This window comes from Chromobacterium haemolyticum DSM 19808 (assembly GCF_000711885.1).
GTDB classification, from domain to species: domain Bacteria; phylum Pseudomonadota; class Gammaproteobacteria; order Burkholderiales; family Chromobacteriaceae; genus Chromobacterium; species Chromobacterium haemolyticum.
Window position 1 is genome coordinate 111777 of sequence record NZ_JONK01000004.1, and the last position, 56372, is coordinate 168148.

Below are 56372 nucleotides of genomic sequence, written 5' to 3' on the forward strand. Positions count from 1 at the left end.
AGCGGTCTCGTTGCCAGTCGCGGCGGTCCCGCTCATGGTCGTGGCCATGGTCGTGATCGTCGTGCCAGTCACGGTGGTCGCGATCCTTCTGCCGATCCTGATCGCGTTCATGCTCGTGGCCGCGGTGGACTTCGTGGTAATGCGGCACGTAGACCTGGCGATACCATTCATCGCGGACAAAATACACCGGCCTGCCACAGGCGTTGTAGCGGCCGCAGTAGCGGCCCCAGTGCTTGGCATGCCCTGGCGGCACCCGCAAATAAATTGGAGCGATGGCCACCGGGACAGGCTGAATGATCACTGGCTGTGGCGAGATCAGCTCCGGCGCCGGGAAGCCGCCGATATTCAACTGACCGTAAAATCCGGGTTCTCCGACGCTGATGGATACGCCGGCCTGGGCCGGCGCGGCGCTGAGCCAGGCGGAGGCGCCAAGCGCAGCGAATACGAACAAGTGTTTCATGGCAGTGTCCTTTTATAGTACAAGCGAGTGTTGTACTGCCAATATCGGCCAGCACTATTGCGCATGCGCGAATTTCAAGCGCTGAATTATGTGGATTGTTGGCGAAAAAGGGTTTTGCAAACAAAACGCACAGTTTGGAACTCGAGAGAGGCGACACCGCCGTTGCCTGCTTGAATATGGGATGCGGCAATAGCTCAAGGTTTGCCACGCTGCGGCGATGGAGGTTGAAACTCCTTTTGCAATAAGGGCTGTACCGTGGATACATTCCGTTTTCTTAGAGCCTGTTCAAAGTCTGGCGAGCCAGGGTGAGACAAGGCGAAAACGAGCGAAACAGCGGAATGGTGGAGGGGGACATGAGTATTTTGAGCTTGTTTTTAACGCCGTGTCGCCGCAGCGCAGCAGATCGTAAACAGCTTCTTAAGCGGCTAGAAGGCCAGCTTCACGGCTGAGGCAAAGTAGTACGGGGCGGGGATAAAAAAAGCCGCGCACCATTCGGCGAGCGGCTTGGCCGTGTTGTTGGTTTACAGCGTTCGTGAAAAATATGGCCATTTATTTGTAATGGTTTTTCATCTCCGTGCTCATGTGCCAAGCCCGTGAGTGCGCCGGCTACATGAAAAGACCCTACAAAATTTGCGCTCTCCGTGAAAATTTTGTCGTCGGTTACAGCAAATCAATCACTTACAGATATAGCGCCAATGAACTATCAGCAGCCCATCTACCCCAGGTTTTGGCCGCGGGTGGGCCGTTTTGGCGTGAGTTCTTCCTCTGCCGGCTTATGGGATGTCGTTAAATGATTGACTCGCCAAGTTTCTTCAGCCTGGCGAAGTACATGACAAAGGCCGCCACAAAGAATGCGTCACCAATGACCACAAGTATGGCGAAGTCTGATGTCCATCCATTTTGAAGCATGTATAAGAGGTTCAGTGCAAACAGAGCCTTACCAATGCCGCCCATAAACACGATGCCGGTGTGGCGTATGGGGTTGGATGCGACCATCAAGAATCCGAATCCATATAGGAGCGCAGTGCCCCACGCTCCTCTATAGACAGCGACCAACACCGGATCAGTCAATTCACGTCCAAATTCACGCGCAAACATGCCGGCGCTATCGAGCAGTCCGGGGATGGCCCCTGAATCGCCCCTCCTTTCCTAGACACTTCAAGAGCCTCACACTAGGCCCAGCAAGGAGGTGTCATGAGCAGGCAGCGTTTCCCCGAAGAGTTCAAGATTGAAGCCGTCAAACAGGTCACTGAACGCGGCTATCCCGTCGCCGAAGTAGCCAGCCGTCTCGGCGTATCTGCCCACAGCCTGTATCAATGGCTGAAACGCTACGACCCCACGCGCGCCAAACCGGCCGAATCAGTAGACCAGCAAGCCGAAATCCGCCATCTCAAGGCAGAGCTGAAACGGGTCACCGAGGAACGCGACATCCTAAAAAAGGCCGCCGCATACTTTGCCAAGGAGTCCGGGTAAGGTATGCCTTCATCCGGGCCCACGAGCAGCAGTTTCCAGTCCGACGACTGTGTCGTGTCATGTCAGTGCATCCCAGCGGCTACTACGCCTGGAAAGCGTCCCCGCATTCACTCCGCGCCCGCGAAGACCAACGCTTGCTGGGGCAAATCAAGCAGGCTTGGCTCGAGAGTGGCGGTGTCTATGGCTACCGCAAGGTGTATGACGACCTGCAGGCTCAGGGGGAGCGCTGCGGCAAACATCGTGTGGCACGGCTGATGAAGCAGGAGGGCCTGCGTTCGCAGACGGGCTACCACCGGCGCCCTGGGCATTACAGTGGCCGCCCGGCAGTGGTGGCGCCGAACCACCTGCAGCGCCAGTTCACCGTCGATGCGCCGAATAAAGCCTGGGTGACCGACATCACGTATATCCGCACGCATGAGGGGTGGCTGTACCTGGCGGTGGTGCTCGACCTGTTCTCGCGACAGGTCATTGGCTGGTCGATGCAGTCACGTATCGATAGAGAGCTGGTGCTGAATGCCTTGTTGATGGCGGTGTGGCGACGTCAGCCCAAGCAGGAGGTGCTGGTGCATTCCGACAGGGGAGTCAGTTCAGTAGTTACGACTGGCAGGACTTCTTGAAGGCCCATCGCTTGGTACCCAGCATGAGCCGGCGAGGAAACTGCCACGACAATGCCGTGGCGGAGAGTTTCTTTCAGCTACTGAAGCGGGAGCGCATCAAGCGAAAAACCTATCACGACCGGGAAGAAGCCCGCCGTGACATCTTCGATTACATCGAGATGTTCTACAACCCGAAACGCCGGCATGGTTCCGCAAACGGGCTATCGCCGGTAGAGTTTGAGAAGCAATATTTCCAACGGCTCAAGAGTGTCTAGAGAAGCCGGGGCGATTCAGTGAAAGGGTCTGCTGAACCGCTTTTGGAGACGCTGGCTCTGCATCTAGACTTGCTGTCTGAGCCTGCTGAGAGTTAATACCTGATAGCCTAGCCGACTGTTTTCGTTTTTTGAGCTTCTTGCTGGCAAGCTGCTCGCCGATTACCTGACGAATCTGTTCTTTGGCTTGGGCGCGTTTCAGGGGATCGGTTTCGGATAGGCCGGCTTCGCGCAACTCTTGGCAAATAAGCTGATGGACTTCCAGGCGAAGGCCCGAGGCGTAGTCGAATTCGACCGCCGGTACTTTGATTGCTTCCCCGGTGTCAGGATGGACCACGTAGATGTGGCCAAGGTCAGCCCGGTTGTATCGAACCTGTACGGTTACCTTTTCTCCATACTGGTGGCGGATCGGATAGACCTCCCGGCTGTTGTAACGCAGGTTGAACAGCTCGATGCCGTAGTGCCAAAGTACCCGTTCTTCCCCTTCGGTCAACGCAACATCCAGCACTTTCAGATTCGGTAAGGCGGGTGGGTTGTCATGGGTGCCGTCCTGCCACATTCCCAGAGGCGTACGCTTGAGGCCACGATGAAACTTGACCGAGTACACGTCGACAATCCAGATGTGTAGGGCATGCATGAGTTCGTCGAATGTGGCCACGGCGGTTTTCAGCGGATCGTATCCATGGCGTTCCATCCAGTTGGAGAGGCTGGTTCCTGCCTGTGCATGCAGAAAGTTGCGAGAGATTGAGCCAAAGGCCCGCTCGACCATCCCTTTGAAATACGGTTTTCGCTTGGGGCAGAACTGCAGGATGATGCCTAGCTCGAAGCACGCCTGCTCCAGGGCACGGCTATGAAATTCCAGGCCATTGTCGCAGACCAGTGTCTGCATGAGTCCGAAGCATGGCCAAGTACCCTCGACACGTGAGTAGTGTTCGCTAACGTAGGCCTTCGGCAGGATGGTATTCCGTAGGTAGCCGAACACCGCCTCAGTGTTTGGTCCGCCGAAGCTGACGTAGATGCCGAGAATCATCCGGCTCTTCCGGTCGATGATGACGGTTAGCCACGGGCGGCCAAATGGCATTCCATTTTTTTCGTCTACGACAAATAGATCTACTGGTGTGTGGTCGACTTCAGCGGTTTCCAATATGAACTTGGCTTTGGGGCTGCCCAAGCTAGTGCGGAAGCGGAGTGACGCTTCTTGCTTGCCAAATTTGGCCACAGCCTGTTCGTAAGCAGGGTAGGCAAGGACTGCCCGACGTACGGTGTCATAACTTGGTAGAAGCAAGGTGTTATCGGGTGCACGCACTTGGTTCAAGGCATGAATACGGACACGTAAGGCGTCATGAAGATCCACAATGCTAAATCCCGGTACTTCCAGATAGCGGGTCTCGATCAGCTCAATGAGCGCTTCCTGAACCTCGGTCGGGAAGCGGCAGCCAAACCATCCACGGGAATAGGGCTTTTCCAGCAAAGCGAGTGGATGATCATCATGCTGCAGCTTTTTCTTGAACCATCGGTAGATAGTTACAGTCGAGGGTACCTCAGGGTCTTCAAGTTGCTGAGCGATGCGTTCGAGAAGTGGCCGGAGCTTGGCTGGAGTGAAGACGATCTTATTCCCCATGGCCGAGAGCGCATCCAGATATTTTTTCCTCCGTAACGCTTCATCAATCGCCTTTTGCGGATAATTGCACAAGGTATCCGGATGTATACGGTTCGGCCCGGCAGCGGACGGAAGGTCGGCGATCGGCTTGGATGTAATGCGCCCGGCTGCCCATAGTTCCAGAAGCTGCTGCTTGGTGTGCTGGTACACCACCAAAGAGGCGATATCCTCCAGGGTCACAAGGTTGCCGTTGATCACCCGGACGACGCTGACTTCTCGCCCATCCAAAAGGAAGGTGCTGCCTTGGTTAAAGCGAATTGACGAAGACATAGTCGTCCTCCTGTTCTGTCAAAGTGATCACAGTGTCCGTGGTGATGGGCCGATCAAGATCACAGCTCACCAGTCCATGAGCGATCAGGCGCATGATGGCCCCCAAGTTTCCAAGCTCCTGCGAAAGCTGGTTTATAGTTGCCCGGCCGCCATGGCTAAATTGGCTGAGTAGTTGCTGCCTTGCCAGCCGGTCCTCTAGTGAGAAAGGTTGACGCAAGTAACGGTGCAACTGCTTGAGGTTGTCTAGCCGATGCGGTGCTCGAATGGAGTCGCTTGAGAGCACGATGAACTCGTGGCCTTGGTGCTGCATGGCATCACGGATGTGTCGCAGCTTTTCGTTAACGTCCGGCCTGGCCAGGGAGCGCGCCGGTTTTACCTCAACGATCAAAATCGAGCCGTCCCTTATCGTCAGGGCGTAATCAGGGGTATAGCGCCGGACTTTATTGCCCATCGCGTATCGGAGCTTGAACGGCTGCTCCTTGATATCGACAACTTGTGGAGTAAAGTCGAATAGGTATAACGCATCGCGTTCTAGTAACTGTTCGAACCCAACCATTCGTCTTGCTGTGACGGATGGGAAGCTGCCACGAATAATGGTTCCTGTGGGTGCGACGATTTGACGAGCTGGCGAATGCGTTTCTCTCTGCCGACCTGGCCATGGGCCAGTAGCATGTATTAGATATGTCATTGTTTCTCTCCGATTTCGTTAGCGAGAGGACGTGACTATGCCTCTCGACACAACGAGTTCGCTTTAAAAAGACAAACGGAGCTTGACCTTAGGGGGAGAGGGAACGATACTTGGCTTGTCGAAGGCCCTTTATGTATCGAGTTCGGCTCGTATTCCTAAAGGATCAAGTGAGGGTAGGTGCGAAAGCACCTACCCTTTTCTTGTTTGTCAGCTGGAAAGGCTTTGCAGATTCCTTTATTGCGCTAATGGATCTCCTCCGTTATTGATGCGTGGCTTCAAATTGTATAGTAGCTATATTCGGGGGTTTTTAGGTGGAATATATTAGACGCTACAGCAAAGATTTCCAATTAAAATATTTTAATTTCAACTGGCAGAGTGTATTTCCGACGATATTGTGAAATAAAAAAACTAGTATTGTGATACAAAAAATTCAGAAATTTGGCTAATATCCCTTTGGGCTAATTTGAATATGCCCGGAGTGATGGATAAGGAATAGTAGAAATAAAAAAGCCCCGATTTAAAGTCGGGGCTTTTTTTGAGCAAACACTCTGTTTTTCACCTAAATGCTGAAAATTTGCATCAACTCTGCAAACCTACACGACGGGACGTAAAAAAGCCCCGCACAGTGGCGGAGCTTTTTTAGAGCCGAGTAATATGGATTTCTCACTTTTTGCAAAAAAATCCCATTAACTCTGCAAACCTACAGCCCTAATGTGGAGGCTTGGGACGCTTATTCCGGACGCATTTGCGGGAACAGAATGACATCGCGGATGGACGGCGCGTCGGTCAGCAGCATGACCAGACGGTCGATGCCGATGCCGCAGCCGCCGGTGGGCGGCAGACCGTATTCCATCGCGCGGATGTAGTCGGCGTCGTAGTGCATTGCCTCGTCGTCGCCGGCATCCTTCTGCGCCACTTGGGACAGGAAGCGCGCGGCTTGGTCTTCCGGGTCGTTCAACTCGGAGTAGCCGTTGGCGTGTTCGCGGCCGACGATGAACAGTTCGAAACGCTCGGTCAGGCCCGGCTTGCTGTCGGAGCCGCGCGCCAGCGGGGACACTTCCACCGGGTAGTCGATGATGAAGGTCGGGTTCCACAACAGGCTTTCGGCACATTCCTCAAACAGCGCCAATTGCAGGCTACCGAGGCCCGGCGCGGGAGGAAGCTTGCCGCCCAGGCGCTTGATCTCGCTGGCCACCCAGGCCGCGTCGGCCAGTTGAGCGTCGGTGTACTGCGGGTTGTAGTGTTTGATCGCGCCGACGATGGTGAAGCGGTCGAAGGGCTTGCCCAGGTCCACTTCCTTGCCTTGATAGCTGACGGTGGTGGAACCGCAGGATACCAGCGCGCATTCGCGGATGATGGTCTCGGTCATCTGCATCATGCGCTGGTAGTCGCTGTAAGCCTCGTAGAATTCGATCATGGTGAACTCGGGGTTGTGGCGCGTGCTCATCCCTTCGTTGCGGAAGTTGCGGTTGATCTCGAACACGCGTTCCAGGCCGCCCACCACCAGGCGCTTCAGATACAGCTCAGGCGCGATGCGCAGGTACAAGGGCATGTCCAGCGCATTGTGGTGGGTGACGAAAGGCTTGGCCGCGGCGCCGCCCGGGATCGGGTGCATCATCGGGGTTTCCACTTCCAGATAGCCTTCGCCCACCATCACGTCGCGAACCTTCTGGATGATCTTGGACCGCTTGATGAAGGTCTGGCGGCTGTCTTCGTTCATGATCAGGTCGGCGTAGCGCTGACGGTACTTGGTTTCCTGATCGGTGATGCCGTGGAATTTCTCCGGCAGCGGGCGGATGTTCTTGGACAGCAGGCGCACTTCGCTGGCTTGTACCGTCAGTTCGCCGGTCTTGGTCTTGAACAGGGTGCCTTTGACGGCGACGATATCGCCCAAGTCCCAGTGCTTGAACTCGGCGTGCAGTTCTTCGCCCACGCCGTCATTGGAGATGTAGGCCTGAATGCGGCCGCTGCCGTCTTGCAGCGTGGCGAAGCTGGCCTTGCCCATCACACGTTTCAACATCATGCGGCCGGCGACGGCAACCTCGATCTTTTCGGCTTCCAGCGCTTCTTTTTCCTTGCCTGCGTGAGCGTCCTGCAGGACTTGCGCGAAGTGGCTGCGCTTGAAGTCGTTGGGGAAGGCGATACGCTGTTCGCGGATGCTTTTCAGCTTTTGGCGGCGTTCCGCCATGATCTGGTTTTCGTCCTGGCTAGGCGATGTTTGCTCGTGTTCAGACATGTTCACTCCGTAATTCAATGCAATGGCTGTTGGCCGCCGCGCGGGCGGCGACCGGGTTAAGCGAGTTTAGGCTCAGACGCCTTGTTTCAGGCTGGCCTCGATGAAGCCGTCCAGGTCGCCGTCCATGACGCCCTTGATATTGCCCACTTCGTAGCTGGTGCGCAGGTCCTTGATTCGGGACTGGTCGAAGACGTAGGAGCGGATCTGATGACCCCAGCCCACATCGGTCTTGGTGTCTTCCAGCGCCTGCTTGGCCTCGTTGCGCTTTTTCAGTTCCAGTTCGTACAGCTTGGCACGCAGCATTTGCATCGCTTCGTCGCGGTTGCGGTGCTGGGAGCGGTCGTTCTGGCACTGCACCACGATCCCGGTGGGATTGTGGGTGATGCGCACGGCGGAGTCGGTTTTGTTGATGTGCTGACCGCCGGCGCCGGAGGCGCGGTAGGTGTCGACGCGCAAATCGGCCGGATTGATGTCGATCTCGAAGCTGTCGTCCACTTCCGGATAGACGAAGACGGAGGAGAACGAAGTGTGGCGACGCGCGTTGGAGTCAAACGGGGACACTCGCACCAGGCGGTGCACGCCGACTTCGGAGCGCAGCAAGCCGTAGGCGTATTCACCGCTGATCTTCAGTGTGGCGCTGGTGATGCCGGCCACTTCGCCTTCGGATTCTTCCAGCACTTCCACGCTGAAGCCCTTGCGTTCGGCGTAGCGGATATACATGCGCAGCAGCATGCCGGCCCAGTCCTGGGCCTCGGTGCCGCCGGCGCCGGCCTGGATATCCAGGAAGCAGTTGTTCGGGTCCATCGGGTCGTGGAACATCCGGCGGAATTCCAGCTGCGCGAGCTTGGCTTCGGCGGTGTCCAGATCGGCCTGTACGGCCAGGATGGTGTCGTCGTCGTTTTCGGCGCGGCCCATCTCGAACAGTTCGGCGCTGTCGCTGACCATGGCGCTGATCTCGTCGATCACCAGCACCACGTCTTCCAGCTGTTTGCGCTCGCGGCCCAGTTCCTGAGCGCGCTTGGGGTCGTTCCAGATATCCGGGTCTTCGGTCAGGCGGGATACTTCTTCCAGACGGTCTTTTTTACCGTCGTAGTCAAAGATACCCCCGGATATCGGCGCCACGGGTGGCCAGGTCGTCGATCTTGGCCGCGATTTGGTTCAGTACTTCGACTTCAATCATGCTCAACTCCAAATAGCAGTCTGTTAAATATAGGCAGTCGGGAAATCGGGTCTTGATCAAAGACAAAAAAGCGCACCGTAAGGTGCGCTTTTGCTGAAAAGACTTGGGATGGATCAGCCAAACAGGTGAGCGATGGCGGCGCGCTCTTCTTCCAGTTCGGCCAGGGTGAAGTTCATCCGCTCGCGGCTGAACTCGTCGATTTCCAGACCTTGCACAATCTTGTATTCGCCATTTTCGCATACAACCGGGAAGCCGTACATCACGCCTTCCGGGATGCCGTAGGAGCCGTCGGACGGAATGCCCATGGTCACCCACTTGCCGTTGCTGCCCAGCACCCAGTCGTGGACGTGGTCGATGGCGGCATTGGCTGCGGAAGCAGCGGAGGAAAGGCCTCGCGCTTCAATGATGGCGGCGCCGCGTTTGCCCACGGTGGGCAGGAATACGTCGCGGTTCCAGGCTTCGTCGTTGATCATGGCCTTGACCGGCTGACCGGCGATGCTGGCGAAGCGGTAGTCGGCGTACATGGTCGGCGAGTGGTTGCCCCATACCGCCAGTTTCTCGATGGCGGCCACCGGCTTGCCGGTTTTGGCGGCGATCTGGGACAGCGCGCGGTTGTGGTCAAGACGCAACATGGCGGTGAAGTTTTTCGGATTCAGATCCGGAGCGGACTTCATCGCGATCCAGGCGTTGGTGTTGGCCGGGTTGCCCACAACCAGCACTTTCACGTCGCGAGCGGCGTGGTCGTTCAGCGCCTTGCCCTGCACCGTGAAGATGGCGCCGTTGGCTTCCAGCAGATCCTTGCGCTCCATGCCCTTGCTGCGCGGGCGGGCGCCTACCAGCAGCGCGACCTTGACGTCCTTGAAGGCCACGTTCGGATCGTCGGTAGCGACCATGCCGGCCAGCAGGGGGAAGGCACAGTCTTCCAGTTCCATCATCACGCCCTTGAGGGCGGTTTGAGCTTGCGGCAGGTCCAGCAGTTGCAGGATGACCGGTTGATCCTTGCCGAGCATTTCGCCGCTGGCAATGCGGAACAGCAGACTGTAGCCGATTTGGCCGGCTGCGCCGGTGACGGCGACGCGAACGGGAGCTTTCATTGGCGGACTCTCCTTTGATGTATCCGATAATGACGATATGCAGATGTTGCTCTGCAGCATTAAATGCTTTTGTGCGGCTGAGTGTAACACGGAGTATAGCCAATGTGGGGGTGGATTCCTCATCAGAAAAGCTGATAGGGGCAGCAAAGTCTTGTATCTTATATAAGACTTGTATTTACGCTTGATTTGTTTGGTGATACAACAGAGAACATGACAGATCGACCGCTGCGTAGACAGCCGCTGTACAGCCAGATCAAACAGCAGTTGCTGCGACGGATCGGCGATGGCGAGTGGCAGGAAAACGATGCCTTGCCCAGCGAATGGGATTTGGCGGACGAGTTGGGCGCAAGCCAGGGCACGGTGCGCAAGGCTTTGAGCGAACTGGTGGCCGACGGTCTTTTGTATCGCGCGCAGGGCAGGGGCACTTTCGTGGCGCCGGCGCCCAGCGAATGGGGCGAAGGCCTGCTGCTGACGCCGGGGCTGTTCAACGAGCAGCCGGACGATCTGGCGAGGGAGTTCCTCGGTATTTCGCGAGGCAACGCCAGCGATGACATGGCCGCGGCATTGCAATTGCGGCGCGCTGCGCCTTTATTGAGAGTTCGGCAGTTGTGGCGCTGGCACGGCATCCCGGTCGCGGTGGATGAGGCCTTCTTGCCGGCCGACGAGTTTGAAGGGCTGGACGCGCGCTGGCTGCGCGGTTCGTCCGGGGTGTATCAGGCGCTGCAGCAGCGCTTCGGCATCCGTTTGAAGGTATTGTGCGAGCAGTTCCGCGCGCTGATGCTGCCGCGCGAGGAAAGCGCCTTGCTCGGCGTCACCGGCATGGTGGCCGAGGCGCCGGCCTTGAGCCTGATACGGATTTCAGGCTCGATGGAGGGCGTGCCGCTGGAGTGGCGGCAGCGTTACTGTTTGACGCACAACTGGGCTTATACCGCCCGCCGGGCTTGACGCGGCGGGCTTTTGACGTGACGTGGACGGCTGGGCCGGCGGCGAAAGACAGGCCGCGGCCAGCCAGTTTTGCTAGAATCCCCGGGTCATATTGCACCGCGATATTCCTGGTGCGGCATGAGCGGTAATGACGGGCATCCAGCCATAACAAAAACGGAGCCCTTCAGGCGGGCGGCCTCGTAGCGGGTCGTCTGTTGTGTAACCTCTTGGTTCTAAAAACATCCAAGGAAGCCATATGCAGAAGCAACGACCAAAGCACCTGGATCTGGCCAAGATCAGATTGCCGATTCCCGGCATCGTCTCGATCTTGCACCGGATCAGCGGTGTTGCGCTGTTCTTTTCTCTCCCACTGTTGATTTACCTGTTGCACGGTTCGCTGAGTTCGGCCGAATCGTTCGAAACCTACCGCGCCGTGGTGGGCAACCCGCTGATGAAGCTGGTGTTGCTCGGCCTGTTGTGGGCGTATATGCACCATTTCTGTGCCGGTATCCGTTTCCTCTTCCTCGATATTCATAAAGGTCTTGAACTGCAGACCGCCCGCGCCACCGCCAAGACCGTTGTGGCAGTCAGCCTGGCGCTGACCGTGGTTCTGGGAGTTGCTCTATGGTAAACCGCAATGTCGTCGGCGCCGGCTATGGCCTGCGCGATTGGATCATGCAGCGCGTCACCGCGGTGATCATGTTGATCTACACCGTGGCTTTGGCTTTGTTCCTGTTGACCATGCCGTCCGGCTACGAAGGTTGGAAGGCGTTCTTCGGCCAGTTCTGGGTGCAACTGCTGACCCAGGTAAGCTTGATCGCCCTGTTCCTCCACGTATGGGTGGGCATCCGCGATCTGTGGATGGACTATGTGAAGCCGGTGGGCGTTCGCCTGGCGCTGCACGTGTTCACCATCGTTTGGCTGGTTTCCTGTTTTATCTATTCCGTTAAAGTGGTCTGGGGGCTGTAATGGGTATTCCTGTTCGTCATTTCGACGCCGTTATCGTTGGGGCAGGCGGAGCAGGCATGCGCGCGGCCTTGCAATTGTCCGAGGCCGGCCTGAAGACAGCTGTGCTGTCCAAGGTATTCCCGACCCGCTCCCACACTGTTGCCGCCCAGGGCGGCGTGTCCGCTTCGCTCGGCAATTCCGAGGAAGATCATTGGCACTGGCATATGTACGACACCGTCAAGGGGTCGGACTGGCTGGGTGATCAGGACGCCATCGAATTCATGTGCCGCGAAGCGCCCAAGGTGGTGGTGGAGCTGGAACACTTCGGCATGCCGTTCGACCGCAACGCCGACGGTTCCATCTATCAGCGCCCGTTCGGCGGCCATATGTCGAACTTCGGCGAGAAGCCGGTGCGTCGCGCTTGCGCCGCGGCCGACCGGACCGGCCACGCCATGCTGCACGCGCTGTACCAGCGCAATGTGCGCGCCAACACTCACTTCTTCGTTGAGTGGATGGCGCTGGACCTGATCCGCGATGCCGACGGCAATGTCCAGGGCGTGATCGCCATGGAAATGGAAACTTCGGAAATCGTCGTGTTCCAGGCCAAGGCCACCCTGTTCGCCACCGGCGGCGCCGGCCGCATCTTCTCCTCGTCCACCAACGCCTTCATCAATACCGGCGACGGCCTGGGCATGGCCGCTCGCGCAGGCATTCCGCTGGAAGACATGGAGTTCTGGCAGTTCCATCCGACCGGCGTGGCTGGCGCGGGCGTGTTGATCACCGAAGGCGTGCGCGGCGAAGGCGGCATTCTGCGCAATGCGCAGGGCGAGCGTTTCATGGAACGCTACGCGCCCAACGCCAAGGATCTGGCGTCCCGCGATGTGGTGTCGCGCGCGATGGTGACCGAGATCAACGAAGGCCGCGGCTGTGGCCCGAACAAGGATCACGTGCTGCTGGACATCACTCATCTGGATCCGGAAGTGATCATGTCCAAGCTGCCTGGCATCCGCGAGATCTCGATCAAGTTCGCCGGCGTGGACCCGATCAAGGCCCCGATTCCGGTGGTGCCGACCTGCCATTACCAGATGGGCGGCATTCCCACCAACTACCACGGCGAAGTGGTGGTGCATGGCGAAAAAGTGCAGGGCTTCTATGCCGCGGGCGAATGCGCGTGCGCGTCGGTGCACGGCGCCAACCGCCTGGGCACCAACTCGTTGCTGGATTTGCTGGTGTTCGGCAAGAGCTCGGCCAATTCGATGATCGAGTTCATCAAGCAGCAGCCGGAAGATCTGCCGGAGCTGGCGCTGGCGGACGTCGAGCGCTCGCTGGCCCGCGTTGAGCGTCTGAACACCCAGACCGGCGGCGTGCAGGTCAACGATGCGCGTGAAGCCATGCAGCGCACCATGCAGGCGCACTGCGGCGTGTTCCGCTTCAAGGACATGCTGGCCGAAGGCGTGGAGAAGATTCTGGAAGTGGAGAAGATGGTGCAGCGCACCGAGATTTCCGACAAGTCCAATGTCTTCAATACCGCCCGCATCGAGGCGCTGGAGCTGGAAAACCTGATCGAAGTGGCCAAGGCCACGATGATCTCGGCCAATGCCCGCACCGAGAGCCGCGGCGCCCATGTGCGCGACGACGCCAAGGACACCGAGGAAACCCCGAACGGCCGCGACGACAAGAACTGGCTGAAGCATACCCTGTGGTATCGCGAAGCCAACCGTCTGGACTACAAGCCGGTCACCCTGAAGCCGCTGTCGGTCGATACGATCGCGCTGAAGACCCGCTCCTACTAAGGGTGCAATCAAGATGACTACCGAAACCGTCAAATTCCGCATCTACCGCTACAACCCGGAAACCGATGCCAAGCCGTACATGCAGGACATCAGCGTGGAGATGAGCTCCACCGAGCACAAGCTGTTGGATGCGCTGGTGAAGCTGAAGGTGAAGGACGACACGCTGAGCTTCCGTCGCTCCTGTCGCGAAGGCGTCTGCGGTTCCGACGCGATGAACATCAACGGCAAGAACGGCCTGGCCTGCCTGACCGACTTCCGCGACCTGAAACAGCCGATCGAGCTGCGTCCGCTGCCGGGTCTGCCGGTGATCCGCGATCTGATCGTGGACATGACTCAGTTCTTCAAGCAGTACCACTCGATCAAGCCGTATGTGATCAACGACACGCCGCCGCCGGAGCGCGAACGCAAGCAGTCGCCGGAAGACCGCAAGGAACTGGACGGCCTGTACGAGTGCATTCTGTGCGCTTGCTGCTCGACGTCCTGCCCGTCCTTCTGGTGGAACCCGGACAAGTTCGTCGGCCCGGCCGGTCTGTTGGCCGCCTACCGCTTCATCGCGGACACGCGCGACGAAGCCACCAAGGAGCGTCTGGACAATCTGGAAGATCCGTACCGCTTGTTCCGTTGCCACACCATCATGAACTGCGTGGACGTGTGTCCCAAGGGCCTGAATCCGACCAAGGCGATTGGCAAGATCAAGGACCTGATGGTCAAGCGTGCAGTATGACCGCCTACGATCCGATTGAACTCAAGCGGATCCGTTGGCGGTCCCGGCGGGGGCTACTGGAGCTGGATCTGGTGTTGGAGAAGTTCTTCGCCGGCCCCTTCGACCAGTTGGCCCCGGCCGAGATTGAGGCTTATAGGCGGTTGCTGGATTTGCCCGATACCGATTTTCTGGATGTCGTCAGCGGCAAGGCCGATTTGGACGATCCGGAAGAGATGGCCATCGTGGCGATTCTCCGCTCGCTCTGACGGCTATGCATCACCCCAATTACAACGACCATAAACCGACTGGGAGTATTGCTGTGGAAACTAATCGCAAAGTAACGCTCACATACAACGAGGGTAAGGAAACTCTGGATTTGCCGGTCCAGAGCGGCACTTTGGGGCCGGATGTCGTAGACATCCGCACCTTCTCCAAAACCGGCATGTTCACGTTCGACCCGGGCTTCCTGGCCACCGCCAGCTGCGAGTCCGGCATCACCTTCATCGACGGCGATCTGGGACAGCTCTACTACCGCGGCTACCCGATCGAGCAACTCGCCGAGAAAAGCGATTATCTTGAAGTCTGCTACCTGCTGTTGAACGGCGAGCTGCCGACCGCGGCGCAGCGCAAGGAATTCGAACGCGGCATCATGCGCCACAATATGCTGCATGATCAGCTGATGAGCCTGTTCAAGGGCTTCCGCCGCGACGCGCATCCGATGGCCGTGATGGTGGGCGTGGTGGGCGCGCTGTCCGCCTTCTACCATGACTCCTTGGACATCTCCAATCCGGAACATCGCCGCATTTCCGCGCATCGCCTGGTGGCCAAGCTGCCGACCATCGCCGCGCAAGCTTACCGCTACAACAAGGGCCTGCCGTTCTCCTACCCGAAAAACGGCCTGACCTACGCGGAAAACTTCCTGCACATGATGTTCTCCACCCCGTGCGAAGAGTACAAGGTGAACCCGGTGCTGGCGCGCGCGCTGGACCGCATCTTCACTCTGCACGCGGACCATGAGCAGAACGCTTCCACCTCCACCGTGCGTCTGGCCGGCTCCTCCGGGGCCAATCCCTTCGCCTGCATCGCCGCCGGCATCGCCTGCCTGTGGGGCCCGTCTCACGGCGGCGCCAACGAAGCCGTGCTGAAGATGCTGGACGAGATCGGCAGCGTGGAAAACGTGGCCGATTTCATGCAAGGCGTGAAGGACAAGCGCTACAAACTGATGGGCTTCGGCCACCGCGTGTACAAGAACATGGACCCGCGCGCCTCCATCATGAAGCAGACCTGCGACGAAGTGCTGAACGAGCTGGGCCTGCACAACGATCCCAAGTTCAAGCTGGCGATGGAGCTGGAAAAGATCGCGCTGTCCGATCCGTATTTCATCGAGCGCAAGCTGTACCCGAACGTGGATTTCTACTCCGGCATCGTGCTGTCGGCGATCGGCATCCCGGTATCAATGTTCACTCCGATCTTCGCGCTGGCCCGCACCGTGGGCTGGATTGCTCACTGGAGCGAAATGATTTCCGACCCGGCGATGAAAATCGGCCGTCCGCGCCAGTTGTACACCGGCGCGCCCCGCCGCGATTTCACCCCGGTGGAGAAACGCAAGTAAGCAGGAACGAGGGTTGGCTGGAGCAGGGCTTCAGTCAGCCTTTTTTTCCGGCCCGAAGGCGGGCCGGGGCAGGGTCAGAATGTTATGGGAAGCACAACAAAAAAGTTTTTCCGATAGCGTTTTCCCCATGCTGCAACAGGGAGTTCGCGCCAGGGCGTAGCTGGCCGGATTCCGAACAGAAACGACAAAGGGTAGCCCCATGATGCAATCCATGTACAGCCATTCTTACCTGTTCGGTGGGAATGCACCGTTCATCGAGGAGCTGTACGAACAGTACCTCGCTGACGCCAATTCCGTTCCGAATGAGTGGCGCGACTATTTCGACAAGCTGGCGCAAGCGCCGGGCGCTGCCGAACGCGATGTGCCGCACATGCCGATCCAGGAATCCTTCATTCAGCTGGCCAAGAAGCCGGCCGCCGGCCAGCGCGCCAGCAGCGGGGCTGAATGGGACACCATGCAAAAGCAGGTGGGGGTGCTGAAACTGATTTCCGCCTACCGCGTGCTGGGCAGCCGCCAGGCCAACCTGGACCCGCTCAAGCGCATGGATCAGGAACTGGTGCGCGAACTGGATCCGGCTACCCATGGACTGACCGGGGCCGATATGGCGGTGCAATTCAACGCCGGCTCGCTGGTGGGCCCGCAGAAGATGCCGCTGTCCGACATTCTGGCGCGTCTGAAGCAGACCTACTGCGGCAATATCGGCGTCGAGTACATGCACATCACCAAGTCGGATGAAAAGCATTGGGTGCAAAAGCGCTTCGAGGGCGACCTGTCCACGCCGCATTACGACGCGGCCAAGAAGCAGCGCATCCTGAAGCAGATCACCGCCGCCGAGACGCTGGAACGCTATCTGCACACCAAATACGTCGGCCAGAAGCGCTTCTCGCTGGAAGGCGGCGAGTCGGCTATCGCCGCGCTGGACCATCTTATCCAGAACGCCACCGGCCAGGGCGTGCAGGAACTGATCATCGGCATGGCTCACCGCGGTCGTTTGAACGTGCTGGTCAACACCCTGGGCAAGCTGCCGCGCGACCTGTTCGCCGAGTTCGAAGGCAAGGCCGCCCAGCAAATGGCTTCCGGCGACGTGAAGTACCACATGGGCTTCTCGTCGGACATCCCGACCGCCGACGGCCCGATGCATGTGTCGCTGGCCTTCAACCCTTCTCACCTGGAGATCGTCAACCCGGTGGTGGAGGGCTCGGTGCGCGCGCGTCAAGAGCGCCGCAAGGACACGGAACGCAAGACCGCGGTACCGGTATTGATTCACGGCGACTCCGCCTTTGGCGGTCTGGGCGTCAACCAGGGCACTTTCAACCTGTCGCAGACCCGCGGCTACGGCACTGGCGGCACCATCCACATCGTGATCAACAACCAGGTGGGCTTCACCACCTCGGACACCCGCGATATCCGTTCGACGATGTACTGCACCGACGTGGCCAAGATGATCGAAGCGCCGATCTTCCACGTCAACGGCGATGATCCGGAAGCCGTCTGCTATGTGATGCAGGCCGCGCTGGACTACCGCATGACCTTCAAGAAGGACGTGGTCATCGATCTGGTGTGCTACCGCAAACTGGGCCACAACGAGGGCGACGATCCCTTCCTGACCCAGCCGATGATGTACAAGAAGATCGCCAAGCATCAGGGCGTGCGCGCGATGTACGCCGAGCGTCTGGTGCAGGAAGGCGTGCTGAAGGCGGAAGAAGCCGACGCGCAAATCCAGGCCTACCGCGACGCGCTGGACAAGGGCGAGCACGTAGAGCAGACCGCGCTGACCAACTACAAGCGCGAGCACGCGCTGGACTTCAGCCAGTACCTGGGCACCCACTGGGCGCACCCGACCGACACCTCCTTGCCGCAGGCCGACATCCAGCGCCTGACCGACAAGTTCACCTCGCTGCCGGAGGGCTTCAAGCTGCACCCGACGGTGCAGAAGGTGCTGGCCGCGCGCAAGGCGATGGCCGCCGGCGAGCAGAACGCGGACTGGGGCATGGCCGAGACCCTGGCTTACGCCAGCCTGGTGACCAACGGTTTTGGCGTGCGCCTGTCCGGCGAAGACTCCGGCCGAGGCACCTTCAGCCACCGCCACGCCGTGCTGCACGACCAGAACCGCGAGAGCTGGGACCAGGGCAGCTACGTGCCGCTGCGCAATATGTCCGACAACCAGGCTGATTTCCTGGTGATCGACTCCATCCTGAACGAAGAAGCGGTGCTGGCCTATGAATACGGTTATGCCTGTTCCGCTCCGGATCAGCTGGTGATTTGGGAAGCTCAGTTCGGCGACTTCGCCAACGGCGCCCAGGTGGCCATCGACCAGTTCATTTCCTCCGGCGAGACCAAGTGGGGCCGTCTGTGCGGCCTGACCACCATCCTGCCGCACGGCTACGACGGCCAGGGCCCGGAACACTCGTCCGCGCGCCTGGAGCGTTGGCTGCAACTGTGCGCCGAGCACAATATGCAGGTGGTGATGCCGTCCGAAGCCTCGCAGATGTTCCACATGCTGCGTCGCCAGGTGCTGCGGCCGTACCGCAAGCCGCTGGTCATCTTCCTATCCAAGCGCCTGCTGCGCTTCAAGGATTCGATGAGCCCGATCGAAGCATTCACCAGCGGAAGCTTCCGCCCGGTGATAGGCGACTCGGTGGTGCAGGACGCCAAGAAGGTCAAGCGCGTGTTGCTGTGCGCCGGCCAGGTGTATTACGACCTTGCCGCCGCCCGCAAGGAACGCGGCCTGGACGAAGATATCGCCATCGTGCGCATCGAGCAGCTCTACCCGTTCCCGACCGAGCAGGTGGCCGCCGAGCTGGCGCGCTTCCCGCAGGCTCGCGAAGTGATGTGGGTGCAGGAAGAGCCGCGCAACCAGGGCGCGTGGTACCAGATCCGTCACCGCCTGGAAGGCCTGCTGGGCGCCAAGCAGTCCTTGTCGTTCGCCGGCCGTCCGTCGTCCGCTTCCCCGGCCGTAGGCTATATGAGCAAACACGTCGCCCAACTCAAGGCTTTCGTTGAAGAAGCCATGTCGGTCGCCAAATAACCACTGAATGAGTTCGAGGCAGCCGGAGGGCTGCCTCTACATGGAGAAGAACATGCTGATTGAAGTTACCGTCCCGCAACTGCCCGAGTCCGTATCCGAAGCCACGCTGATGAGCTGGCACAAGAAGGTTGGCCAAGCCGTCAGCCGCGACGAGAACCTGATCGATCTGGAAACCGACAAAGTGGTGCTGGAACTGCCAGCGCCGCAGGCAGGCGTGATCGTTGAAATCATCGTGGAAGACGGCGCCACCGTGGTGTCCGGCCAACTGATCGCCAAGATCGACACCGCGGCCAAGGCCGGCGATGTGGCTCCGGCCGCCGCGGCCGCGCCGGCTGCTGCTCCGGCTCCCGCCGCCGCCCCGGCTGGCGCCGCCGCCATGCCGTCCGCCGCCAAACTGGCTGCGGAAACCGGCGTCGACCTGTCCAAGGTGGCCGGCTCCGGCCGCGACGGCCGCGTGTTGAAGGAAGACGTGCAGGCCGCCAAGCAAGCCGCTCCGGCCCAGGCCGGCCCGGTGCTGGCTCCGGCCGCCGCCGGCGCCGCGCTGTCCGCCACCCCGGCCGCGGTCAACGTCGCCGCCATCCTGTCCGATCGTCCGGAACAGAGCGTGCCGATGTCCCGTCTGCGTCAGCGCGTGGCTGAACGCCTGATCCTGTCGCAGCAGACCAACGCCATCCTCACGACCTTCAATGAAGTGAACATGAAGCCGGTGATGGACCTGCGCGCCAAGTACAAGGACCGCTTCGAGAAGGAGCACGGCATCAAGCTGGGCTTCATGGGCTTCTTCGTCAAGGCCGTGGTCGCCGCGCTGAAGAAATACCCCATCGTCAACGCCTCGGTGGACGGCAACAACATCATCTATCACGGCTACTTCGACATCGGCGTGGCCGTGGGCAGCCCGCGCGGCCTGGTGGTGCCGGTGATCCGCAATGCCGACCAGCTGAGCCTGGCCGACATCGAGAAGCAGATCGCCGACTTCGGCAAGCGCGCCCAGGAAGGCAAGCTGACCGTGGAAGAACTGACCGGCGGCACCTACACCATCTCCAACGGCGGCACCTTCGGTTCGATGATGTCCACCCCCATCATCAACCCGCCGCAGTCCGCGATTCTGGGCATGCACGCCACCAAGGAGCGCGCCGTGGTTGAGAACGGTCAAGTGGTGGTGCGTCCGATGATGTATCTTGCCCAATCCTACGACCACCGCATCATCGACGGCCGCGAAGCCGTGCTGAGCCTGGTGGCGATCAAGGACGCGATTGAAGATCCGGCCCGCCTGATCCTCGACTTGTAATCACCCTCGGCCGGGGGCGCGCTCCCGGCCTGTCTTGCGATGAATGGAGCTTGAATGCAGTTGCCCGACTGGTTTTACGGAATTGCCGCCATCCTGGCCGGCGTGGCCATAGGCTGGCTGACCTGGAAAAAACGCCAAAACGGCGTGCGCGAAGACCTGTACAGCTTGATCGGCAAAAGCATTCTCTGTCTGTTCATGATCGCATTCGGCATTCTGCTGCTGAAGGTCGGCAAGTAGACCAGGCAGCCGGCGGGCCGCGCGCCCGCCACCGACAAAGGAAAACAAGATGAGCCAATCGTTTGATGTAGTGGTGGTCGGCGGCGGCCCCGGCGGTTACGTAGCCGCCATCCGCGCCGCCCAGCTGGGTTTCAACACCGCCTGCGTGGATGCGTTCAAAAACCCGGAAGGCAAGGCGTCGCTGGGCGGCACCTGCCTGAACGTCGGTTGCATTCCGTCCAAGGCGCTGCTGCAGTCGTCGGAAAACTTCCACGCGGTGCAGCATGATTTCGCCAAGCACGGCATCAGCGTCTCCGGCGCCAAGATGGACGTGGCGCAGATGATTTCGCGCAAGACCGACATCATCACCAAGAACGCCGCGGGCATCAGCTTCCTGTTCAAGAAGAACAAGGTCGCCAACATCCACGGCCTGGCCAGCTTCAAGGGCCGTCAAGGCGATAAGTGGGTGATCGAGGTCAGCGACGGCGGCAAGGTGGTGGACACCCTGGAAGCCGGGCATGTGATCGTGGCCACTGGTTCCAGCCCGCGCGCGCTGCCGGGCCTGGCCACCGACAACAAGCTGGTGTTGGACAACGAGGGCGCGCTGGCGCTGACGGATGTGCCGAAGCGCCTGGGCGTGATCGGCGCCGGCGTGATCGGCCTGGAAATGGGCTCCGTCTGGAAGCGTTTGGGCGCCGAAGTGACCATCCTGGAAGCGATGCCGACCTTCCTCGCCGCCGCGGACCAGCAGATCGCCAAAGAAGCTTTCAAGACCCTGACCAAGGACACCGGCCTGGACATCAAGCTGGGCGTCAAAATCGGCGAAGTGAAGGCCGGCAAGAAGAGCGTCACCGTCAACTACGAACTGAACGGCGAAGCGGTCAAGGCCGAGTTCGACAAGCTGATTGTCTCCATTGGCCGCGTGCCCAACACTCAGGGCCTGGGCGCCGACGCGGTGGGCCTGCAGTTGGACGAGCGCGGCTTCGTGGCGGTGGACGACCATTGCCACACCAATCTGCCCAATGTATGGGCGATCGGCGACGTGGTGCGCGGCCCGATGCTGGCGCACAAGGCCTCGGAAGAGGGCGTGGCCGTGGCCGAGCGCATCGCCGGCCAGAAGCCGCACGTGGATTTCGGCGTGATTCCGTGGGTGATCTACACTTCTCCGGAGATCGCCTGGGTTGGCAAGACCGAGGAGCAACTGAAGGCCGAGGGCGTAGAGTACAAGAAGGGCACTTCCGGTTTCGGCGCCAACGGCCGCGCGCTGGGCCTGGGCCAAGCGCAAGGCACGGTCAAGATCCTGGCCTGCGCCAAGACCGACCGCATCCTGGGCCTGCACATGATAGGCCCGATGGTGTCCGAACTGGTGAGCGAAGGCGTGGTGTCGATGGAGTTCAAGGCCGCCAGCGAAGACCTGGCGCGCATCGTCCACGCTCACCCGTCCTTGTCCGAAGTGATACACGAAGCCGCTCTGGCCGCCGACAAGCGCGCCTTGCACGGCTAAGCGTTCGCCGGGTCGTGTACAATCGCGCACGGCTCGGCAAAACGGCTCCCTTGGGGGCCGGTTGACGGAGTATGCGGCGACGCTGGTCAGCCTGGGGGGTGACGGCGCGCGCCAGATACATTAAAGGTTTACAAGCGACTCAAAGAAATAGGGGCGTCGGTTTCAGCCCGCCATCCATTTCTCCGAAAGGAAACCATAGATGAACCTGCACGAATACCAAGCGAAAGAGCTGCTGGCCAAATACGGCCTGCCGGTGCAACAGGGCATTCTGGCCGCTACGCCGGAAGAAGCCGCTGCCGCTTACGATAAACTGGGCGGCAAATTCGCCGTCGTCAAGGCTCAGGTGCATGCCGGCGGCCGCGGCAAGGCCGGTGGCGTGAAAGTGGTGAAAAGCCGCGAAGAAGCCGCCGAAGTGGCCAAGGGCCTGATCGGCAAGAACCTGGTGACCTACCAGACCGACGCCGCCGGCCAGCCGGTGAACAGCGTGCTGGTGTGCGAAGACATGTACCCGGTGCAGCGCGAACTCTACCTGGGCGCCGTGGTTGACCGCGGCAGCCAGCGCGTGGTGTTCATGGTGTCCACCGAAGGCGGCGTGGAAATCGAGAAAGTAGCCGAGGAAACCCCGGAAAAGATCATCAAGATCGAGATCGATCCCTTGGTGGGCATGCAGCCGTTCCAGGCTCGCGACGCCGCTTTCGCGCTGGAACTGAAGGGCGAGCAAGTTGCCGCCTTCACCAAGCTGATGCTGGGCGCCTACAAGGCCTTCGTCGAAAACGACTTCGCCCTGTTCGAAGTGAACCCGCTGGCACTGCGTGAAAACGGCCAGCTGGCCTGCGTGGACGGCAAGATCAACCTGGACTCCAACGCGCTGTACCGCCACCCGGAACTGCTGGCGCAACGCGACAAGAGCCAGGAAAACGAACGCGAAGTGAAAGCTTCCGAGTTTGACCTGAACTACGTGGCGCTGGAAGGCAATATCGGCTGCATGGTGAACGGCGCCGGCCTGGCGATGGCCACCATGGACATCATCAAGCTGAAGGGCGGCCAACCGGCCAACTTCCTGGACGTGGGCGGCGGCGCCACCAAAGAGCGCGTGATCGAAGCCTTCAAGCTGATCCTGGCCGACACCTCGGTGCAGGGCGTGCTGATCAACATCTTCGGCGGCATCGTGCGTTGCGACATGATCGCCGAAGCCATCATCGCCGCGGTGAAGGAAGTGAACGTGACCGTGCCGGTCGTGGTGCGTCTGGAAGGCAACAACGCCGAGCTGGGCGCCAAGATTCTGGACGACTCCGGTCTGAAACTGACTTCCGCCCAGGGTCTGAACGACGCTGCCGAGAAGATCGTCGCCGCCGTCAAGGCCGCTGCCTGAGACCCGCACTGAGCTGAGGAATACAAAATGAGCGTATTGGTAAACAAAGACACCAAAGTGCTGGTGCAAGGCTTCACCGGCAAGAACGGCACTTTCCACGCCGAGCAGGCGTTGAAAGTGGGCACCAAGGTCGTAGGCGGCGTAACCCCGGGCAAAGGCGGTTCCGAGCATCTGGGCCTGCCGGTGTTCAACACCATGAAGGACGCCGTGCGTCAGACCCAGGCAGACGCCTCGGTGATCTACGTGCCCGCGGCCTTCGCCAAGGATTCCATCCTGGAAGCCATCGACAGCGGCGTGAAGCTGATCGTCTGCATCACCGAAGGCGTGCCCACCCTGGACATGCTGTACGTGAAGAAAGCCGTGGACGAAGCCGGCATCCGCCTGATCGGCCCGAACTGCCCCGGCATCATCACCCCGGGCGAGTGCAAGATCGGCATCATGCCGTGGCACATTCACAACCCGGGCCGCATCGGCATCGTGTCCCGTTCCGGCACTCTGACCTATGAAGCCGTGGCGCAAACCACCGCGCTGGGTCTGGGCCAGTCCACCTGCATCGGCATCGGCGGCGATCCGATCCCGGGCACCAGCCACATCGACGCGCTGAAACTGTTCCAGGATGATCCGGACACCGACGCCATCGTGATGATCGGCGAAATCGGCGGTTCCGCCGAGGAAGAGGCGGCCGAGTTCGCCAAGTCCTACGTGACCAAGCCGGTGGTCGGCTACATCGCCGGCGTGACGGCTCCCAAGGGCAAGCGCATGGGCCATGCGGGCGCCATCATCTCCGGCGGCAAGGGCACGGCGGAAGAGAAGTTCAAGGCCTTCGAGAAGGCCGGCATCGCCTACACCCGCAGCCCGGCGGAAATCGGCAAGACGATGTTTGAACTGCTGAAAAGCAAGGGCATGATCTAAGAAGCGGTTCACGATCTGCCGCGCTTCAGCGATACGGCGTTGAAAGCGACTGCGAAATGCTCATGTACCAGATGTACATTCCGCTTTCTTGGCCGCTTTCGCCTTGTCTCGCTCTAGCTCGCGAGATCGTGGATGGATTCTAAGGCCGCATGCAAAACACCCCTGGCTCGCCAGGGGTGTTTTTTTATGCGTTGCCGTTCAGGCGTAGCGCGCGCAGACGCGGTCGAACGGCGGCCGGTAGCGCGGATCGACGTAAGGCGTCAGCAGATAGAGCAGGCTGCGACAGCCGTCTTTTACCATGCGCTCCAGCTCGCTGGGCGTGGCGGAGTGCTTGAGCGTGGTTACCCAGCCAGTCTGCACCATCTGAAAGTGCTGGACCAGATGAGCCAGTTGCTTGTCGTCGCCCAGCAGCACGCCCTGTTCGCGCAGGCGGGCGAACAATTGGGCCAGCTTGCCGGCCAACTGGCCACGGGACAACTGCTGGTGATTTTCCGCCAGTTCCGGGTGCAGGTAGTACAGGCTCGGCATGCTTTTGGGCAGGAAGCGGAAGCTCCAAATGTGCCGCAGCGTTTTTTCCATTGCTCCCACCATCGCCTCGATCGAGTTGCTGTGCCGGAGCGCGGCCGACAGCTGCTCCGCCATGCCTTTGACGTAGCGCTGGTATAGCTCGCTGATGATCTCTTCCTTATTGCGGAAGTGATAGTACAACTTGCCGGTGCTGATATTCATCCGCTCGGCGATATGATTGGTGGTGATGACGCGCTCGCCCTCCTGGTTGAACAGCTGCAGGCTGGCGTCAATGATGTTTTGAAAGGTTTGCGACCGTTCGCCGCTTTTACTCATTTTGGCCCCTTTCTGTCTAATAACCGGGCGCAGCCCATTGCCGTGGCCGCGTCCAGGCGCAAGTATCGCTCAAATTGAGGTGAAATTGTCGTGGTTAGGGCAAATTGTCGACATTTTGTGACGCAAGCGTGGGCAGGGTAGGGTTTGCAGGCCTTGCGAGTATTTGAAATGCATGATTGATGTAGTTGTTTGATTTAAAACATGCGCAAATATTTAAAGACATTGTTATTTTTAACAATGCATGACATCTCGTATGACGGATAATAACGCTTTTATCAGCAACGGCTTATCATGCGCTCCATCCGTCACAAGCTCACGCTGCTGACAGCGGTGTCCATTCTGGTCGCCACGCTCAGCATCACCATCACCGCCTGCCTGAATATCCGCTCCCACGCTTATCAAGAAGCTGAGCGGGAGATCAACCAGGTCGCCCAGCTACAGGGCGGCTTCGTGTCCGAATGGCTGTCGGTTCGCAAGAATCTGATCAGCGCCAGCCTCAGCCACGCCGACGACGCGCAGGTCAGCTACTATCTGCAGCAGTTGGCCAAGGGCGGCGGCTTCAACGTGATTTACGCCGGCAACGGCGTGACCGGCGACATGAAATACTCGGTGCCGGGACGTCCCAAGCCCAGCGCCGACTACCAGCCGGCGCAACGTCCGTGGTTCCAACAATCCAAGGCTCAGGACGGCCTGATCGTCACCGACCCGTACAAGGACTCCGAACCGGAAACCAAGGACAAACTGGTGATCACCATCGCCGACAAGGTCAAGGGCCAGGACATTGTGGTGGGCGGCGATATTCTGATCGACAAGCTGGTCAAGTCGGTGCTGGACATCAAGCTGGCCGGCAAAGGCCATGCCTTTCTGCTGACCAAACAGGGCAAGATTATCGCCTACCCCAAGCCTGGCAATGAGCTCAAGCCCATCGGCAGCGTGATTCCGGCGCTGGACGACGCCGCTTTCGCCAGCCTGCTGCAAAGCGATCAAGCCAAGAGCGTGGATATAGACGGCGGCGCTTATATGGTGGCCTTGCGACCGATCGCCGGCTCCGACTGGGTGATGGGCGTGGCCGCGGATGAAGAGGTGATCTCTTCCCAGGTCAACGGCATCATCTGGCTGATCGCCGGGGCCGTTGCCATCGTGTTGGTTGTGATGCTGACCTTCAGCTCCGCTTATCTGGGCCGCTTGCTCAAAGGCCTGTTCCAGGTCCGCGACGCGATGCGCGAAATCTCGCAAGGCGAAGGCGACCTGACCCGCCGCATCGAAGTGGCCGGCGAGGATGAAGTGGCGCAGACCGCGCAAGCCTTCAACCAGTTTGTGCAACGCCTGAACGGCATGTTCCGCGAACTGCGCGACGAAGCCGGGCAACTGACCCAAGGCGTGATCGAGGTCAGCGGCGCGGTGAAACGCCTGGCCGATGATTCCCACGTGCTGGCGGACATTTCCAGCTCCAACGCGGCGGCGATCGAAGAAGTGACGGTGAGCATCTCCCACATTGCCGACGCCACCCGCGAAACCGATAGGCTGGCGCGCAATACCGGCGAACATTCGCGCGAGAGCGCCAACGATATGCAGCGCATCAGCAGCGAGATGTCGCGCACCAGCGAATCGGTGGGCGAACTGTCCAGCCTGCTGGCCTCGCTGGAACAGCGCTCGCAGGAGATCTCCAAGATCACCAATGTAATCCGCGACATTGCCGATCAGACCAATCTGTTGGCCTTGAACGCGGCGATCGAGGCGGCGCGCGCCGGCGAGCAGGGCCGCGGTTTTGCCGTGGTGGCCGACGAAGTGCGCAAGCTGGCCGAGCGCACGGGGCAGGCAACGGTGGAGATCAGTCAGATGGTGGAAAACATCCTGGGCGAAACCGGCAAGGCGGTGCAGAACATGAATACCACTGTCGGCGCGGTGGACGCCAGCGTCGATCTGACCGGCCAGGCGCGCGCGCGGTTGACCGCGATTGGCGACGCGATGCAGCAAGTGATAGACAAGATCGGCGATGTGGCCCTGTCCACCAGCGAGCAGCACAACGCCACCACCGCGATGGCGCAGAGCACCGAGTCGATCAACAACCAGATCATCGACTCCGACGCCGCGCTGCAATCGGCAATGCAGACGCTGAGCGCCTTGAACGATCTGGCGCGCGGGATGCAGAGTACCTTCAATCGCTTCAGGCTGTAAGAACCTGTTCACGATCCGCTACGCGTCGTGAAACGTGGCTCGGTGAATGCAACTTCGAAATGCTCATGTACCGTATGTGCACTCCGCTTTCTCTGCTGTGTTCGCCTTGTCTCGCTCTGGCTCGCGAGACTTTGAAAAGGTTCTAAGTCAGGAATTGTTCGCGTCAGGAAACTCTCGGGCTTCCGCGTGGTCAGTCACACAGCGCCGACTCCGTTCAGGGGCCGGCGTTTTATTATGCTATGGATAGTGAACGGCGATTGAAGGATTTCGGATGAAAAGACTGATGATGATGTCGACGCTGCTGTTGACCGCCTGCGGCATCTTTCCGACACAGGAAGGCTATGCGCAGAAGGCGTATTACTGGCAGGGGCGTGATGTGAATCAATTGTTGGCGGAGTGGGGCGCACCGCAGAAAACCCTGAAGATGCCGAACGGCAATATGCTCTACACCTACAGCAAGGAATTCACCCAGCGTGAGCCGCTGCGTGAAAACCGCGTGTACGAACCGGGCGCCAAGGTGACTTACAACGAGAACGGTCAGACCAAGACCATAGAAACACCGGGACGGTGGGTCAACACCGGCATGATAGGCGGTGGTTCCACCCATTACAGCTGCACCACCAATTTCGTGGTCAATCCCAAGAGCCAACTGGTGGAAACCGTTAGCTTCGACGGCAATAACTGCGTGGCGGTGCCGCGGCAGTAAGAATCTGGTCAAAGCCCGCTGCGCTTCGTGAAGCGTTGCGCGGTGAGCACGAGCTCAAAATGCTCATGTACCATTTGACCATTCCGCTTTTTCGGTCGTTTTCGCCTTGTCACGCTCTTGCTCGCGCGACTTTGAACAGGTTCTAAGCACTAGCCCCGCCGGCAGGCGGGGCTGCGGGTATTGGGAGCAAGCTCACGATCTCGCGAGCTTGCGCAGCGGATCGTGGATAGGTTCTTACTGACCGGGCAGCTTCCACTCGCCCTTGCTGCGGAAGGGCACTCGGCCCATGCCGTTCAAGTCTTCCAGCGTGCCATTCAGTTGGTATTCCAGCTTGCCGCCGTTGCCGGCCTCCATCGCCTTGCCTATCTGCTTCAGCCAGCCGGCCAGCGAGGTGTGCAATTGCAACGTGACCACGCCTTCGCCCAGCGCAGGTACGGCGATGGCCTGATTGCTGACTCCCGTGGCCAGCTTCTCTCCCGCCACGTTCAGTTCCAGGGTCATGCCCTTGGCGTTCAAGGCCAGATTGTTGGGGTTGCTGACCCGCAGGCTGACTTCGAAGCTTTGTTCGAACAGCGTGGCCTTGCCGGGTTTGACGTCGGCGATGCTGACTTGGGGTTTCTGGTAGTTCAAGGCCGCGCAGCCGCTTAGCAGCAGGGCGAACAGGGCGACGCTCAGATATCGTTTCATATTCGGTGTTCCTTGGGTTGACCGGCGTTATTCCAAACCGCCCAGCACATCGCGGGTTACCGCCAGCCAGGCGCGGGCCGCATGCGACAAGTATCCGTTCTTTTGCCAGATCAGCGCCAGGTGCCAGACCAGCTTGGGCTCGGCCAGCGGGATCACATCGTAGGCCGAGCGGTCCAGCCGTTCCACTATGGAGCGCGGGAGCAGGGTGACGCCCATGTGGGCCGATACCAGTTCGACGATGAAGTCCCAATGCGCGCTGCGCCCCACCACATGCAGCGGGCGGCCCAGCTCGCGAAAGGCGTCGCTGACCCGGCGCGCCAGCGTGAAGTCCTGCGGGTAGAGCACAAAGGGCTGATTGGCGATCTGCTCCAGCCGCACCACGCTCTGCCCACGCCACTCCGAGCCGGCCGGCGCCACGAGGCATAGCGGATCGCGCACCACGGCGAATTGATCGAAAGCCTGGTTGTCCACCGGCAGCACCGCCACGCCGATTTCCAGTTCGCCGCTGCGCACGCTGCTCTCGATCGCCAGCGCGCCGTCTTCCACCATTTTCAGTTCGACCTGCGGATAGCGTTGGCGGAAGCTGCTGACCACCGGAGCGAAGAAGGCCACGCCCACCATGGGGGGCAGGCCGACCACCAGCTCGCCGCGTTTGAGCGCAGACAGGTCGGACAGCTCGGTTTTCAACTGGTTCATCGCCGATAGCACGTCCAGGCCGCGCTCATAAGTGGCACGGCCGGCGTCGGTGAGTCGGAAGCTGCGGCCCTCGCGCAGGATCAGCGGGCAGCCCAATTCCTCCTCCAGCTGGCGCACCATCTTGCTGATGGTGGGCTGAGTCACATAGAGGGCTTCGGCCGCCTTGGTGAAGCTTTGGCGTTTGACCACCTCGATGAAATAGCGCAGCGCGCGGATGTCCATATGTGCTTGTCCGGATCATGCATTCCAGATTGGAATGCGTGAAATAATTTTAATTCATTTTTTGAATGCATGGCGGCGCTCTATACTCGAACCACTCCCTGTGTTGTGTAGTGGCTCAATCATGGCAAATCCGAATCTTTCCGCATTCAAGCAAGTGGCGCTGACCATCGGTCAGGTGGCCTTGCTGAGCGTGGTGTGGATCGCGGCCAGTCAGTTGAGCAGCCATTTCCTGCCAGTGGTGCCTGCCGGCGTGCTAGGGATGTTCCTGGTGCTGGCGGCGCTCTGGCTGGGCTGGTTGCCACTGGCCTGGTGCCGCAGCGGCGCCCGCTGGTTGTTGGCTGAAATGTTGTTGTTCTTCATCCCCGCCGTCGTGGCGGTGATCCAGTACCCGGACGTGATCATGGCCGCCGGGCTACGGATTGTGGCGGTCATCGTGTTGTCCACCTTGTTGGTGATGGCGGCGACCTCCTGGGTGGTGGATAAATGTTATCGCTTGGAAGTGGCCCTGCGCTGGCATGGCCGCCAGAAACAGGTGAAGACGCATGGAGCATGAGATTGCACTGGCCAGTTTGCTGATTACCGTTGTTTTGTACGGACTGGTCAAAAAGTTTTATCTGAAAAAGCGCAGCTGGTGGAGCGCCCCGATTCTGGCGGTGCCGCTGTTGGTGATTGCGCTGGTGGTCTTGGCCAAGGTGCCGTACCGGGTGTATTTCGAAGACACCCGTTGGCTGACCTGGATGCTGGGGCCGGCCACGGTGGCTTTCGCGGTGCCGATCTACGAGCATCGGGCGATGATACGCCGGCACTGGTTGTCGCTGAGCTGCGGCGTGCTGGTGGGCATGCCGGTGGCGGTGTTCAGCTCGATCTGGCTGGCGCGACTGCTGGGCTTGTCCGACTTGTTGCAGCGCAGCCTGGCGCCGCGATCGATCAGCACTCCGTTCGCTTTGGCCACGGCCTCCGGCATTGGCGCTTCGCCGGACCTGACGGCGGTGTTCGTGGTGATGACCGGGGTGTGCGGCATGTTGTTGGGCGAAGTGATGCTGGCTTGGATGCCGCTGCGCTCCAGTCTGGCGCGCGGAGCCTTGTTCGGCGCCGCCGCCCACGCGGCCGGCACCGCCAAGGCCAGCGAGCTGGGCGCGGAAGAAGGCGTGGTGGCCAGCCTGACCATGATGCTGGGCGGTTTGGCGACGGTGTTCGCCGCGCCGCTGATAGGTTTGTTGTTGTAGTTTGTGTGTGTACTTGTTGTGACCCGCATTCCCGTGGGGTGGCGTGCGGTGGTTTCTCCTCATCTCCCCAAACGAGCGTTGTTAGGGCCGACCCAATGGGTTGGCCCATTTTTTTGCCCATCAGCCGCCTGGGGCGTGAAAAAACCCGGCCGGAGCCGGGCTTGGATGCCTGCCGTGGGTTCAACCCATTTGCTGCGGCGTGATCATGATCTCCACGCGGCGGTTTTTGGCTTTGCCGCTTTCGTTGGCGTTGCTGGCCACCGGTTGGGTCGCGCCGTAGCCCATGGTGCGCACCCGCACCGAGTTGACGCCCTGACCCTGCAGGTATTCGGTCACCGACTGAGCGCGTTTCTCCGACAGCGTCTGGTTGTAGGCGGCGGCGCCGGTGCTGTCGGTGTGGCCTGCCACGGTGATCGAGGTGTCGGGGAATTGCACCAGCACGCCGGCGATGTCGCCCAGCGGCTTTTGCACCCTGGCGTTCAACTGATAGCCGTTGGTGGGGAAGGTGATGTTGTCGGGCAGGGAGAGTTTGAGCTGGTCGCCAATGCGCTCGACCGCGATCTGGCTGTTCTTCAGCTTTTCGCGCAGTTGTTTTTCCTGGTAATCCATATAGCCGCCGATGCCGGCGCCGATCGCGCCGCAGGCCAGCGCCGAATTGCGGGCGCCTTTGCCGCCATGGGTCAGCGCGCCCACCAGGCCGCAGGCCGCCGCGCCGCCCAGGCCGTAGAGCGCGGTCTTGCTGATTTCGGTCTGGCCGGTTTGAGGGTTGGTGGTGCAGGCGGACAGGGCCAGCGCGGCTAGAGTCGCGGCGGCGGTGGCGGGCTTGAACAAACGGGTCATTGCTTCTCCACGGAATGAGGGTGAGGGTGCGGATCCTGACCGAAGGGCGTGTGACAGACACAAGGTTCGCCTTCGGACGCTTCCACCAGGGTTTGCAGAATGCCGCATTCTGCCACGGTGTGATGGTCGTGGCAGCGGTCGCGCAGCGCCAGCAGCTGTTGTTCCAGCAGACGCAAGCTTTCCACTTGCTGATGGACCTTGCTGACCTGACGGTCTATCAGTTGGTTGATGTCGTCGCAGGCCAGCGAGGAGTCGGCCTTGAAGGCGGCCAGCTGGCGGATGTCGGCCAGCGACATGCCCAAGGAACGGCAGTGCAGGATGAAATTCAGTTCGCCCAATTGCTCGGCGTTGTAGCGGCGATAGCCGGAGGCGCTGCGCAGCGGCGCGGACAGCAGGCCTTCACGCTCGTAATAACGTATGGTTTCCACTTCGCAGCCAGTCTGGCGCGCCAGCTCTCCAATCAGCATCTCAGTCCTCCCGCAAGACGCCCGGCAATGGGGCGGTGGCGGCGGTTTTCCGCCGGATGATGGAATTTTAGCAAAAAAGCTTGACCTTGTAGCGACTATAGGGTTTGCAATGAGGCTATATCAATCCGACCAAGGGAGGCCTCCATGTTCCAAGCAGCGCAAAAACAGCGACGCCGGCGTGCGCCGCATGCCGGCCATGCTTCTTGCCGGGGCGGAGAGGGCAAGCCAGATCCGCGCCAGGCGGACGATTGCTGCGGCCACAAATTAGAGGCGGCGATGCCGGCGCGTGATCATGACCACGAGCATGGCCACAGCCACGATCATGCCGGCAAGTCCTGCTCAGGCCATGATCACGGCGCGGAAGCGCCGCGCGCGGTGGCGCTGGGCGAGGGCGGCCGGCAGCAAGCGCGCTTGCATATCCAGGCGATGGACTGCCCGACCGAGGCCAGGCTGATTGAAAAGGCTTTGGGCGGCATGGCCGGGGTGGCCGCGCTGGAGTTCAACTTTATCGAGCGGGTGCTGCTGGTGCGTCACGACCTGCCCAATCTGGAGGGCGTTAAACAAGCCATCGCCAAGGTGGGCATGAAGGCGGTGGAGCTGAATGACGCCTCGGCGCTGGTGGAGCAGCCCAAGGCTTCGCGCCGGGGCAATTGGCTGCTGGCGCTATCCGGCCTGGCGGCGGCGGGCTCGGAAGGCGTGGCCTGGCTCAGCGGAGCGGACCAGGGCTGGGGCAGCGCGGCGCTGGCCTTGGCCTCCATCTTGCTGGGCGGCATGCCCACGCTGAAAAAGGGCTGGATCGCGCTGTCCACCCGCACGCTCAACATCCATTTCCTGATGTCGGTGGCGGTGATAGGCGCGATGCTGATCGGCCAATGGCCGGAGGCGGCGATGGTGTTGTTCCTGTTCGCCATCGCCGAGCGGCTGGAGGCGATGTCGCTGGCGCGCGCCGGCGAAGCGGTCAAAGCCTTGATGTCGCTGGCGCCGGAAACCGCCTGGGTGCAGAGCGGCGGCGAATGGGTGGAGCGCCCGGCCGCCGACGTGGCGCCGGGCAGCCGAGTGCGGGTGCGTCCGGGCGAGCGAGTGCCGCTGGACGGCCGCATCGAACAAGGCCACAGCGCGTTCAACGAAGCGCCTATCACCGGCGAGAGCCTGCCCGTGGACAAGTCTCCGGGCGAAGCGGTCTTCGCCGGCAGCATCAACGGCAGCGGCGTGGTGGAAGTGCTGACCACGGCGGGGGCCAACGGCAGCGTGTTGGCGCGCATCATCGACACTGTGCGCAATGCTCAGGCCAGCAAGGCGCCGACGCAGCGTTTCATCGACCGCTTCGCCGAGGTTTACACCCCGGTGGTGTTGGCGGCCGCGCTGCTGTTTGCCGTGGCTACCCCTATGCTGGGGTGGCTGAGCTGGAACGAGGCGGTCTACAACGCGCTGGTGATGCTGGTGATCGCCTGCCCGTGCGCGCTGGTGATCGCCACGCCGGTGACCGTGGTCAGCGCCTTGGCGTCAGCCGCTAAGCACGGCCTGCTGATCAAGGGCGGCGCGCCGCTGGAAATGGCGGCCAGGATAGACGCGGTGTGTTTCGACAAGACCGGCACCCTGACCGAGGGCGAGCCGCAAGTGACGGGCGTGGTGACGCTAGCCGAGGCGGATCAGGATCAGTTGTTGCGTTGGGCAGCGGCTCTGGACGCGCACTCCACTCATCCGCTGGCCAAGGCGGTGCTGGCGGCGGCGAACGCGCGAGGCCTATCCTGGCCGGAGGCGGAACAGGTCAGCGAGCAGGCCGGGCGCGGCGTCAGCGGCTTGGCGGACGGCCGGAAGCTGGCTTTGGGTAGCAGCCGGCTGGCGCGGGAGCAGGGCGCGTTGAGCGATGCCTTGCAGGCCGAGCTGTCGCGCTTGGAATTGGCGGGACAGGGCGCCTTGGTGTTGCTGGAGGGCGAGCGGGCGCTAGGCGTGATCGCGGTGGCGGACCGGATTCGTCCGGAAGCGCCGGCGGCTCTGCGTCAATTGGCCAAGTTGGGCGTGGCGACGGTGATGTTGAGCGGCGACAACCAGCAGGTGGCGCAGGCGGTGGCGGCGCAGACCGGCATCGTAGAAGCCCACGGCGGTTTGTTGCCGGAAGACAAGCTGGAGCGCATTGTCCGTTTGCAAGCCTCCGGCAAGATGGTGGCGATGGTGGGCGACGGCGTCAACGACGCGCCGGCGCTGGCCCGGGCCGACCTGGGCATCGCCATGGGGGCGGCCGGTTCCGACAGCGCGCTGGAAACCGCCGGCGTGGCCTTGATGGACGACAAGCTGGCCAAGCTGGCTGATTTGCTCAGCCACGCCCGGCGCACTTCGCGGGTGCTGAAAGCGAACATCGCGGTGGCCTTGTTGACCAAGCTGGTGTTCTTCGTATTGGCGATGCTGGGTATGGCCAGCTTGTGGATGGCGGTGTTCGCCGATGTGGGCACCAGCCTGGTGGTGATCGCCAACGGTCTGCGGCTGGCGCGCGGCGTGCGCAAGGCGGAGTGAGGGAGATTGCGTGGGATGCCGCCTGAATCTGGAACGTGTTTACGATCTGGCGAGCTAGGGCGAGACAAGGGTTTGCCGCTGAAGAAGCGGAATGTACATGCGGTATATGTGCATTTTGAAGCGGGTTTCGACGCCCTTGCCTGACGATCCCGCCGCAGCGTAGCGGAGCGTAAACAGGCTCTCAGGCGTAGGTATCGATGTTGGACCCCAGCCCCGGGCCTTGTTGCTCGGGGCTGTTGATTTTCTGCCGCGCTTGAAGCGGGCTCAAGCCCTGCTTGCCGGCTTGCTGCTGCATCAGTTCAATGCGCGCCTGCTGTTCCATCTGCGCGGCGGCGGCGGCCACCGCGCGGTCCTGGCCGGAGGGGGCGGCCGGCGCCAGCGCGGCGCGCTGCACGGTCTGGGCATTGCTTATGGTTTCTTGCGGGGTGCTGCCCCGCGCCAGGCGGATGCCGACTTCGCCGCCTATCGCATATTGCTTGCCGTCCGGGCCTTGCTGATAGCTATAGGTGGCGCCGCCGCCGGCCAGCGCGCCGCCGGCCGCCAGATGCGCTTGTTCGTGCTGGCGCACATCGCTGTCGCGGGCCTTCAGCGCTTCCACTTGTTTTTGCTGCTGCTCGTCCAGCGGCTTGCCGTCGATGCCGCGCGCGGCGTTGGGTTTGGCTTGATCCGGTTGATCTGGAGCGGCATCGGCGTTGCCGGCGCGGTTTCCGGATGCGGCTGTCCCCACCGGCGCCGCGGCGCTTGCCAGGCTTTGCTGGCAAGCCGGGCACTGGCAGTTGGGGCCGTGGCTGGTCTGTAATGCGTAGCCGCCATAACCGCCGTAGCTGGATATTCCGGAAAGGCTCATGAATTCACGGTTTTAGCTTGATATTTCTCAGTTTAGCCGCTATGGGCCGGCTTTGCCCAAATCAAAAGTCTTACCAAGCAGCATGGGCAAAAACTGTTTAAAAAGGAGGGATGGGGGCACAATAGGCGGTTTCGGATTTTTTGGGAGCGAAACATGGCGCAGCAAGTGGAGCAGGCGAGTCAGCGCGAGCTGGTGATGTCGGTGTTGATGACGCCGGACATGGCCAATTTTTCCGGCAATGTTCACGGCGGAGTGTTGTTGAAGCTGCTGGACCAAGTGGCTTACGCCTGCGCCAGCCGTTACGCCGGCTGTTACGTGGTGACGCTGTCCGTGGATCAGGTGCTGTTCAAGCAGGCCATTCACGTTGGCGAGCTGGTGACCTTTCTCGCCAGCGTCAATCATGTGGGGCGCACCTCGATGGAGGTGGGCATCAAGGTGGTGGCGGAAGACATTCAGAAGCGCACGGTGCGCCACACCAATAGCTGCTACTTCACCATGGTGGCGTTTGAAAACGGTAAAGCGGTACCGGTGCCGCCGCTGTCGTTGGAAACGTCGGAGCAGCAGCACCGTTTCCGCGATGCGGAAATCCGCAAGAAGATGCGGATGGAAACCGAGCAGCGCATGCGCCAAGCCTCCAGCCAGGACGGGGCCGATGCCTGAGGCGGCTTTCACCCTCTTGCACGCGGAGCCGCGCTTCTACCTGGTGGACAAGGCGCCCGGCGTCAGCTTTCACCGAGACGGCGAGGAGGCCGGCTTGATGGAGGCCTTGCGCGCCGGTCTGGGCGACGAGGCTTTGTGGCCGGTGCACCGCTTGGACCGCATCACTTCCGGCTTGATCCTGGTGGCGCGTTCGGCAGAGACGGCGGCGCGGCTGGGTCAAGCCTTCGCCGGGAGAGAGATCGAGAAATATTATCTGGCGCTGTCTGACCGCAAGCCGAGCAAGAAACAGGGCAAGGTGGCGGGGGACATGGGCAAGGGGCGCGGAGGCGCCTGGCGTTTGCTGAACAGTCAGGAAAACCCGGCGGTGACGCAGTTCTTCAGCTATTCGTTGCAGCCGGGTCTGCGCTTATTCCTGTTGCGGCCGCGCAGCGGCAAGACCCATCAGTTGAGAGTGGCTTTGAAATCGCAATCGGCGCCTATCCTGGGCGATCTGCTCTACGGCGGCGCGCCGGCGGACAGGGGTTATCTACACGCCTACGCCTTGCGCTTTGAACTGGAGGGAGAGCAATTCAGTTTTGTCTGTCCGCCGAGCCAGGGCGAAGCCTTCCTGTCCGATGCCTGCGGTGCCGTGTTGCAAGGCTTGGGCGCCCCCTGGGATTTGAACTGGCCGGCAGTGTGAGGGCCGGCCGCGGCCTGCTCAGGCCGCCAGCGTAGTGGTGGGAGCGGCCTTGTCGAAACGGGCCAACTCCACGCCGTACTGGCCGCAGAGATCGGCGAAGGCCTGGCTGGCGAGGAAGCGGAATTCCTTGTCCCGCGTCGCGGCAATCGGGTCGTCTTTATCCACGGCCAAGTGGCCGGGATGGCACATGATCAGACCCCGGTCCGGGCTGCGAGCCAGCCACTGCTGCATCAGCCCGGCGAAGTCCGCTTGCGGCGTCAGCGAGTACATGCCGCCAAACCAAGGCGTGGTGCTGAAGCCCTGCTCGCGAGCGCCGTCGTCGAAACCGGTGCTGACGCTGCGCAGCACCAGCGCCTTGAGCCGGTTGTCGCCGGGGTGGCCAAGACGATCCGGCGCGCGCAAATAGGGCAGCGCCTGGCCCTGCCAGCGTTGGGCAATGGCTTCGAACAAGGCGTCGCGAACCACCGGCAGCGCGTGCACATGCTGGTGGCCGTCGATGAAGTCCGGCAGCCGGCCGTAATGTTGGCAGAACAGATCGATTTGCATGGCGGCGGCATCGCGCAGCGTCGGGCGCGACAGCTGGCGCAACTGGCTCTTCATCAGCCAGTGCGATAAGGGGCGGGCCTGATCGCCAAAGGGATGGCTCAGGTTGAAATGCAGGCCGATGTCGGCTTTGCCGTCGAAGGCTTTGAGATCGGAGGCGTGGCTGGCCCAGCTGGGCGCCTGGCTCATCACGCTGGTGGCGGAGAGGCGGCCGGCGGTCAGCAGCTCCAGAATGCCGGCGCTGATGGCGTCGGACTGTGCGAAGTCGTCGGCGCAGAGTGTCAGTCGTTTTGTCATGGGGGTGTGACCGGGGCAAGCGGATAAAGTTTTATATCCGTTTGTGCTGGAAATTAAGGGTTTATGTGTGGTTTTTGTATCGGCTCCGCGCCGCGGAAGGCCCACAACTTGCTGAGCGCGAAGGTCAGCGCCGCCACGACGATCAGCACCAGCAAAAGCGCGGCGCGATAATTCAGCGGCGTGAAGCGCAGCAGCAGGCCGTACATCGCCTCGTTGACGATGAAGCTCAGGCAGGCAACGCCGAAGAAGCGCGGCAAGGCCTGGCGATGGGGGATATGCCGAGCCTGGAAGGTCTGCTGCCGGTGACCCCAGTAGCTGACCTGGAAAGCGATCAGGAAGCCCAGCACATTGGCTAGCAGCGGCGCCATGCCGAGCGGCACCAGCACCCAAGCCACCATGGCGAAGTGCACCAGCATGGCGGAAACGCCGACCACGCCGAACCAGAACAATTCGCGGCTCATTCGGCGGGGTTCCCCGCATCCCTCGCACCCTGGCCGCTGATGCGGCTGACCAGATAGGTGGGGCGTTGTTTGACCTCGTCGAAAATGCGGCCGACGTATTCGCCGAGGATGCCGATGGACAGCAGCTGCACGCCGCCGAGGAAGCTGATGGCCACCGCAAGGGTTGGCCAGCCGCTGACCGGATTGCCGAACAGCAGGGTATGAATCAGTTCCCAGGCCGCGTAAGCGATGGAGCATAGCGAAATCAGGCAGCCAATCACGGTCCAGATGCGCAGCGGCATATTGGAGAAGGCGGTCAGGCCGGTGATGCCCAAGTCCAGCAGCCGGCGGTAGTTGAAGCTGCTTTGGCCGGCGCGGCGCTCCCGGGTCTGAGTCGGCATCGGACGTTGGGTGAAGCCCACCCAATGATACAAACCCTTCATGAAGCGGTTGCGCTCCGGCATCTGGCGCAAGGCCTCCACCACGCAGCGGTCCAGCACGCGGAAGTCTTGGGTGTCGGCCGGCATTTTATGGCGGCTGCCGCTGTTGGCCAGGCGGTAAAAGGCGTGGGTGAACAGGCGTTTGGCCAGCGGCTCGTCTTCGCGGCTGCTGCGCACGCTGTAGACCATGTCGTAGCCTTTGCGCCATTCCTCCAGAAACACCGGCACCATCTCCGGCGGGTGCTGGAAGTCGCTGTCGATCAGCACGGCGACGTCGCCTTGGACATGGTCGACGCCGGCGGTGAGCGCGATCTCCTTGCCGAAGTTGCGGGACAGCTGGATCAGCGTCACCGGCAGTTCCGCGGCGTGGGTCAGTACCTGCTCCACGGTGTCGTCGCGGCTGCCGTCGTCCACCACCACCAGTTCGTGGCGGTAGCCGGCGTCGTTCAGCAACTGATGCAGGGTCTGCAGCATCGGCACGATGTTGGCGGATTCGTTGTAGGCGGGCACCACGCAGCTGACCAGCGGATCGGCCGGGCGCTCTTTGGCGCGAAGGCCAAGCAGATAAGGCGGGACGAAGGCGTTGCTCATATTAATGGGCCTCGGTCGGGGCCGCCGGCGCGGTATCGGCCAGCAGCAGCATGGTGTCGCTCATGATGTTGAAGCGGGCGCGCTCGGTGAAACGAGCGCGAACGTCGGCGGGCAGCCGTTCGAGATCGTTGACGTCGCAGACGATGAAGCTGCCGGCCTTGCCGGCCAGCCAAGCGCGCAGTTGCAGAGGGTCCTGCGTGGTGCGCACGCGGCCGTGGGAGTAGAACTCCGCGGAAAATTCACGGCGGCCACTCCAATAAATCAGGGCGCTGTCCGCGCTGGGCTGTTGTGCCTGCCAGGCGGCGACCACCTGTTTTTGAGTGCGCAGGTAGCGGTTGCCGTCGTAGTGGTTGAAGGCCAGCAGCGCCAGCATCAACAGTGCGCCGATCGCGGCTATCCCGGGCAGCGCGCTGCGCTTGGCGTCGCCGCCGCGCGCGCGGTGCCACAGCTCGGCGAACAGCAGCGCGCAGCCGGGCAGCATGGGCAGCGAGTAGGGGAAGATGATGTTGCCGGACAGGCTGAAGAACAGCAGCGTCATCAGCGTCCACAAGGCCAGATAGAGCAGCCAGCCGTCGTCGTCGCGGCGAAGGCGAGGCAGCTTGGCGCCGTGGCGCGCCAGCCAGGCCAGCATGGCGACGGACCAGGGGAAAATGGCACCCAGTGTGTACAGCCAGATCATCCCGCGCGGGGTGGCGTGGGCGAAGCCGTATTTGTCGCCCTTCCAGCCGGAGTCCAGGAAGCGGCTGACATGCTCGCCCATGATGAAGTAATCCAGGAAGCCAGGCGTGCGCAGCTCCGCCAGCGCATACCAAGGCGCGGCGATGGCGAACATCAGCAGAGTGCCGCGGATCCATGGCAGCTTGCGCCACAGCGCCAGCCACTGATTGCGCAGCAATACCCAGAAGAAGATGGGCATGCCCACCAGCACTACCGCCAGCGGCCCCTTGGCCAGCAAGCCCAGCCCCAGGCCGGCGAAGAACACATAGCCCCAGCCACGGCTGCCCCGTGCAAGAGCGTGCCAGAAGGCGGCCTGGCTCAGCGTTACACAGAACAACAGCGCCGGATCTGTCATCACCGTGCCGGCGGCGCCGAGGAAGAGCAGGCTGCTGGCCAGGATCAGCGCGGCGGCCATGGCGGCTTCGCGGCCGCTGCGGCGCAGCATCAGGTGAGCGCAGAGTCCCAGGGTGGCGATGGCCAACAGCAGCGAAGGCAGCCGCGCCGCGGCTTCATTGACGCCGAACAGCGCCATGCCGGCGGCGGACAGCCAGCTGGAAAGCGGCGGCTTGGCCCAGAAGGGGATGCCGTAATCGTGCCACAGTGTTACCCAGTTGCCGGTTTCCAGCATCTTGCGGGCGATCTCGCCGTAGCGCGCCTCGGTGGTGTCGGTCAGCGGAATCGTCCACAGGCCGATGAGACGGAGCAGCAGCAACAGCAGCAAGACGGCGATGCCACATTGCTGCCAGCGGGGAAGGGTCGATAGTTTCATTCGGGATGCGGTGCCGTCGGCGCGCGTGGGCGCGGCGGCGAGTATGAGTCAGGAGCCGGAAGCTCCGTATGATAAAGCCTTTTCCCGCTCCTGTGTGGATGGCGGAATAAGCGAAAAGCCGGCGGAGGCCGGCTTTGGGATCTTGCTGGTGCCCCGGCTTGCGGGGCCGCGCGGCGCTTATTGCAGGCCGTGCATCATTTTCTTCAGTTTGTACGACAGTGCGAACAGCACCAGCGAGCTGACGCCGGCCATGGCCACGAACAGCATGAAGAAATCATGCAGATTGTTGATGGCGTAGCCGAGGAAGTGCGGCACCGGCTTGCTTGGATCCGGGTACAGCTCCGACAAGGTGCCGGCGAACTTGTTGGCCGCGGCGTTGGACAGGAACCAGATGCCCATCATCAGGCCGGTGAAGCGGGCCGGGGAGAGTTTCACCACCAGAGAGAGGCCGATGGGGGACAGGCACAACTCGCCGAAGGTGTGCAGCACGTACAGGCTGACCAGCCACAGCATGCTGACCTTGACGCCCGGCTCCAGGCCTTCGACGCCGAAGGCGATCACCAAGTAGCCCAGTGCAAGGAAGAACAGGCCCAGCGCCATTTTAACCGGCGAGTTCGGCTCGCGGTTGTTCTGGCCCAGCTTGGTCCAGATGAGGGCGAAGATGGGCGCGAAAATCACGACCGAGATCGGGTTGATCGACTGGAAGTAGGAGGCCGGCACGGTGAAGCCGAGCACATTGCGATTGGTCTGTTCTTCGGCGAAGAAGGTCAGCGAGGCGCCTGCCTGCTCAAAGGCGGACCAGAAGAAGATCACGAAGGCGGACACAAGCAGGATCACCGCCAGGCGCTCCTTCTCCACGCGGGTCAGCGGGGCGTGTACGACTTTCTCGCCGCTGTCGTGGTGACGCTTGGGCGCCATGCCGATGGGCTTGCCTTGCGGGGTCACCAGATATTTGTTCTTGAACAGCGAGAAGATCACCAGGCTCAGCAGCATGCCGAAACCGGCGGCCATGAAGCCCCACTTGAAGTCGGCGGGGTGGCCGGTGTCGCCCAGGGTGCCGCACACCAAGGGCGCGATCAGCGAGCCTGCGTTGATGCCCATGTAGAAGATGGTGAAGGCGGAGTCGACGCGTTTGTCGCCCTCAGGATAGAGCTGGCCCACCATCGAGGAAATATTCGGCTTGAACAGGCCGTTGCCGGCGATCAGCATGCCCAGGCCGCCGTACAGCAGCCAGGCGGCGCTTTGCACATTGCTGTCGTGCAAAGAGCCGGAGAAGAACAGCATGAACTGGCCGATGGCCATCAATACGCCGCCCACCAGGATGGAACGGCGGTTGCCCCAGTAGCGGTCGGCGATATAGCCGCCTATCAGCGGAGTCAGATAGACCAGGCCGGTATAAGTGCCGTAGATGTCGGCGGCGTGAGCCTTGTCGAACATCAGGGCTTTGATCATGAACAGCACGAAAATGGCGCGCATGCCGTAATAGCTGAAGCGCTCCCACATTTCGGTCACAAAAAGCAGGTAGAGCCCTTTGGGATGCGAAGTGGTCGACATAGATTATTTCCTTGTGTGACTTGAGTGACACCACTTGAACGAGCAAGGTCGAGTGAGGTGTTGTTGTATTTTTTAATTGCCTTGGATTTTGTAGGCAATTTTTGATAATAACTAGGAAATGTTTGTATGTGAAAATTTTTTAATCTTTACTGCCATACAATCGTAATTAATAGAGTAAATGCGTCACTAACTGTCCTCATTTGTCATATTTATTTGTAAGTAAAATGACATGAATGCAGTGAGGGTTCGTATTTGGGCTATTGTCGAAAATCCCGTTGGGAGAGGGGTTTATGCGTATTTGCAGCTGGATGGAGGCGTGCGGAACGGGTTGTGTTTCGATTCGCCGACTCTGAGGCAAAACAGCAACACTCATCTGCGCGGTGGAGGGGGGCAAAGAAAAAGCCCTGCCGGAGGCAGGGCCGGGAGGCGGACGGCTTAGTCGCCGCCGACGGTGTCCAGCCTCAGTTGCGGATGTTCGTCGGCGCCGGCGCGCAGCACCTCGGTCTGGCGGCTACTGTTGTAGCGCAGTTCACCGTTCACAAAGATCTGGCCTTCCACCACATAGCGACCATCGGGTTTGATCGCCTGCTTGTCGTAACACAGGGAGAAGTCCGCCGGAATGCTGCGTGGTTTTTCCAGGATCTGCTCCGCCAGCAGTTGGGGCGGGGCGTCTTGGCGGCTTTGATCCAATAGGCGCACTTTGACGAGCACGTCCTTGGCCTGGGACAGCGTGGCGCTCTGTTGAGGCGCGATATTGCCGGTCAGATAGGCTGGCACGAAACCGCCGGCGTGGGCTGCGCTCAAGGCCAGGCCTAGAGCCAATGCGCATAGGGAGCGGGTCAGTCGCTTCATCATCAGTCCGCCGGCTCCAGGTTTTGATGGCCGAGGGAGACGGTCTGGCCTTCGGCGGGTTTCCATTCGCCCTGCAGCCGCCATTGCTTGGCCTGGTCTTCCAGCAGGATGTACCAATGATTGGCCTTGACCGGCACCGCCGGCAGCACGGCCTGGTAGAGGTTGGGACCGGCCTGGCGCATTTCCACCTGTTGGTCGAAGTCGTCCTGCGCCGGGTGAACCATGCGCATGGTGATGACGGCGGGCAGCGGCACCTTGCTGGTGGTGATCAGCCGCAGCGTGCGCTGGTCCGTGCCCACCATCAGCTGCGCGCTCAAGCCCATATTGAAGGCTTGCTTGTCGCGGCGCAGTTCCATATTGATGGCCTTGCCCTTCTTGTAGTAGTCGTCGGTGACCAGGCCGTCGTCGGTGCGGATCGCGGTGGCGAGGAACATCACGCCGACGATGACGGACACCAGCGGCAGGCCGAACAGAATCCAGGGCCAGGGTTCGCGGTACCAGGGGCGCGGAGCGGGGGCGGTATGCTGCATGTATTACTCTCCGATGAAGCTGGACTTCTCTTCCACTTGCAGGGAAGGGTGGTTGATGGACTGGATCAGGAAGCGGATTTCATGGCTGCCTTTGGTCGCGTACTGCGGGTCGGCCTGCACGTGGACGGTGACGTCGGTGTTGCCGGTGGCGGCAACGGCGATATCGCCGCGGTCGGCCTGCACTTTCAGGCCGGGCAAGCCCGATGCTGTGATCCTGAAATGCTGATTCTGTTCCGTAGTATTGATAATTTTAATGATATAGGTGTTTTCCAGCCAGCCGGCATCGGTTTCGCGCACCAGCGAGGCGCGGTCGCGGATCACATCCACTTTGAACGGCTTGCGCATCCACATGGAGCCGATGGCGGTGGCGATGACGATGGCGAGCACCAGCGTATACAGTATCACGCGAGGACGCTTGAGCCGGGAGGCGATGGCTTTCTCAGGGTATTTGCCCTCCAGCGCATTTTCCGTGGTGTAGCGAATCAGGCCGCGCGGATAGGCCATTTTGTCCATCACTTCGTCGCAGGCGTCGATGCAGGCGGCACAGCCGATGCACTCGTATTGCAGACCGTTGCGGATGTCGATGCCCACCGGACAGACTTGAACGCAGATGCTGCAGTTGATGCAGGCGCCCAGCCCTTGCTCCTTGGGGTCGCTGCCTTTCTTGCGCGCTCCGCGCGGCTCGCCCCGTTTCTCGTCGTAGGAAATGATCAGGGTGTCGGCGTCGAACATCACGCTCTGGAAGCGCGCGTACGGGCACATGTATTTGCAGACCTGTTCGCGCATGAAGCCGGCCAGCAGATAGGTGAAGCCGGCGTAGAAGAACATCCAGAAGGTTTCCCACGGCCCGTAGTCGAAGCGGGGCGCGGCGGCGACCAGGTCGCGGATCGGCGTGAAGTAGCCCACCAGCGTGAAGCCGGTCCACAGCGAGAACAGGATCATCAGGCCGTGCTTGGTGAATTTGAGGCGGAACTTGCGCGCGCTCATCGGCGCCTTGTCCAGCTTGATGCGCTTGCCGCGGTCGCCCTCCACCCATTGTTCTATCCACAGCATGATTTCGGTGTAAACCGTCTGCGGACAGGAGTAGCCGCACCAGAGCCGGCCGGCGATGGTGGTCCAAGTGAACAGGCCGAAGGCGCAGCACATCAGCAGCGCGGCCAGATAGACGAAGTCCTGCGGCCAGATGGTGAGACCGAACAGATAGAACTTGCGCTCGATCAGATCGAAATGCAGCGCCTGGCGTCCGTTCCAGTTCAGCCAGGGCAAGCCCAGGAAAACCAACTGGGTGCCGACGACGAAGAGCACGCGCAGATTGTTGAACAGGCCTTTGACGGCACGCGGATAAATCTTGGTTTGCGACTCGTACAGAGAAACGGTCTCGGTGGCCTCGGGCTGCGAGCCGGCTTGGCGCGGCGGTTCTACCTTGATCGGGATTTCCTTGAGCGAATCGGACATGGGCGTTTCCTTCTCTGCGGATTTGGCCAAGGCCATGGGGGTATGGGCTTGGCGAAATGCGCGGCTGCATCGGAGCGGAGATGTTATATGAAATCATATAACATCCTCGCGAAAGAATACTGCCCGCATGAGCGGGCAGTAGATCAGTACCGGTTTATTGCGGCGCTTTGGGGTTGTTGGACAAGCCCCAGACGTAAGCGGTCAACAGGTGTACTTTGCCTTCACCCAGGAAGTCTTTCCAGGCCGGCATCTGGTTGTTGCGGCCGTTGGTGATGGTTTCGATGATGGTTTTCTCGCTGCCGCCGTACAACCAGTTGTTGTCGGTCAGGTTGGGCGCGCCCAACTGCTGGTTGCCCTTGCCGTCCGGGCCATGGCAGGCGACACAGACCGTGGCGAAGGTTTCCTTGCCGCGAGCCGCGCGTTCAGCGTCATGCTTGCGTTTGGACAGCGACAGCACGTAGTTGGCGACGTCCTTGACCTTTTCCTCGCCGAACGCCGCGCCCCAGGCCGGCATCTGGCCGTGGCGGCCTTCGGAGATGGTGGTGTGGATGTCCTTGACGTCGCCGCCCCACAGCCACTTGCTGTCGGTCAGGTTGGGGAAGCCCTTGGCGCCGCGGGCGTCGGAGCCGTGGCACTGCACGCAGTAGGTCTGGAACAGGCGCTTGCCCATTTCCTGAGCTTTGGGGTCGGCGGCCACGGCCTTGACGTCCTGTTTCAGGAACTGGTCGTACAGCGGCTGATACTTGGCTTCCGCCTGCGCGCGCTCTTTCTTGTACTGGTCTACCGAAGTCCAGCCGAACACGCCTTTCCAGGTGCCCAGGCCAGGGTACAGAATCAGGTAGACCACGGCGAAGGCCAGGGTCACGTAGAACATCAACATCCACCAGCGCGGCAGCGGGTGGTTGTATTCGGAAAGGTCGCCGTCCCACACGTGGCCGGTGATCTCAACCTGTTCGCCCTTTTGCACCTTGATCTTGGATTGTGAAAACACCAGATAGGTCAGCCATACGAGGCCGCCCAGCACGATCGCGGTGATCCAGATGTTCCAGAATTCGCTCACGAAATCACTCATTTTTTTGCTCCGTTGGAAGCTTGGTCTTGTTCCGCTTCCTGCACCTTGTCGTCGTCGAGGAAGGGCAGGTTGGCTGCGTCCTCATACCGGTTCTTGGAGCGCTTGCTGTAGGCGATGCCCAGCACCACGATGAAGAATGCAAAGCACACTACCGTGAACAGCGAGCGTCCGATGGTTACCCAGTCCATGGCTTAACGAACGTTCTTCAAGGCAAGGCCCAGGCCTTGCAGGTAAGCGACCAGCACGTCCATTTCCGACTTGCCCTCCACCTGAGCCTTGGCTTCGGTGATGTCTTTGTCGGTGTATGGGACGCCAACCAGGCGCAGCGCCTTCATCTTGGTCGGCACGCTGTCGGCGTCGGCCAGATTCTTGGCCAGCCACGGGAAGGCAGGCATATTGGACTCAGGCACCACGTCGCGCGGGTTGACCAGGTGCACGCGATGCCATTCGTCGGAATAGCGGCCGCCTACGCGGGCCAGGTCCGGCCCGGTGCGCTTGGAGCCCCACAGGAAGGGGTGGTCGTAAACCGATTCGCCGGCCACGGAGTAATGGCCGTAGCGTTCGGTTTCAGCGCGGAACGGACGGATCATCTGCGTGTGGCAGGTGTGGCAGCCTTCGCGGATGTAGATGTCGCGGCCAGCCAGCTGCACGGCGGTGTAGGGCTTGACGCCGGCCACCGGCTGAGTGGTCGATTTCTGGAAGGCCAGCGGCAGGATTTCCACCAGGCCGGCCACGCTGACGACCAGCAGGGTGAACACGATCAGATAGCCGACGTGTTCTTCGATCAGTTTTTGTATCTTATCCATGATGTTTCCTTGCGCCTCAATGAGCGTGGGCGGTGATGGCCGGAATCTTGGCGTCTACGGCACGGCCCGCGGTTACGGTGCGGAAGGTGTTGTAGGCCATCAGGAACATGCCGAGCAGGTACAGGAAGCCGCCAAGCAGACGCACGAAGTGGTACGGATAGGTGGCTTTGACCGCCTCAACGAAAGCGTAGGTCAGGGTGCCGTCCGGGTTCAGCGCGCGCCACATCAGGCCCTGGGTCACGCCGGAGATCCACAATGCGGCGATGTACAGCACCACGCCGACGGTGGCGAGCCAGAAATGGGCTTCAACCAGCTTCAGGCTGAACATGGATTCGCGGCCGAACAGGCGGGGAATCAGGTAGTACATGGAACCGATGGTGATGAAGCCCACCCAGCCCAGCGCGCCGGAGTGCACGTGGCCGATGGTCCAGTCGGTGTAGTGAGACAAGGCGTTGACGGTCTTGATCGACATCATCGGGCCTTCGAAGGTGGACATGCCGTAGAAGGACAGCGATACCACCAGGAATTTCAGCACCGGGTCGGTGCGCAGCTTATGCCAAGCGCCCGACAGGGTCATGATGCCGTTGATCATGCCGCCCCAGCTCGGAGCCAGCAGCACCAGGGAGAACACCATGCCTACGGATTGGGTCCAGTCCGGCAGGCTGGTGTAGTGCAGGTGGTGAGGGCCGGCCCACATATAGGTGAAGATCAGCGCCCAGAAGTGCACTACGGACAGGCGGTAGGAGTAAACCGGACGGCCAGCCTGTTTCGGGATGAAGTAGTACATCATGCCCAGGAAGGCTGCGGTCAGGAAGAAGCCCACGGCGTTATGGCCGTACCACCATTGCACCATGGCGTCCACGGCGCCGGAGTAGGCGGAGTAGGATTTCCACAGCGACACCGGCACGAAGGCGGAGTTGACGATGTGCAGCAGGGCCACGGCCAGGATGAAGGCGCCGTAGAACCAGTTGGCCACGTAGATGTGCTTGACCTTGCGGATGGCGATGGTGCCGAAGAAAACAATGGCGTAAACAACCCAGATCACCGCGATCAGGAGCTTGATCGGCCATTCCAGCTCGGCGTACTCCTTGCTGGTGGTCAGGCCCAGCGGCAAGGTGATGGCGGCCAGCACGATCACCAGCTGCCAGCCCCAGAAGGTGAAGGCGGCGAGCTTGTCGGAGATCAGCCGGACGTTACAGGTACGCTGCACTACGTAGTAGGAAGTGGCGAACAAACCGCAGCCGCCGAAGGCGAAGATGACCGCATTGGTGTGCAGCGGGCGCAGGCGGCCGAAGTGGAACCAGGGGCCGAAGTTCAAATCGGGCCAGACCAGTTGGGCCGCAATGATGACGCCCACCAACATGCCGACAATGCCCCACACGACGGTCATGATGGCAAATTGGCGCACCACCTTATAGTTATAAGTGGATTGCGTTTCCATTTAGGGTTTTCTCCAAGGTTGCTAACTCAGAACGTGACATATCTAATCGACGGCTTGAAGTCCGGGCGACTGTCCCAATCTGTACTGATGTGACTGTATCCAGACGAAGCCGTAGGGAAAACGACTTTTATTAAAATCAAGCGCTTGACCCAGATCGCAGCGGTACTGATGTCTGTATTAGCAGTTCATCCCGTATTGCGACAGCGCAATTTCCCCATTTAGTTAACCCGGCATTCTAAATCAATTACCCATATCGGGCCAGTTTGGACGGCCGGGGATGTCGCTTTCCCATTTGTCTTTATTTATGTCTCAAGCGAGCGTGACAGTTCTTGCAAATACTGTTGCTACTGGCGAGATTGTATTGTCTGGCGGCCCAGCCTTCTTGACCTGGATCAAGATGTCATAAAACGCAGCGTTTACCCGCGGCAAGTGCTAAAATCAGAAGGTTTTGCAACGATTGCAGGCAGATCATGACCGTTTCCGTCCGCTACACCCTATGTCCCCGCGCCCCTGAGGCGCATCTTTTCGAGGTCGTCCTGACCGTTTCCAAACCCGCAAAGAACGGCCAGATTTTCTCCTTGCCGGCTTGGATTCCCGGTAGTTACATGATCCGGGAGTTCTCCAGGCATATTGTGGAAATTCGCGCGGAATCCGCGGGAAAAGCGGTGCAGCTGGTCCAGTTGACAAAAAACAGCTGGCAAGCCGCGCCGGTCAAGGGCGTGCTGGTTCTGCGCTATAAAGTTTATGCGTTTGATCTGTCCGTGCGCGGAGCGTATCTGGACGCGGAGCGCGGCTTCTATAACGGCAGCAGCGTTTTCCTGGCGGTGGACGGCTATGAAAACGAGGCCTGCGCGGTGGAGATCCTGCCGCCGGAAGGCAAGGCCTACGCCGATTGGAAAGTGGCGACCAGTCTGCCGGCGCGCGGCGCGGACAAGAAAACCGGCTTCGGCGGCTATCAGGCGGCTTCCTACGACGAGTTGATCGACCATCCTGTGGAGTTGGGCGCCTTCGAGCGAGTCAGCTTCAAAGCCTGCGGCGTACCGCACGAATTCGTTGTCTCCGGTCGTTTCCGCGCCGACCTCAAGCGCTTGGCGCGCGACACCAAGAAAATTTGCGAATACCAGATCAAATTGTTTGGCGAGCCGGCTCCGTTCGAACGCTATGTGTTCATGCTTTTCGTCGGCAAAGACATCTACGGCGGTCTGGAGCATCGCGCTTCCACCGCGCTGGTGGCCAATCGCGACGATTTGCCGCAACAGGGCGTTGAGGAGATCGGCGACGGCTATCTGAAACTGTTGGGTCTGATCAGCCACGAATACTTCCATAGTTGGAACGTCAAGCGGATGAAGCCGGCGGCGTTCACGCCCTATGATCTGAACCAGGAAGGCTACACCCGTTTGTTGTGGGCCTTTGAGGGCATCACTTCCTATTACGACGACCTGAGCCTGGTGCGCTGCGGTCTGATCGATGAAAAGCGCTATCTGGGCCTGCTGGCGGAGACCATCAGCGGCGTGGAGCGCGGCGCCGGCCGCCTGAAGCAGACCTTGGAGCAATCCAGTTTCGAAGCCTGGACCAAGTATTACCGGCAAGACGAAAACAGCCCCAACAGCATCGTCAGCTATTACACCAAGGGCGCGCTGGCCGCGTTGGCGCTGGACTTGACCATACGCCGCGACAGCCAGGGCCGTCAGTCGCTGGACGATGTGATGCGGGCGCTGTGGCGCAAGTGGCTGGACGACGGCAAGGGTTTGGCCGAGGACGAGTGGGAAAAACAGGCGCAGGCCGTTACCGGCCTGGATCTCAAAGCCTTCTTCGATCAAGCATTGCGCGGCGTCGAGCCCTTGCCGCTGGCCCAGCTGCTGGCTACCCAGGGCGTGGAACTGCGCTTTGAGCCGGCCGCCAACGCCGGCGATCGCGGCGGCCTGGTGTTGAACGGCAAGCCGGCTCCGGCCAGCCTGGGCGTCAAGGCGGTGGCCGAGGCCCAGGGCGTGCGCGTGATCAACGTCTACGACGGCGGGGCGGCGCAGCGCGCCGGCCTGTCCGGGGGCGACGTGATCGTGGCGATAGACAAGCTCAAAGCGGTGGATCTGGACAAGGCGCTGGCGCGTTATCAGCCGGGCGATAAGCTTAAACTGCATTGGTTCCGCCGCGACGAACTGATCAGCGCGCAAGTGGAGCTGCAAGCCGCGCCTGCCGACGCCTGCCGGTTGCTGTTGCAGGACGACGGCGCCCGGTGGCTGCGCCGCTAACATTCATCGGGACGGCGCCGTTCCCAGGCGCCGTTCCCCTCCAGCCAAGACCGGCGCAGCCGGCATCGAAGGAGACGTAGACATGGCTCAACAGCCGCAAGTCAAGTACCGCAACGACTACGCAGCCCCCGCTTTTCTGATTGACCGGGTCGATCTGAGCTTCGACATCGAAGACGACGCCACCCGCGTGCACGCGCGCTTGGTGGTAACCCGTAATGACAAGGCCGCGCGCCAGGACGATCTGGTGCTGGACGGCAGTGCCGCGCTGGTGGCGGTAACGCTGGACGGAGAGCGTCTGGACGAAAGCGGCTACGCGCTGGCCGACGAACAACTGACCGTGCGCGGCGTGCCCGACAGCTTCATCCTGGAAGTGGAGACCGAGATTGATCCGGCGGCCAACACCAGCCTGATGGGTTTGTACGCGTCCAACGGCAATCTGTTTACCCAGTGCGAACCGGAGGGCTTCCGCAAGATCACGTATTATCTGGATCGTCCCGACGTGATGGCCAAGTTCACCACCACCATCATGGCCGACAAGCACAAATTCCCGGTGCTGCTCTCCAACGGCAACAAGGTGGGCGAGGGCATGGTGGACAAAAAGCGCCACTGGGTGAAGTGGGTGGATCCGTATAAGAAGCCGTCTTATCTGTTCGCCTTGGTAGCCGGAAAACTGACGGCGCTGAAGGACAAATTCGTCACCATGCGCGGCCGCGAAGTGGCGCTGGAGATCTGGACCGAACCCGCCGATCAGGACAAGACCCAGCATGCGATGGAGTCCCTGAAGCACTCGATGAAGTGGGACGAGCAGCGCTTTGGCCTGGAATACGACCTGGACATCTATATGATCGTCGCCGTCGGCGACTTCAATATGGGGGCGATGGAGAACAAGGGCCTCAACGTCTTCAACACCAAGTACGTGCTGGCGCGCAAGGACACCGCCACCGACGCCGACTTCCAAGGCGTGGAGCGAGTGATCGGCCACGAATACTTCCACAACTGGACCGGCAACCGCGTGACCTGCCGAGACTGGTTCCAGCTATCGCTGAAAGAAGGGCTGACCGTGTTCCGCGACCAGGAATTCGGCGCCGACATGAGCAGCCGCGCGGTCAAGCGCATCGAGGACGTCAAGGGCCTGCGGGCTCACCAGTTCCCCGAGGACGCGGGCCCCACATCCCACCCCATCCGCCCGGACAGCTATATCGAGATGAACAATTTCTACACCATGACGGTGTATGAAAAAGGCGCGGAAGTGGTGCGCATGTATCACACTCTGCTGGGCGAAGCGGGTTTCCGCAAGGGCATGGACTTGTATTTCAAGCGCCATGACGGCCAAGCGGTGACCTGCGACGACTTCCGGGCGGCAATGGCCGACGCCAACGACGTGGACCTGGGCCAGTTCGGCTTGTGGTACAGCCAGGCCGGCACCCCGGTGCTCAGCGTCAGCGGCCGCTACGACAGCGTGGCGCGTAGCTACACGTTGAATGTGCGTCAATCCTGCCCGCCCACGCCGGGGCAAGAACTGAAGCAGCCGTTCCACATCCCGCTGGCTTTGGGCCTGGTGGGCGCCGACGGCGCCGACCTGCCGCTGCAGCTGGAGGGCGAAGCCGAAGCGCAGGGCGGCACCCGCGTGCTGGACGTCAAGGCGGCGGAGCAGAGCTTCACCTTCGTCGGCGTGCCGGCCGAGCCGGTACCTTCGCTGCTGCGCGGTTTCTCCGCGCCGGTGAAGCTGGATTTCGATTGGCGCGACGACCAACTGGCTTTCCTGATGGCCAACGACAGCGACAGCTTCAGCCGTTGGGAAGCCGGTCAAACCTTGGCCGAGCGTCTGTTCAAGCAGCTGTTGGCGACGCTGGCCGCCGGCGGCGAACTGAAGCTGCCGGAGACCTTTGTCGCCGCTTTCCGCGCGGTGCTTAAGGATCATGTCGCCGATCCGGCGTTCAAGGCTCTGATGCTGGCTCTGCCTTCCGAGGCGGAAATTCTGGAGATGGTGGAGGAGGCCGATCCGGCAAGCATCCATCAGGTACGCGATTTCGTGCTGGACGAGTTGGCGCAGGCGCTGCGCGGCGAGTGGCGCGAGGCGTACGAGCTGAGCCAGACCCGCGATTACAAGCCGCAAGACGCGGGCAAGCGCGATCTGAAAAACCGCGCGTTGGCCATGTTGAACCGCCTGGACGACGCCTGGCCGGCGGAAGCCGCCGCCAAGCAGTGCCGGGAGGCGGACAATATGACCGACCAGATGGGCGCGATGCTGGCCTTGCGTGATCGCGACGGCGCCGAACGCGACGATTGCTTCACCGCTTTCGCCTCCCGCTGGCAGGGTGACGCCCTGGTGATGGACAAGTTCTTCATGCTGGTGGCCAGCAGCCAGCTGCCGGGCACGCTGGAGCATGTGCAGGCGGCGATGCAGCATCCTGCCTTCACCTTGAAGAACCCCAATAAGGCGCGCGCGCTGATTGGCACCTTTGGCGCCAATATGGCCTTGTTCCACGCCGCCGACGGCAGCGGCTACCGCTTCCTGGCCGATCAGGTGCTGGCGCTGGACGCGATCAATCCGCAAGTGGCCAGCCGCATCGTCAACGCCTTCCGCCGGCTGAAAAAGCTGGAGCCTGCGCGTCAGGCGCTGATGCGCGAGCAATTGCAGCGTCTGGCCGGGCAGCCGCTGTCCAAGGACGTGTACGAGATCGTGTCCAAGATTTTGGAAGCCTGAGCCGCCTCGCGCTGCTGAAAACAAAGCCCCGGTTTCAAACCGGGGCTTTTTTCATGGCCGACGAGGCGTATTTGCCGCGAGGCTTATTCTATGCGCAGCCGCTGCCCGCCTTGGCTGCCTTGCTTCTTCGGCAGCGTCAGGCTGAGCACGCCGTTTTCGTATTTTGCGCTGGCCGCGTTGCGTTCGATTTCCGCCGGCAGTTGGAAGCTGCGCGATACCGCGCCGTAAAAACGCTCGGTGCGTAGTTGGCGCTCGTCCTTGCGCTCGCTGTCCGTCTGGCGCACCTCCGCCTTAATGGTAACCAGCGGGCCGTCCACTTCCACGTGGATGTCGTCTTTGCTGACGCCGGGAATATCCGCGTGAACGATGAACTGGGTTTCGGACTCCTTCACGTCGATCTTGATCTGGCTGGGCAGCGGATCGCCGTGCAGCGGTTTGATGAAGAAGCCTGGGGTGAAGTCGCGGAACAGTTCGTCAAACAGGCTAACATTGCCGCGGGAAGGCAGGATATTCATCTTACTCTCCTTTTCGATCAATGGTTTAGGTGTAAAACGGGCCCTGTTGTCGATATAGGGACGTCGCTGGGATTCTCAAGTCCCCAAGAAGGGAAAATTCATCGGGATTCATGCCGGCCAGTCCGATTGGACAGGCCGCAGCCACAGGCCGGCGAAATCGGTCCAGCCGTTTTCACTCATTTGCAGGCCGGCCAGTTGCGGGCTGGCCTGATGTCCCTGGCGCTCATGAGACAGCGGCAGCACCCAGCCTTCCGCGCACAGCCAATCTCCGATGGCGGCGTATCCGGCCATGCGCCGCCTGCTGTCCGCTTGGCGCTGAATATCCCGCAACTGCGCGTTCAGCCGCGCCTGCGCCTCCGCGCTCAAGCCGCGCTGCAACGGCTGCCGGGTGCCCAGCCACTCATGGCAGCTATAGTCGCGATCGTCGTGCAGTACCTCGCTGCACAGCATGAGATCGGCCTGCCGCCACCAGTCTTGGTCGTGAAAAAAAGCGCGTCTGCTGAGGGCGTGGATCTCCAACTCAATGGCCAGTCCGGCCAGGCGTTGACGGATAGCGGCGGCCAGCGGCGGGAAACAGGGCAGGTCGTAATGGAACAGGCGCAGCCGGGTGCGGTCGAGCCGAGGCCGGCGCTCTGCTTGCGGCAAGGGATGGCGCCAGCCTGGCAGCAGGCCTAGCGCCGGCGTTTGCAGGGCGTCGTTGGCCTGGACCAGCGCCGGCTCCGCCAGCCAGCGCATCAGCGGTGCGCGTTCGCTGTCAGGCAGCGCCGGATTCAGCAGCAAATAAGTGCAAGCGGATTGCAGCCTGCCGTTGGCGTCGTCGTTGGCGTAATCCAGACGCAGGTGGAAGTCTTGGCCGTCGTTGCCGGAGGGAATGAACCACAGTTCGATCTCGTCCAGCAGCGCCCGTTCGCGGTAATGGTTGGCGAAGGCGGCCAGGCTCAGACGCTGCTCGCTGTGACGCAGCGCCCGGAACGGCCCGCTGCCTATCGGGAGGCGGTCGAAGTCGGCATTGCGCCGCAAGGGGACGATGGAACTGTTGGCGGTGGCCAGCCGCTGCGGCCAGAGAAAATCGCCGTCGTCCAAGCGGCAGCTGAAGGACAGCGTGTCGTGGACCTCGACCGAGCTCAGGTGGCGGTATTGCCGCTGATAGGGGTTGTCCGGTTCGCGCAGGCGCAACAGGCTGGCGGCCACGGCGTCGGCTTGCAAGAGCGAGCCGTCGTGGAATTGCAGGCCGGGGCGCAGCCAGAAGCGCCAGCGTCGGGCCTCGGCGTCGCTTTCCCAGTAGTGAGCCAGGCCGCCCTGCAGGCTTTGCAAGGCGCGGTCGAAGCGGCATAGCCGGTCGAAAATCTGCCGGACCAGATGGGACTCAAGCCGGCCGCTGACGGTGATCGGGTCCAGGCTCAACGGCGCATGCGGTATCGGGATGCGCAGGCAGCGGCCTTGCGCGGCGCTGCCCAGGTATTGTGGCAGCGCGCTCAGCAATTGTTCACGCCGCTGCGGTGGCAATTGAGCGAAAGCCTGCTCCAGTTTGCCGTCGCGCAGCAGGTGCTGCAGACGCTCCCATTCCAACTGCTCCGGCCGGCAGAGCAGGCTTAGCCGCGATTTGCGGCCGCGTCCCCGGCCCGGCTCCCAGGACAGCCAGCCGCGCGCGCGCATCTTGGCCAGTTGCAAACGGGCGTTGCGCTCGCTGCACTTCCACAGCGCGCACAGTTCGGCCAGCCCCGGCTGCGCGGGCTGCGCGGGCTGCGCAGGCTGCGCAGGCTGCCGGTCGGCGTAGGCCTGATGCAGCGCCTGATATTGTTGTTCCAGCTTCATGTTTGCTTCCCGCTGAGGACTCCGCTAAAAGCGGAAGCGATTTGTTCTGTTTTCATCCATTTTTGCGTTCCGCTTTTAGCAGGATACTGGGGGCACTTCCTGTTTGCATAGGCGTTGGCATGATTGACGAAAAAGAAATCCAGGTGCGTTGCTTGCTGGCCAGCTCCTGGTTGTTGACGATGAGCCGGGCGGTGATCGCGCCCTTGCTGGTGCTGACTCTGGGGCGGCAACTGAGCTTGAACGGCGAGCAGACCGGTTTGCTGCTGGGCGGAGTCTTGCTGCTGTCGGCCTTGATGGGCTTGTACGGCGGCCATTTGCTGGATCATTGGCCGCGGCGGCCGGTGCTGTTGGGCTCTGTGGCGTTGATCGCGCTGAATTATCTAGTGCTGCCGTTGAGCCAGCAGTTGTGGTGGAGCGCGTTGGCGCTGGCGCTCAGCGAGATAGGCCAGGCGGTGCACAGCATCGCTATCAAGGCCTTGATCAGCGATTTGCTGCCGCCGGAGCGGCGCGGCAAGGCTTTCTCCTTGCGCTACACCCTGGCCAACGTCGGCTGGGCGCTGGGGCCGCTGCTGTGCAGCCTGCTGCTGGCCTGGGGAGGCGACTGGCCGTTCTGGTGCGCGATCGTGTTGGCCGCGGCGGGAGGCCTGGCGACCCCGCGCGGCTCCTGTGCGCCTCGCCGGGAGGCCGGCGCGCCGGCTCCGGGCTTTCTGGCGACGCTGGGCCGTTTGCGGCAAGACCGGGTGCTGGTCTTGTTCACCCTGAGCTGTGCCTTGGCCAACTTGGTGTAC

General features: G+C 61.2%; 50 protein-coding genes and 1 pseudogene (2 of these 51 cut by a window edge). 24 read left to right on the forward strand and 27 right to left on the reverse strand.

Features of this window, described 5'->3' with window-relative positions:
- Positions 1-460 carry the 5' portion of a hypothetical protein gene (locus tag BR71_RS02580; RefSeq protein ID WP_043632289.1) on the reverse strand. It extends 2 nt beyond the left edge of the window, so only the first 460 of its 462 coding nucleotides appear in the window; the start codon lies at positions 458-460; only part of the stop codon is in view: it crosses the left edge, with 1 base visible at position 1.
- A 786-nt stretch (positions 461-1246) separates the two neighbouring features.
- Positions 1247-1558: a hypothetical protein gene (locus BR71_RS02585; RefSeq protein ID WP_043632292.1), complete on the reverse strand. Its 312-nt coding sequence runs from the start codon at positions 1556-1558 to the stop codon at positions 1247-1249.
- Between the two features lie 96 nt (positions 1559-1654).
- On the opposite strand from BR71_RS02585, the pseudogene BR71_RS23255 reads away from it, so the two are divergent.
- A pseudogene (locus BR71_RS23255) lies at positions 1655-2804 on the forward strand (IS3 family transposase).
- Here the strand turns inward: BR71_RS23255 and BR71_RS02605 are convergent.
- From BR71_RS02605 to BR71_RS02625, 5 genes are all read right to left on the reverse strand, one after another.
- The gene (locus BR71_RS02605) at positions 2791-4731 is read right to left on the reverse strand and encodes a Mu transposase C-terminal domain-containing protein (RefSeq protein WP_043632307.1); all 1941 of its coding nucleotides are present in this window, start codon (positions 4729-4731) and stop codon (positions 2791-2793) included. The pseudogene BR71_RS23255 and the gene BR71_RS02605 sit on opposite strands and share 14 nt — an antisense overlap.
- A complete protein-coding gene (locus tag BR71_RS02610; protein ID WP_043632311.1) occupies positions 4709-5287 on the reverse strand; it encodes a TnsA endonuclease N-terminal domain-containing protein in 579 nt (192 codons plus the stop codon). The genes BR71_RS02605 and BR71_RS02610 overlap by 23 nt, the downstream gene beginning before the upstream one ends.
- Positions 5288-6149: 862 nt before the next feature.
- Positions 6150-7655, reverse strand: a complete 1506-nt coding sequence (lysS, locus tag BR71_RS02615; protein ID WP_043632313.1) for a lysine--tRNA ligase — start codon at positions 7653-7655, stop codon at positions 6150-6152.
- 72 nt (positions 7656-7727) lie between these two features.
- Positions 7728-8832, reverse strand: a protein-coding gene (prfB, locus tag BR71_RS02620) for a peptide chain release factor 2 (RefSeq protein WP_114152232.1) whose coding sequence is annotated in 2 segments (ribosomal slippage) — positions 7728-8750 and positions 8752-8832 — 1104 coding nt in all. Because the reading frame shifts where the segments join, the coding sequence is not laid out codon by codon here.
- A gap of 116 nt (positions 8833-8948) precedes the next feature.
- Positions 8949-9929 (reverse strand): malate dehydrogenase, encoded by a 981-nt coding sequence (locus BR71_RS02625; protein ID WP_019103266.1) that lies wholly within the window; start codon positions 9927-9929, stop codon positions 8949-8951.
- Positions 9930-10139: 210 nt separating this feature from the next.
- Between BR71_RS02625 and BR71_RS02630 the strand changes: the two genes are divergently transcribed.
- The 13 genes from BR71_RS02630 to sucD all read left to right on the forward strand — a co-directional run bounded on the left by BR71_RS02630 (position 10140) and on the right by sucD (position 24229).
- On the forward strand, positions 10140-10874 hold the full coding sequence (locus tag BR71_RS02630; protein WP_043632316.1) for a GntR family transcriptional regulator: 735 nt from the start codon (positions 10140-10142) through the stop codon (positions 10872-10874).
- A 235-nt stretch (positions 10875-11109) separates the two neighbouring features.
- Positions 11110-11484, forward strand: coding sequence for a succinate dehydrogenase, cytochrome b556 subunit (sdhC, locus tag BR71_RS02635; protein WP_019103264.1), 375 nt, complete (start codon positions 11110-11112; stop codon positions 11482-11484).
- On the forward strand, positions 11478-11822 hold the full coding sequence (gene sdhD / locus BR71_RS02640) for a succinate dehydrogenase, hydrophobic membrane anchor protein (RefSeq protein ID WP_043592734.1): 345 nt from the start codon (positions 11478-11480) through the stop codon (positions 11820-11822). The genes sdhC and sdhD overlap by 7 nt, the downstream gene beginning before the upstream one ends.
- A complete protein-coding gene (sdhA, locus tag BR71_RS02645) occupies positions 11822-13594 on the forward strand; it encodes a succinate dehydrogenase flavoprotein subunit (protein WP_043632319.1) in 1773 nt (590 codons plus the stop codon). Before sdhD ends, sdhA begins: the two co-directional genes overlap by 1 nt.
- A 13-nt stretch (positions 13595-13607) precedes the next feature.
- The gene (locus BR71_RS02650; protein ID WP_019103261.1) at positions 13608-14318 is read left to right on the forward strand and encodes a succinate dehydrogenase iron-sulfur subunit; all 711 of its coding nucleotides are present in this window, start codon (positions 13608-13610) and stop codon (positions 14316-14318) included.
- A complete protein-coding gene (locus tag BR71_RS02655; RefSeq protein WP_019103260.1) occupies positions 14315-14563 on the forward strand; it encodes an FAD assembly factor SdhE in 249 nt (82 codons plus the stop codon). The genes BR71_RS02650 and BR71_RS02655 overlap by 4 nt, the downstream gene beginning before the upstream one ends.
- A 53-nt stretch (positions 14564-14616) precedes the next feature.
- Positions 14617-15909: a citrate synthase gene (gltA, locus tag BR71_RS02660; protein ID WP_039756047.1), complete on the forward strand. Its 1293-nt coding sequence runs from the start codon at positions 14617-14619 to the stop codon at positions 15907-15909.
- Positions 15910-16108: 199 nt separating this feature from the next.
- Positions 16109-18937, forward strand: coding sequence for a 2-oxoglutarate dehydrogenase E1 component (locus tag BR71_RS02665; protein ID WP_043632322.1), 2829 nt, complete (start codon positions 16109-16111; stop codon positions 18935-18937).
- A gap of 52 nt (positions 18938-18989) precedes the next feature.
- Complete coding sequence (gene odhB / locus BR71_RS02670; RefSeq protein WP_043632325.1) at positions 18990-20225, forward strand: 2-oxoglutarate dehydrogenase complex dihydrolipoyllysine-residue succinyltransferase; 1236 nt, start codon at positions 18990-18992, stop codon at positions 20223-20225.
- 54 nt (positions 20226-20279) lie between these two features.
- Positions 20280-20462 carry a hypothetical protein gene (locus BR71_RS02675; protein WP_019103256.1) on the forward strand — a complete coding sequence of 61 codons (183 nt, stop codon included), beginning with the start codon at positions 20280-20282 and terminating at the stop codon, positions 20460-20462.
- A 49-nt stretch (positions 20463-20511) separates the two neighbouring features.
- Complete coding sequence (gene lpdA / locus BR71_RS02680) at positions 20512-21945, forward strand: dihydrolipoyl dehydrogenase (RefSeq protein WP_043632329.1); 1434 nt, start codon at positions 20512-20514, stop codon at positions 21943-21945.
- A 199-nt stretch (positions 21946-22144) separates the two neighbouring features.
- Positions 22145-23317, forward strand: a complete 1173-nt coding sequence (gene sucC / locus BR71_RS02685; protein WP_019103254.1) for an ADP-forming succinate--CoA ligase subunit beta — start codon at positions 22145-22147, stop codon at positions 23315-23317.
- 27 nt (positions 23318-23344) lie between these two features.
- Positions 23345-24229: a succinate--CoA ligase subunit alpha gene (sucD, locus tag BR71_RS02690; RefSeq protein ID WP_043592732.1), complete on the forward strand. Its 885-nt coding sequence runs from the start codon at positions 23345-23347 to the stop codon at positions 24227-24229.
- A 198-nt stretch (positions 24230-24427) separates the two neighbouring features.
- On the opposite strand, the gene BR71_RS02695 is transcribed toward sucD, so the two are convergent.
- Entirely contained in the window at positions 24428-25072 is a 645-nt protein-coding gene (locus BR71_RS02695) for a TetR/AcrR family transcriptional regulator (RefSeq protein WP_019100709.1), read from the reverse strand.
- Positions 25073-25363: 291 nt separating this feature from the next.
- Here BR71_RS02695 and BR71_RS02700 point away from each other — a divergent pair, with 291 nt between their 5' ends.
- On the forward strand, positions 25364-27250 hold the full coding sequence (locus BR71_RS02700) for a methyl-accepting chemotaxis protein (RefSeq protein WP_052370279.1): 1887 nt from the start codon (positions 25364-25366) through the stop codon (positions 27248-27250).
- A 271-nt stretch (positions 27251-27521) separates the two neighbouring features.
- The gene (locus BR71_RS02705) at positions 27522-27956 is read left to right on the forward strand and encodes a hypothetical protein (protein WP_081554346.1); all 435 of its coding nucleotides are present in this window, start codon (positions 27522-27524) and stop codon (positions 27954-27956) included.
- A gap of 234 nt (positions 27957-28190) precedes the next feature.
- Here the strand turns inward: BR71_RS02705 and BR71_RS02710 are convergent, their stop codons facing one another.
- Together BR71_RS02710 and BR71_RS02715 are read right to left on the reverse strand one after the other, a co-directional pair.
- Positions 28191-28643 carry an LEA/WHy family protein gene (locus BR71_RS02710; protein ID WP_019103416.1) on the reverse strand — a complete coding sequence of 151 codons (453 nt, stop codon included), beginning with the start codon at positions 28641-28643 and terminating at the stop codon, positions 28191-28193.
- A gap of 27 nt (positions 28644-28670) precedes the next feature.
- On the reverse strand, positions 28671-29561 hold the full coding sequence (locus BR71_RS02715) for a LysR family transcriptional regulator (protein ID WP_043632336.1): 891 nt from the start codon (positions 29559-29561) through the stop codon (positions 28671-28673).
- A gap of 121 nt (positions 29562-29682) precedes the next feature.
- On the opposite strand from BR71_RS02715, the gene BR71_RS02720 reads away from it, so the two are divergent.
- Entirely contained in the window at positions 29683-30114 is a 432-nt protein-coding gene (locus BR71_RS02720) for a CidA/LrgA family protein (RefSeq protein WP_043632339.1), read from the forward strand.
- Complete coding sequence (locus BR71_RS02725) at positions 30104-30787, forward strand: LrgB family protein (protein WP_052370280.1); 684 nt, start codon at positions 30104-30106, stop codon at positions 30785-30787. The genes BR71_RS02720 and BR71_RS02725 overlap by 11 nt, the downstream gene beginning before the upstream one ends.
- A 180-nt stretch (positions 30788-30967) precedes the next feature.
- On the opposite strand, the gene BR71_RS02730 is transcribed toward BR71_RS02725, so the two are convergent.
- Complete coding sequence (locus tag BR71_RS02730) at positions 30968-31627, reverse strand: YiaD family glycine zipper/OmpA-like lipoprotein (protein WP_043632342.1); 660 nt, start codon at positions 31625-31627, stop codon at positions 30968-30970.
- Positions 31624-32094: a Cd(II)/Pb(II)-responsive transcriptional regulator gene (locus BR71_RS02735; protein WP_019103421.1), complete on the reverse strand. Its 471-nt coding sequence runs from the start codon at positions 32092-32094 to the stop codon at positions 31624-31626. Before BR71_RS02735 ends, BR71_RS02730 begins: the two co-directional genes overlap by 4 nt.
- A 144-nt stretch (positions 32095-32238) precedes the next feature.
- On the opposite strand from BR71_RS02735, the gene BR71_RS02740 reads away from it, so the two are divergent.
- The gene (locus BR71_RS02740) at positions 32239-34605 is read left to right on the forward strand and encodes a heavy metal translocating P-type ATPase (RefSeq protein WP_081862520.1); all 2367 of its coding nucleotides are present in this window, start codon (positions 32239-32241) and stop codon (positions 34603-34605) included.
- 181 nt (positions 34606-34786) lie between these two features.
- Here the strand turns inward: BR71_RS02740 and BR71_RS02745 are convergent, their stop codons facing one another.
- Complete coding sequence (locus tag BR71_RS02745) at positions 34787-35452, reverse strand: putative metalloprotease CJM1_0395 family protein (protein WP_052370281.1); 666 nt, start codon at positions 35450-35452, stop codon at positions 34787-34789.
- 153 nt (positions 35453-35605) lie between these two features.
- On the opposite strand from BR71_RS02745, the gene BR71_RS02750 reads away from it, so the two are divergent.
- Positions 35606-36112 carry an acyl-CoA thioesterase gene (locus BR71_RS02750; RefSeq protein WP_043632346.1) on the forward strand — a complete coding sequence of 169 codons (507 nt, stop codon included), beginning with the start codon at positions 35606-35608 and terminating at the stop codon, positions 36110-36112.
- Entirely contained in the window at positions 36105-36791 is a 687-nt protein-coding gene (locus BR71_RS02755; RefSeq protein ID WP_043632350.1) for a TIGR01621 family pseudouridine synthase, read from the forward strand. The genes BR71_RS02750 and BR71_RS02755 overlap by 8 nt, the downstream gene beginning before the upstream one ends.
- A gap of 18 nt (positions 36792-36809) precedes the next feature.
- Here the strand turns inward: BR71_RS02755 and BR71_RS02760 are convergent, their stop codons facing one another.
- From BR71_RS02760 to ccoN, 12 genes are all read right to left on the reverse strand, one after another.
- Positions 36810-37631, reverse strand: coding sequence for a ChbG/HpnK family deacetylase (locus tag BR71_RS02760; RefSeq protein WP_043632353.1), 822 nt, complete (start codon positions 37629-37631; stop codon positions 36810-36812).
- A gap of 53 nt (positions 37632-37684) precedes the next feature.
- Entirely contained in the window at positions 37685-38092 is a 408-nt protein-coding gene (locus tag BR71_RS02765) for a GtrA family protein (protein WP_043632356.1), read from the reverse strand.
- Complete coding sequence (locus BR71_RS02770; protein WP_043632359.1) at positions 38089-39102, reverse strand: glycosyltransferase family 2 protein; 1014 nt, start codon at positions 39100-39102, stop codon at positions 38089-38091. The genes BR71_RS02765 and BR71_RS02770 overlap by 4 nt, the downstream gene beginning before the upstream one ends.
- Position 39103: 1 nt before the next feature.
- Positions 39104-40588: an ArnT family glycosyltransferase gene (locus tag BR71_RS02775; RefSeq protein WP_043632363.1), complete on the reverse strand. Its 1485-nt coding sequence runs from the start codon at positions 40586-40588 to the stop codon at positions 39104-39106.
- A 177-nt stretch (positions 40589-40765) separates the two neighbouring features.
- Complete coding sequence (locus tag BR71_RS02780) at positions 40766-42142, reverse strand: peptide MFS transporter (protein ID WP_019102795.1); 1377 nt, start codon at positions 42140-42142, stop codon at positions 40766-40768.
- A 435-nt stretch (positions 42143-42577) separates the two neighbouring features.
- The gene (locus tag BR71_RS02785; RefSeq protein WP_052370282.1) at positions 42578-42997 is read right to left on the reverse strand and encodes a YbaY family lipoprotein; all 420 of its coding nucleotides are present in this window, start codon (positions 42995-42997) and stop codon (positions 42578-42580) included.
- Positions 42997-43524 (reverse strand): FixH family protein, encoded by a 528-nt coding sequence (locus BR71_RS02790; RefSeq protein ID WP_019102685.1) that lies wholly within the window; start codon positions 43522-43524, stop codon positions 42997-42999. Before BR71_RS02790 ends, BR71_RS02785 begins: the two co-directional genes overlap by 1 nt.
- A gap of 3 nt (positions 43525-43527) precedes the next feature.
- Positions 43528-44979 carry a cytochrome c oxidase accessory protein CcoG gene (gene ccoG / locus BR71_RS02795; protein WP_043632367.1) on the reverse strand — a complete coding sequence of 484 codons (1452 nt, stop codon included), beginning with the start codon at positions 44977-44979 and terminating at the stop codon, positions 43528-43530.
- A 154-nt stretch (positions 44980-45133) separates the two neighbouring features.
- Positions 45134-46051, reverse strand: coding sequence for a cytochrome-c oxidase, cbb3-type subunit III (gene ccoP / locus BR71_RS02800; RefSeq protein WP_043632371.1), 918 nt, complete (start codon positions 46049-46051; stop codon positions 45134-45136).
- A complete protein-coding gene (locus BR71_RS02805) occupies positions 46048-46239 on the reverse strand; it encodes a cbb3-type cytochrome oxidase subunit 3 (protein WP_019102682.1) in 192 nt (63 codons plus the stop codon). The genes ccoP and BR71_RS02805 overlap by 4 nt, the downstream gene beginning before the upstream one ends.
- Positions 46240-46242: 3 nt before the next feature.
- Entirely contained in the window at positions 46243-46857 is a 615-nt protein-coding gene (gene ccoO / locus BR71_RS02810; protein ID WP_043632373.1) for a cytochrome-c oxidase, cbb3-type subunit II, read from the reverse strand.
- A gap of 16 nt (positions 46858-46873) precedes the next feature.
- Positions 46874-48298 (reverse strand): cytochrome-c oxidase, cbb3-type subunit I, encoded by a 1425-nt coding sequence (gene ccoN / locus BR71_RS02815; protein WP_019102680.1) that lies wholly within the window; start codon positions 48296-48298, stop codon positions 46874-46876.
- Between the two features lie 470 nt (positions 48299-48768).
- On the opposite strand from ccoN, the gene BR71_RS02820 reads away from it, so the two are divergent.
- Positions 48769-50547 carry a M61 family metallopeptidase gene (locus BR71_RS02820; protein WP_043632376.1) on the forward strand — a complete coding sequence of 593 codons (1779 nt, stop codon included), beginning with the start codon at positions 48769-48771 and terminating at the stop codon, positions 50545-50547.
- A gap of 82 nt (positions 50548-50629) precedes the next feature.
- Positions 50630-53254 carry an aminopeptidase N gene (gene pepN / locus BR71_RS02825; protein WP_043632378.1) on the forward strand — a complete coding sequence of 875 codons (2625 nt, stop codon included), beginning with the start codon at positions 50630-50632 and terminating at the stop codon, positions 53252-53254.
- A gap of 83 nt (positions 53255-53337) precedes the next feature.
- Here the strand turns inward: pepN and BR71_RS02830 are convergent, their stop codons facing one another.
- Positions 53338-53769: an Hsp20/alpha crystallin family protein gene (locus tag BR71_RS02830; protein ID WP_019102677.1), complete on the reverse strand. Its 432-nt coding sequence runs from the start codon at positions 53767-53769 to the stop codon at positions 53338-53340.
- 108 nt (positions 53770-53877) lie between these two features.
- The gene (locus tag BR71_RS02835) at positions 53878-55584 is read right to left on the reverse strand and encodes an ABC transporter substrate-binding protein (RefSeq protein ID WP_052370283.1); all 1707 of its coding nucleotides are present in this window, start codon (positions 55582-55584) and stop codon (positions 53878-53880) included.
- Between the two features lie 119 nt (positions 55585-55703).
- On the opposite strand from BR71_RS02835, the gene BR71_RS02845 reads away from it, so the two are divergent.
- Positions 55704-56372 carry the 5' portion of an MFS transporter gene (locus BR71_RS02845; protein ID WP_043632385.1) on the forward strand. It continues 543 nt past the right edge of the window, so the window shows 669 of its 1212 coding nt (coding positions 1-669); it begins with the start codon at positions 55704-55706; its stop codon lies off the right edge, out of view.

What these genes read in the sequence shown, in the direction of transcription:
- BR71_RS02585 (WP_043632292.1), bottom strand. Translation starts at nt 1,558, where the DNA reads ATGTTTGCGCGTGAATTTGGACGTGAATTGACTGATCCGGTGTTGGTC.
- BR71_RS02605 (WP_043632307.1), bottom strand. Translation starts at nt 4,731, where the DNA reads ATGTCTTCGTCAATTCGCTTTAACCAAGGCAGCACCTTCCTTTTGGAT.
- BR71_RS02610 (WP_043632311.1), bottom strand. Translation starts at nt 5,287, where the DNA reads ATGGTTGGGTTCGAACAGTTACTAGAACGCGATGCGTTATACCTATTC.
- lysS (WP_043632313.1), bottom strand. Translation starts at nt 7,655, where the DNA reads ATGTCTGAACACGAGCAAACATCGCCTAGCCAGGACGAAAACCAGATC.
- BR71_RS02625 (WP_019103266.1), bottom strand. Translation starts at nt 9,929, where the DNA reads ATGAAAGCTCCCGTTCGCGTCGCCGTCACCGGCGCAGCCGGCCAAATC.
- BR71_RS02630 (WP_043632316.1), top strand. Translation starts at nt 10,140, where the DNA reads ATGACAGATCGACCGCTGCGTAGACAGCCGCTGTACAGCCAGATCAAA.
- sdhC (WP_019103264.1), top strand. Translation starts at nt 11,110, where the DNA reads ATGCAGAAGCAACGACCAAAGCACCTGGATCTGGCCAAGATCAGATTG.
- sdhD (WP_043592734.1), top strand. Translation starts at nt 11,478, where the DNA reads ATGGTAAACCGCAATGTCGTCGGCGCCGGCTATGGCCTGCGCGATTGG.
- sdhA (WP_043632319.1), top strand. Translation starts at nt 11,822, where the DNA reads ATGGGTATTCCTGTTCGTCATTTCGACGCCGTTATCGTTGGGGCAGGC.
- BR71_RS02650 (WP_019103261.1), top strand. Translation starts at nt 13,608, where the DNA reads ATGACTACCGAAACCGTCAAATTCCGCATCTACCGCTACAACCCGGAA.
- BR71_RS02655 (WP_019103260.1), top strand. Translation starts at nt 14,315, where the DNA reads ATGACCGCCTACGATCCGATTGAACTCAAGCGGATCCGTTGGCGGTCC.
- BR71_RS02665 (WP_043632322.1), top strand. Translation starts at nt 16,109, where the DNA reads ATGATGCAATCCATGTACAGCCATTCTTACCTGTTCGGTGGGAATGCA.
- odhB (WP_043632325.1), top strand. Translation starts at nt 18,990, where the DNA reads ATGCTGATTGAAGTTACCGTCCCGCAACTGCCCGAGTCCGTATCCGAA.
- BR71_RS02675 (WP_019103256.1), top strand. Translation starts at nt 20,280, where the DNA reads ATGCAGTTGCCCGACTGGTTTTACGGAATTGCCGCCATCCTGGCCGGC.
- lpdA (WP_043632329.1), top strand. Translation starts at nt 20,512, where the DNA reads ATGAGCCAATCGTTTGATGTAGTGGTGGTCGGCGGCGGCCCCGGCGGT.
- sucC (WP_019103254.1), top strand. Translation starts at nt 22,145, where the DNA reads ATGAACCTGCACGAATACCAAGCGAAAGAGCTGCTGGCCAAATACGGC.
- sucD (WP_043592732.1), top strand. Translation starts at nt 23,345, where the DNA reads ATGAGCGTATTGGTAAACAAAGACACCAAAGTGCTGGTGCAAGGCTTC.
- BR71_RS02695 (WP_019100709.1), bottom strand. Translation starts at nt 25,072, where the DNA reads ATGAGTAAAAGCGGCGAACGGTCGCAAACCTTTCAAAACATCATTGAC.
- BR71_RS02700 (WP_052370279.1), top strand. Translation starts at nt 25,364, where the DNA reads ATGCGCTCCATCCGTCACAAGCTCACGCTGCTGACAGCGGTGTCCATT.
- BR71_RS02705 (WP_081554346.1), top strand. Translation starts at nt 27,522, where the DNA reads ATGAAAAGACTGATGATGATGTCGACGCTGCTGTTGACCGCCTGCGGC.
- BR71_RS02710 (WP_019103416.1), bottom strand. Translation starts at nt 28,643, where the DNA reads ATGAAACGATATCTGAGCGTCGCCCTGTTCGCCCTGCTGCTAAGCGGC.
- BR71_RS02715 (WP_043632336.1), bottom strand. Translation starts at nt 29,561, where the DNA reads ATGGACATCCGCGCGCTGCGCTATTTCATCGAGGTGGTCAAACGCCAA.
- BR71_RS02720 (WP_043632339.1), top strand. Translation starts at nt 29,683, where the DNA reads ATGGCAAATCCGAATCTTTCCGCATTCAAGCAAGTGGCGCTGACCATC.
- BR71_RS02725 (WP_052370280.1), top strand. Translation starts at nt 30,104, where the DNA reads ATGGAGCATGAGATTGCACTGGCCAGTTTGCTGATTACCGTTGTTTTG.
- BR71_RS02730 (WP_043632342.1), bottom strand. Translation starts at nt 31,627, where the DNA reads ATGACCCGTTTGTTCAAGCCCGCCACCGCCGCCGCGACTCTAGCCGCG.
- BR71_RS02735 (WP_019103421.1), bottom strand. Translation starts at nt 32,094, where the DNA reads ATGCTGATTGGAGAGCTGGCGCGCCAGACTGGCTGCGAAGTGGAAACC.
- BR71_RS02740 (WP_081862520.1), top strand. Translation starts at nt 32,239, where the DNA reads ATGTTCCAAGCAGCGCAAAAACAGCGACGCCGGCGTGCGCCGCATGCC.
- BR71_RS02745 (WP_052370281.1), bottom strand. Translation starts at nt 35,452, where the DNA reads ATGAGCCTTTCCGGAATATCCAGCTACGGCGGTTATGGCGGCTACGCA.
- BR71_RS02750 (WP_043632346.1), top strand. Translation starts at nt 35,606, where the DNA reads ATGGCGCAGCAAGTGGAGCAGGCGAGTCAGCGCGAGCTGGTGATGTCG.
- BR71_RS02755 (WP_043632350.1), top strand. Translation starts at nt 36,105, where the DNA reads ATGCCTGAGGCGGCTTTCACCCTCTTGCACGCGGAGCCGCGCTTCTAC.
- BR71_RS02760 (WP_043632353.1), bottom strand. Translation starts at nt 37,631, where the DNA reads ATGACAAAACGACTGACACTCTGCGCCGACGACTTCGCACAGTCCGAC.
- BR71_RS02765 (WP_043632356.1), bottom strand. Translation starts at nt 38,092, where the DNA reads ATGAGCCGCGAATTGTTCTGGTTCGGCGTGGTCGGCGTTTCCGCCATG.
- BR71_RS02770 (WP_043632359.1), bottom strand. Translation starts at nt 39,102, where the DNA reads ATGAGCAACGCCTTCGTCCCGCCTTATCTGCTTGGCCTTCGCGCCAAA.
- BR71_RS02775 (WP_043632363.1), bottom strand. Translation starts at nt 40,588, where the DNA reads ATGAAACTATCGACCCTTCCCCGCTGGCAGCAATGTGGCATCGCCGTC.
- BR71_RS02780 (WP_019102795.1), bottom strand. Translation starts at nt 42,142, where the DNA reads ATGTCGACCACTTCGCATCCCAAAGGGCTCTACCTGCTTTTTGTGACC.
- BR71_RS02785 (WP_052370282.1), bottom strand. Translation starts at nt 42,997, where the DNA reads ATGATGAAGCGACTGACCCGCTCCCTATGCGCATTGGCTCTAGGCCTG.
- BR71_RS02790 (WP_019102685.1), bottom strand. Translation starts at nt 43,524, where the DNA reads ATGCAGCATACCGCCCCCGCTCCGCGCCCCTGGTACCGCGAACCCTGG.
- ccoG (WP_043632367.1), bottom strand. Translation starts at nt 44,979, where the DNA reads ATGTCCGATTCGCTCAAGGAAATCCCGATCAAGGTAGAACCGCCGCGC.
- ccoP (WP_043632371.1), bottom strand. Translation starts at nt 46,051, where the DNA reads ATGAGTGATTTCGTGAGCGAATTCTGGAACATCTGGATCACCGCGATC.
- BR71_RS02805 (WP_019102682.1), bottom strand. Translation starts at nt 46,239, where the DNA reads ATGGACTGGGTAACCATCGGACGCTCGCTGTTCACGGTAGTGTGCTTT.
- ccoO (WP_043632373.1), bottom strand. Translation starts at nt 46,857, where the DNA reads ATGGATAAGATACAAAAACTGATCGAAGAACACGTCGGCTATCTGATC.
- ccoN (WP_019102680.1), bottom strand. Translation starts at nt 48,298, where the DNA reads ATGGAAACGCAATCCACTTATAACTATAAGGTGGTGCGCCAATTTGCC.
- BR71_RS02820 (WP_043632376.1), top strand. Translation starts at nt 48,769, where the DNA reads ATGACCGTTTCCGTCCGCTACACCCTATGTCCCCGCGCCCCTGAGGCG.
- pepN (WP_043632378.1), top strand. Translation starts at nt 50,630, where the DNA reads ATGGCTCAACAGCCGCAAGTCAAGTACCGCAACGACTACGCAGCCCCC.
- BR71_RS02830 (WP_019102677.1), bottom strand. Translation starts at nt 53,769, where the DNA reads ATGAATATCCTGCCTTCCCGCGGCAATGTTAGCCTGTTTGACGAACTG.
- BR71_RS02835 (WP_052370283.1), bottom strand. Translation starts at nt 55,584, where the DNA reads ATGAAGCTGGAACAACAATATCAGGCGCTGCATCAGGCCTACGCCGAC.